42 protein-coding genes, 4 tRNA genes and 1 pseudogene are annotated in these 50,156 nt (G+C 70.7%); 21 read left to right on the top strand and 26 right to left on the bottom strand.

The genetic code is table 11. The features are described from left to right. Positions 1 to 121: 121 nt before the first annotated feature. Both CSC64_RS08210 and CSC64_RS08205 read right to left on the bottom strand, forming a co-directional pair. Positions 122 to 415: a DUF3144 domain-containing protein gene (locus tag CSC64_RS08210; protein ID WP_162434834.1), complete on the bottom strand. Its 294-nt coding sequence runs from the start codon at positions 413 to 415 to the stop codon at positions 122 to 124. An 80-nt stretch (positions 416 to 495) separates the two neighbouring features. Next, positions 496 to 963: a hypothetical protein gene (locus tag CSC64_RS08205; RefSeq protein WP_162434833.1), complete on the bottom strand. Its 468-nt coding sequence runs from the start codon at positions 961 to 963 to the stop codon at positions 496 to 498. A 786-nt stretch (positions 964 to 1,749) separates the two neighbouring features. On the opposite strand from CSC64_RS08205, the gene CSC64_RS08200 reads away from it, so the two are divergent. The 13 genes and pseudogenes from CSC64_RS08200 to CSC64_RS08140 all read left to right on the top strand — a co-directional run bounded on the left by CSC64_RS08200 (position 1,750) and on the right by CSC64_RS08140 (position 14,800). Further along, positions 1,750 to 2,694, top strand: coding sequence for an integron integrase (locus tag CSC64_RS08200; protein ID WP_238389840.1), 945 nt, complete (start codon positions 1,750 to 1,752; stop codon positions 2,692 to 2,694). Positions 2,695 to 2,715: 21 nt separating this feature from the next. Continuing rightward, positions 2,716 to 5,309: pseudogene (locus tag CSC64_RS08195) on the top strand (DNA internalization-related competence protein ComEC/Rec2); the annotation flags it as partial. Continuing rightward, positions 5,203 to 5,901, top strand: a complete 699-nt coding sequence (locus tag CSC64_RS08190) for a MotA/TolQ/ExbB proton channel family protein (protein WP_202922336.1) — start codon at positions 5,203 to 5,205, stop codon at positions 5,899 to 5,901. The pseudogene CSC64_RS08195 and the gene CSC64_RS08190, both read left to right, overlap by 107 nt. 7 nt (positions 5,902 to 5,908) lie before the next feature. Beyond that, on the top strand, positions 5,909 to 6,343 hold the full coding sequence (locus CSC64_RS08185) for an ExbD/TolR family protein (RefSeq protein ID WP_162434830.1): 435 nt from the start codon (positions 5,909 to 5,911) through the stop codon (positions 6,341 to 6,343). Then, positions 6,340 to 8,091: a lipid A export permease/ATP-binding protein MsbA gene (gene msbA / locus CSC64_RS08180; protein ID WP_162434829.1), complete on the top strand. Its 1,752-nt coding sequence runs from the start codon at positions 6,340 to 6,342 to the stop codon at positions 8,089 to 8,091. Before CSC64_RS08185 ends, msbA begins: the two co-directional genes overlap by 4 nt. Before the next feature lie 56 nt (positions 8,092 to 8,147). Further along, positions 8,148 to 9,152 (top strand): tetraacyldisaccharide 4'-kinase, encoded by a 1,005-nt coding sequence (lpxK, locus tag CSC64_RS08175; RefSeq protein WP_162434828.1) that lies wholly within the window; start codon positions 8,148 to 8,150, stop codon positions 9,150 to 9,152. 78 nt (positions 9,153 to 9,230) lie between these two features. Further along, positions 9,231 to 10,010, top strand: coding sequence for a 3-deoxy-manno-octulosonate cytidylyltransferase (kdsB, locus tag CSC64_RS08170; RefSeq protein ID WP_162434827.1), 780 nt, complete (start codon positions 9,231 to 9,233; stop codon positions 10,008 to 10,010). Further along, a complete protein-coding gene (locus tag CSC64_RS08165; protein ID WP_162434826.1) occupies positions 10,007 to 10,522 on the top strand; it encodes a low molecular weight protein-tyrosine-phosphatase in 516 nt (171 codons plus the stop codon). The genes kdsB and CSC64_RS08165 overlap by 4 nt, the downstream gene beginning before the upstream one ends. Then, positions 10,519 to 11,931 (top strand): redoxin domain-containing protein, encoded by a 1,413-nt coding sequence (locus tag CSC64_RS08160; protein ID WP_162434825.1) that lies wholly within the window; start codon positions 10,519 to 10,521, stop codon positions 11,929 to 11,931. The genes CSC64_RS08165 and CSC64_RS08160 overlap by 4 nt, the downstream gene beginning before the upstream one ends. Next, entirely contained in the window at positions 11,928 to 13,832 is a 1,905-nt protein-coding gene (gene uvrC / locus CSC64_RS08155) for an excinuclease ABC subunit UvrC (RefSeq protein ID WP_162434824.1), read from the top strand. Before CSC64_RS08160 ends, uvrC begins: the two co-directional genes overlap by 4 nt. 10 nt (positions 13,833 to 13,842) lie before the next feature. Further along, positions 13,843 to 14,499 (top strand): CDP-diacylglycerol--glycerol-3-phosphate 3-phosphatidyltransferase, encoded by a 657-nt coding sequence (pgsA, locus tag CSC64_RS08150; protein ID WP_162434823.1) that lies wholly within the window; start codon positions 13,843 to 13,845, stop codon positions 14,497 to 14,499. A 37-nt stretch (positions 14,500 to 14,536) separates the two neighbouring features. Continuing rightward, positions 14,537 to 14,612 (top strand) — tRNA-Gly (locus tag CSC64_RS08145). A gap of 114 nt (positions 14,613 to 14,726) precedes the next feature. Continuing rightward, positions 14,727 to 14,800: transfer RNA gene (locus CSC64_RS08140), tRNA-Cys, on the top strand. Between the two features lie 903 nt (positions 14,801 to 15,703). Here the strand turns inward: CSC64_RS08140 and CSC64_RS14080 are convergent. From CSC64_RS14080 to CSC64_RS08070, 14 genes are all read right to left on the bottom strand, one after another. Then, positions 15,704 to 16,072, bottom strand: a complete 369-nt coding sequence (locus CSC64_RS14080) for an HNH endonuclease (protein WP_425501694.1) — start codon at positions 16,070 to 16,072, stop codon at positions 15,704 to 15,706. After that, positions 16,072 to 16,332, bottom strand: coding sequence for a hypothetical protein (locus CSC64_RS08130; protein WP_162434821.1), 261 nt, complete (start codon positions 16,330 to 16,332; stop codon positions 16,072 to 16,074). Before CSC64_RS08130 ends, CSC64_RS14080 begins: the two co-directional genes overlap by 1 nt. Further along, entirely contained in the window at positions 16,329 to 16,754 is a 426-nt protein-coding gene (locus tag CSC64_RS08125) for a hypothetical protein (protein WP_162434820.1), read from the bottom strand. Before CSC64_RS08125 ends, CSC64_RS08130 begins: the two co-directional genes overlap by 4 nt. Before the next feature lie 96 nt (positions 16,755 to 16,850). Next, positions 16,851 to 17,135: a hypothetical protein gene (locus tag CSC64_RS08120; RefSeq protein ID WP_162434819.1), complete on the bottom strand. Its 285-nt coding sequence runs from the start codon at positions 17,133 to 17,135 to the stop codon at positions 16,851 to 16,853. Then, positions 17,132 to 17,698 (bottom strand): HK97 family phage prohead protease, encoded by a 567-nt coding sequence (locus CSC64_RS08115; RefSeq protein WP_162434818.1) that lies wholly within the window; start codon positions 17,696 to 17,698, stop codon positions 17,132 to 17,134. The genes CSC64_RS08120 and CSC64_RS08115 overlap by 4 nt, the downstream gene beginning before the upstream one ends. Further along, positions 17,698 to 18,699 carry a hypothetical protein gene (locus CSC64_RS08110; protein WP_162434817.1) on the bottom strand — a complete coding sequence of 334 codons (1,002 nt, stop codon included), beginning with the start codon at positions 18,697 to 18,699 and terminating at the stop codon, positions 17,698 to 17,700. Before CSC64_RS08110 ends, CSC64_RS08115 begins: the two co-directional genes overlap by 1 nt. A gap of 76 nt (positions 18,700 to 18,775) precedes the next feature. Continuing rightward, positions 18,776 to 19,189 (bottom strand): helix-turn-helix domain-containing protein, encoded by a 414-nt coding sequence (locus CSC64_RS08105; protein WP_162434816.1) that lies wholly within the window; start codon positions 19,187 to 19,189, stop codon positions 18,776 to 18,778. Then, entirely contained in the window at positions 19,186 to 20,811 is a 1,626-nt protein-coding gene (locus tag CSC64_RS08100; protein ID WP_162434815.1) for a hypothetical protein, read from the bottom strand. Before CSC64_RS08100 ends, CSC64_RS08105 begins: the two co-directional genes overlap by 4 nt. Continuing rightward, on the bottom strand, positions 20,808 to 21,089 hold the full coding sequence (locus CSC64_RS08095) for a hypothetical protein (protein WP_162434814.1): 282 nt from the start codon (positions 21,087 to 21,089) through the stop codon (positions 20,808 to 20,810). The genes CSC64_RS08100 and CSC64_RS08095 overlap by 4 nt, the downstream gene beginning before the upstream one ends. Next, positions 21,086 to 21,310, bottom strand: a complete 225-nt coding sequence (locus CSC64_RS08090; RefSeq protein ID WP_162434813.1) for a hypothetical protein — start codon at positions 21,308 to 21,310, stop codon at positions 21,086 to 21,088. Before CSC64_RS08090 ends, CSC64_RS08095 begins: the two co-directional genes overlap by 4 nt. Then, complete coding sequence (locus CSC64_RS08085; protein ID WP_162434812.1) at positions 21,307 to 21,480, bottom strand: hypothetical protein; 174 nt, start codon at positions 21,478 to 21,480, stop codon at positions 21,307 to 21,309. The genes CSC64_RS08090 and CSC64_RS08085 overlap by 4 nt, the downstream gene beginning before the upstream one ends. Further along, the gene (locus CSC64_RS08080) at positions 21,480 to 21,710 is read right to left on the bottom strand and encodes a helix-turn-helix domain-containing protein (protein WP_162434811.1); all 231 of its coding nucleotides are present in this window, start codon (positions 21,708 to 21,710) and stop codon (positions 21,480 to 21,482) included. The genes CSC64_RS08085 and CSC64_RS08080 overlap by 1 nt, the downstream gene beginning before the upstream one ends. Positions 21,711 to 21,780: 70 nt before the next feature. After that, positions 21,781 to 22,221: a hypothetical protein gene (locus tag CSC64_RS08075; RefSeq protein WP_162434810.1), complete on the bottom strand. Its 441-nt coding sequence runs from the start codon at positions 22,219 to 22,221 to the stop codon at positions 21,781 to 21,783. Between the two features lie 2 nt (positions 22,222 to 22,223). Beyond that, positions 22,224 to 23,579, bottom strand: coding sequence for a tyrosine-type recombinase/integrase (locus tag CSC64_RS08070; protein WP_162434809.1), 1,356 nt, complete (start codon positions 23,577 to 23,579; stop codon positions 22,224 to 22,226). A 349-nt stretch (positions 23,580 to 23,928) separates the two neighbouring features. Here CSC64_RS08070 and CSC64_RS08065 point away from each other — a divergent pair. The 4 genes from CSC64_RS08065 to CSC64_RS08050 all read left to right on the top strand — a co-directional run bounded on the left by CSC64_RS08065 (position 23,929) and on the right by CSC64_RS08050 (position 31,056). After that, positions 23,929 to 24,012 (top strand) — tRNA-Leu (locus tag CSC64_RS08065). A gap of 43 nt (positions 24,013 to 24,055) precedes the next feature. Further along, positions 24,056 to 25,693 carry an FMN-binding glutamate synthase family protein gene (locus tag CSC64_RS08060; protein ID WP_162434808.1) on the top strand — a complete coding sequence of 546 codons (1,638 nt, stop codon included), beginning with the start codon at positions 24,056 to 24,058 and terminating at the stop codon, positions 25,691 to 25,693. A 158-nt stretch (positions 25,694 to 25,851) separates the two neighbouring features. Further along, positions 25,852 to 25,926: transfer RNA gene (locus CSC64_RS08055), tRNA-Val, on the top strand. A gap of 174 nt (positions 25,927 to 26,100) precedes the next feature. After that, a complete protein-coding gene (locus CSC64_RS08050) occupies positions 26,101 to 31,056 on the top strand; it encodes an alpha-2-macroglobulin family protein (RefSeq protein ID WP_162434836.1) in 4,956 nt (1,651 codons plus the stop codon). A gap of 72 nt (positions 31,057 to 31,128) precedes the next feature. Here CSC64_RS08050 and CSC64_RS08045 read toward each other — a convergent pair whose 3' ends face one another. Next, positions 31,129 to 32,406, bottom strand: a complete 1,278-nt coding sequence (locus tag CSC64_RS08045; RefSeq protein WP_162434807.1) for an alpha/beta hydrolase — start codon at positions 32,404 to 32,406, stop codon at positions 31,129 to 31,131. Between the two features lie 229 nt (positions 32,407 to 32,635). Between CSC64_RS08045 and CSC64_RS08040 the strand changes: the two genes are divergently transcribed. Then, on the top strand, positions 32,636 to 33,478 hold the full coding sequence (locus CSC64_RS08040) for an esterase/lipase family protein (RefSeq protein WP_162434806.1): 843 nt from the start codon (positions 32,636 to 32,638) through the stop codon (positions 33,476 to 33,478). A gap of 532 nt (positions 33,479 to 34,010) precedes the next feature. Here CSC64_RS08040 and cspE read toward each other — a convergent pair. The 6 genes from cspE to CSC64_RS08010 form a co-directional block, all read right to left on the bottom strand. Then, positions 34,011 to 34,217 (bottom strand): transcription antiterminator/RNA stability regulator CspE, encoded by a 207-nt coding sequence (gene cspE, locus CSC64_RS08035; protein WP_052629532.1) that lies wholly within the window; start codon positions 34,215 to 34,217, stop codon positions 34,011 to 34,013. Between the two features lie 141 nt (positions 34,218 to 34,358). Continuing rightward, positions 34,359 to 35,099, bottom strand: a complete 741-nt coding sequence (locus tag CSC64_RS08030; protein ID WP_162434805.1) for an S-methyl-5'-thioinosine phosphorylase — start codon at positions 35,097 to 35,099, stop codon at positions 34,359 to 34,361. A 7-nt stretch (positions 35,100 to 35,106) separates the two neighbouring features. Continuing rightward, positions 35,107 to 35,691, bottom strand: a complete 585-nt coding sequence (locus tag CSC64_RS08025) for a hypoxanthine-guanine phosphoribosyltransferase (protein WP_162434804.1) — start codon at positions 35,689 to 35,691, stop codon at positions 35,107 to 35,109. A gap of 43 nt (positions 35,692 to 35,734) precedes the next feature. Beyond that, entirely contained in the window at positions 35,735 to 36,736 is a 1,002-nt protein-coding gene (nagZ, locus tag CSC64_RS08020) for a beta-N-acetylhexosaminidase (RefSeq protein WP_162434803.1), read from the bottom strand. Positions 36,737 to 36,964: 228 nt separating this feature from the next. Then, positions 36,965 to 37,651 (bottom strand): DsbA family oxidoreductase, encoded by a 687-nt coding sequence (locus CSC64_RS08015; RefSeq protein WP_162434802.1) that lies wholly within the window; start codon positions 37,649 to 37,651, stop codon positions 36,965 to 36,967. A gap of 176 nt (positions 37,652 to 37,827) precedes the next feature. After that, positions 37,828 to 38,340, bottom strand: coding sequence for a CYTH domain-containing protein (locus CSC64_RS08010; RefSeq protein WP_162434801.1), 513 nt, complete (start codon positions 38,338 to 38,340; stop codon positions 37,828 to 37,830). A gap of 172 nt (positions 38,341 to 38,512) precedes the next feature. Here CSC64_RS08010 and CSC64_RS08005 point away from each other — a divergent pair, with 172 nt between their 5' ends. Then, a complete protein-coding gene (locus tag CSC64_RS08005) occupies positions 38,513 to 40,579 on the top strand; it encodes a GGDEF/EAL domain-containing response regulator (protein WP_162434800.1) in 2,067 nt (688 codons plus the stop codon). A 79-nt stretch (positions 40,580 to 40,658) separates the two neighbouring features. Further along, positions 40,659 to 42,326, top strand: coding sequence for an acyl-CoA dehydrogenase family protein (locus tag CSC64_RS08000; protein WP_162434799.1), 1,668 nt, complete (start codon positions 40,659 to 40,661; stop codon positions 42,324 to 42,326). 154 nt (positions 42,327 to 42,480) lie between these two features. On the opposite strand, the gene CSC64_RS07995 is transcribed toward CSC64_RS08000, so the two are convergent. From CSC64_RS07995 to CSC64_RS07980, 3 genes are all read right to left on the bottom strand, one after another. Continuing rightward, entirely contained in the window at positions 42,481 to 44,313 is a 1,833-nt protein-coding gene (locus CSC64_RS07995; protein ID WP_162434798.1) for an ABC transporter transmembrane domain-containing protein, read from the bottom strand. Continuing rightward, a complete protein-coding gene (locus tag CSC64_RS07990; RefSeq protein WP_162434835.1) occupies positions 44,313 to 44,918 on the bottom strand; it encodes an IMPACT family protein in 606 nt (201 codons plus the stop codon). The genes CSC64_RS07995 and CSC64_RS07990 overlap by 1 nt, the downstream gene beginning before the upstream one ends. 1,298 nt (positions 44,919 to 46,216) lie before the next feature. After that, positions 46,217 to 46,762: an RNA polymerase sigma factor gene (locus tag CSC64_RS07980; protein WP_484573152.1), complete on the bottom strand. Its 546-nt coding sequence runs from the start codon at positions 46,760 to 46,762 to the stop codon at positions 46,217 to 46,219. A 217-nt stretch (positions 46,763 to 46,979) separates the two neighbouring features. Here CSC64_RS07980 and CSC64_RS07975 point away from each other — a divergent pair, with 217 nt between their 5' ends. Next, entirely contained in the window at positions 46,980 to 49,940 is a 2,961-nt protein-coding gene (locus tag CSC64_RS07975) for a bifunctional diguanylate cyclase/phosphodiesterase (protein ID WP_162434796.1), read from the top strand. Positions 49,941 to 50,156: the final 216 nt, after the last annotated feature.

The following is a 50,156-nucleotide window of genomic DNA, read 5'->3' as shown; positions in this document are numbered from 1 at the left end:
TGATGGCCCGAGCACATCAACGGCTCACCCTAAGGCCGAATACACGACTGCAACCGTTCCGCTTCCCCGGTCAGATCACTTCGACAACAGCTGCTTGACGGAGGAGTCCATACAGGAATTGTTAGGCCTCTGGTGGCTGCATGTACTCACTGAACTTTCCAATGTAGTCATCCATGTTCTCCTCAAGCATGGCGCGGTACTGCTTGGTGAAGTAGTTAACGGTCTCCTCCTTTGCAGCGGCCATGTCCTCGGCTGAAGCGTGGCCACAAGCACTAACCCACGCATTAAAGCGAGCAGTGGCATACATGCAAGAAGCGCTAACTTTGCCACGAGAAATATCAGCGAGCTGATCATTAGCAAGGTGTATGACGGCGTCTGCACGATTGTAGAAGTCTTTGTCAATGTCTGTGACCACGACACCCTTCCCCTAAGAGGCCTAACGCCTGAGTTAAGCCGCGCCGCGGAGCGGCGTCGGCTTGAATGAATTGTTAGGCCTCATGGCTGGCACACTGCACTGATTGAGCTAATTGTGCCGCCAGATATGCCAAGCTGAAGCCAGCAAGAAGATTGATTGCTGTAGTACTCCCAGAAGCTACCAGACTCTCGCTCTGACTTGATGGGCTGACCATAGGCCGCCAAGGCCTTTGACAGTGGAGCGCCCGGACAGATCCCGGCAGGAGTACAAGCATTCTGCCCCGTGGCGTTGAGCTGGAGCACGCGGCGCGACTTGCCTGGACCAGCCTGCTCTAGCCAACCGATCATCACGGTCAGTCCAGGGTACTCAAACGCAATGCTCTCGCCCGTATCAGATTGCCGTACTGGTTGGCCAAGCACGGCCAAGACTTCGCTCTCCGAATCGTCAAGCGTCACACCGCCGAGACTAAGCTCCTCGTCTGTAACGGCACTACCAAAGTCGGTGGCTGAGCCAGAAAGAAGAGCAACGGCGAGGAGAATGCTGTTCATGAGGCCTAACGCTTGAGTTAAGCCGACCCGCGAAGCGGGTTCGGCTTGAATGAATGGTTAGGCCGCTAGTAGCGACCCTTGAGGTAAAACGCAGAGGCTCGAGCATCAGAGGCTACGACCGGGTCTTGGCTGGACTCAAGTTGTTTGACACGCCGCAACTCATTGCTGCCGCCGATTACCGCCGCAACTTGGATAGCACGCCGTGTCAACTCGGAATGCTCCGAATCCATAGCCAAATTTACGACGCGCAGGGCGCGCTCCTGAAACGCCGGAATGGAAAGCGCCAGTTCTCCAACAACGTCCTGGAGGTGCGATGCCGAAACGTATCCTGGGGGCTTATTGCGAGTTTGTCCCCAAGTGAAGGAAGGCCCATGGGGTCCGCGAGTTACAAGCCAGACCCATACCTCATCTGTCGGATCGCCGCCGAGCCTAGTTATTTCGTTGGCGATTGCACGGTTCATCAGGAGACTTCCATAGAGGCCTAACTGCTATTCGATCCCCGGAGCGGGGTGTTGTGCAGCGTATGCCGGCACCGGCCGGGGCGGCAAGGCGCGAATTCCTACCTCCGATCAATACCCTGGCTGATTGGCCGGCCCGGTCCGCGCGCTAGCCTGCCGGTGTTATCCGGTGCAAGGACGCGCCATGGGGTTATCGGGCAGGAATGGGGGTGTAACCCGGTCCATCCGGGGCGGGGCGGGCAGGACGCGGATTCCGGCCGTCGCCGCGGCCACGCCCGGCGCTTCGCCGGCGGCGGACGGCGCGGCGTCGCCACCGCCGCCGCCGCGCCTGCTCGACCAGGTCCGCCAGCGCCTGCGCCTGCGCCACTACAGCGTGCGCACCGAGCAGGCCTATGTCGGCTGGATCCGCCGCTTCATCCTGGCCAACGGCCGCCGCCACCCGCGCGAGATGGGCGGGCCGGAGGTGGAGGCCTTCCTCACCGTGCTGGCCACCCGCGGCAAGGTCGCCGCCGGGACCCAGAACCAGGCGCTGGCCGCGCTGCTGTTCCTGTACCGCGACGTGCTCGGGATCAACCTGCCGTGGATGGACAACGTGGTCCGCGCCAAGCGGCCGCGGCGGCTGCCGGTGGTGCTGTCGGTGCCGGAGGTGCGGCGCCTGCTGGCGCTGATGGACGGGCAGGCGGGGCTGCTGGCGGCGCTGCTGTACGGCACCGGCATGCGCCTGATGGAGGCGCTGCGGCTGCGGGTCAAGGACGTGGACTTCGCCCGCGGCGAGATCCTGGTGCGCGAGGGCAAGGGCGGCAAGGACCGCCGGGTGCCGCTGCCGCAGCGCCTGCGCGAACCGCTGGCCGCGGCGGTGGAACGGGTGGCGGTGCTGCACGCGGCCGACCTGGCCGCCGGCCATGGCCAGGCGTGGCTGCCCGATGCGCTGGAGCGCAAGTATCCGGCGGCGCCGGGCGAGATCGGCTGGCAGTACCTGTTCCCCTCTCCGGGGCTGTCCACCGACCCGCGCAGCGGCAGGCTGCGCCGCCACCACCTGGACGAGAGCGTGCTGCAGCGGGCGGTGCGCAGGGCGCGACTGCGCGCGGGCATCGCCAAGCCGGCCACCTGCCACACCCTGCGCCATTCCTTCGCCACCCACCTGCTCGAAAGCGGCTACGACATCCGCACGGTGCAGGAGCTGCTCGGGCACAAGGACCTGGCGACGACCCAGATCTACACCCATGTGCTCGGCCGTGGTGCCTCGGCGGTGCGCAGCCCGCTGGACCTGTAGCCGGTGGACGCGGCGCCATCGCTGCGGGAAGCACCCCGGGCGACCGCGGCCCGGCCGCCGCACCCGCTGGGCCTGGCCTGCGCGGCGGCGCTGCTGGCCGGCGTGGTCGCCTGCCTGTTCCTGCCGGCGCTGCCGCCGGCGCCGCTGCGCTGGCTGGCGCTGGCGGCGGCACTGGCCGGCTGGATGCGGGCCTGGCGCGGGCGCGCGGCGGCGGCGTGCCTGCTCGGTTACGGCTGGGCCGCGCTGCACGCCGGCTGGGCGCTGCAGGCGCAGTTGCCGGCCGACCGCGAAGGCGTGCAGGTGCAGCTGCGCGGGCAGGTGGTCGGGCTGCCGGAACACGAGCCGCGGCGCACGCGCTTCGGCTTCCGCGTCGATACCGGGGCCGACGCCGATGCCGATGCGCACGGCCATACCCATGCACCGGAATTCCTGCGCGGCCGCCTGCTGCAGCTGGCCTGGTACGACGACTTCGATGCGCGCGAACCGGGGCCGCGCCTGGGCCTGCATCCGGGCGCGCGCTGGGAGCTGGCGCTGAAGCTGCGCGCGCCGCGCGGGCTGTCCAATCCCGGCGGCTTCGATGCCGGGCGCTACGCGCTGGCGCAGCGGATCGCCGCCAGCGGCCACGTGCGTGCGGCGCCGGCGCCGCGGGAACTGGCGCCGGCCGCCGGCATCGACGCCTGGCGCGACGCGATGGCGGCGCGGATCGTGGCCGCGGTGCCGTCGCCGTCGGCGCGCTTCGTCCGCGCGCTGGCGCTGGGCGATACCCGCGTGCTGGACGATGCCGACTGGGAGCGGCTGCGCGCGGTCGGGCTGACCCACCTGATCGCGATCTCCGGGTTCCATGTCGGCATCGTCGCCGCGGCCTGCGCCTGGCTGGCGTGGGCGGGGTGGTGGCTGTTGCCGGGGCTGGCGCGGCGCTGGCCGCGACCGCAGGCGATGGCGGTGGCCGCGGTGCTCGGCGCGGCCGGTTACACCGCGGTGGCCGGGTTCGCCCTGCCGACCGTGCGCACGCTGCTGATGATCGCGGTGGTGGCCGCGGCGCGGCTGTCGCGGCGGCCGCTGGGGATGGCGCACGCGCTGGCGCTGGCGCTGCTGGCGATCGTGCTGGCCGATCCGCTGGCGGTGCTGCAGGCCGGGTTCTGGCTCAGCTTCGCCGGGGTGGCCTGGCTGCTGTGGTGCCTGCCGCCGCAGGACGGGCGCCGGCGCCTGGTCCGCGATTTCCTCTCGGCCCAGGGCGTGGCCACGCTGGGGCTGCTGCCGCTGGGCGTGGTGCTGTTCAACCAGGCTTCGCTGGCCGGGCCGCTGGCCAACCTGGTGGCGATCCCGTGGTGGAGCCTGGTGGTGGTGCCGCTGTCGCTGCTCGGTACCGGGCTGGAGGCGCTGCACCCGGGCACCGGCGGCTGGGCCTGGCGCGCGGCGGCGGCCTGCTTCGAGCCGAGCTGGCGCCTGTTCGAAGGGCTGGCCTCCAGCCGCTTCGCCCTGTGGTGGCTGCCGGAAGCGCGCGACGTGGCGCTGCCGCTGGCCTTGCTGGGCGCGTTCTGGCTGCTGCTGCCGCGCGGCCTGCCGGGGCGCGGGCTGGCGCTGCTGCTGTGGCTGCCGCTGCTGCATCCGCCACGCGAACTGCCGGCGCCCGGCGAACTGGAACTGCACGTACTGGACGTGGGCCAGGGGCTGGCGGTGGGGGTGCGCACCGCCCACCACGCGCTGCTGTACGACGCCGGCCCGGCCGCGCGCGACGGCTACGACGCCGGCGAGCGGGCGGTGCTGCCGGCGCTGCGCGCGCTGGGCGTGGCGCGGCTGGACCGGGGGGTGATCAGCCATGGCGACAGCGACCACGCCGGCGGCTGGGAGGCGGGGCGCCGCGGCGTGCCGGGGGCGCATTCGCTGGCGCCGGACGGGGCGCCGGTGCGGGTCCAGGCGCCGTGCCGCAGCGGCGAGGGCTGGGAGTGGGACGGGGTCCGCTTCGCCTTCCTGCATCCGCCTGAGTACTTCCCCTACCTGGGCAACGAGGCCGGCTGCGTGCTGCGGATCGCCTCGGCGCATGGCGCGGTGCTGCTGCCGGGCGATATCGGCGAGGTGGTCGAGCAACGGCTGCTGCGCGCGCCGGACCTGCTGCGCGCGGAGGTGGTGGTGGTGCCGCACCACGGCAGCGCCGGTTCCTCGTCGGCCGGCTTCGTCGCCGCCAGCGGCGCGCGGCTGGCGCTGGTGGCCGCCGGCCACGGCAACCGCTTCGGCCATCCACGCGCGGAGGTGGTGCGGCGCTGGCGCGGGCAGGGCGCCGAAGTGCTCGGCACCCCGGATTCGGGCGCGATCCGGGTCTGGATCGGTGCCGACGGCGTCTCGGTGCGCGAGCGCCGGCCCTGGCGCGCGCGGCTGTGGGACCGGCGTGCGCAGCCGCCGGCAACGTGAGCCACGCCGCGGTCCATGGCGGCCGGGCTGGCGCCGGCCCCGCCTTTGCCGTCATCCTTGGCCTTCGTGCGATGCGGCCACGGGCCGGAGGTGGTTCAGGTGTGGGAGCTGGTCAAGGCCGGTGGATGGCCGATGTTGCCCTTGCTGCTGCTGGGCGTGGCGGCCCTGGCGATCATCCTGGAGCGGTTGTGGAGCCTGCGCCGCACCGAGGTCATGCCGCCGCGGCTGGGCGAGGAGGTCCGCAACTGGGCCGCGCGCGGCCAGCTGGACCCGGCCCACATCGAATCGTTGCGGCGCAATTCGCCGCTGGGCGCGCTGCTGGCCGCCGCGCTGGACGTGCGCCACAGGCCGCGCGAGATGATCCGCGAGCGGATCGAGGACACCGGTCGCCACCTGGTGTTCCGGATGGAACGCTTCCTCAGCGCGCTGGGCACCATCGCCTCGGCCGGCCCGCTGCTGGGCCTGCTGGGCACGGTGGTGGGCATGATCCAGATGTTCCTGGGCATCCTCGACCACGGCCTGGGCGACGTGAACCAGCTCGCCGGCGGCATCGGCAAGGCGCTGGTGTGCACGGCCACCGGCATGATCATCGCGGTGCCGGCGCTGATCTTCCACCGCTTCTTCCGCAGCCGCATCGCCGGCTACGTGATCGACATGGAGCAGGAAGCGACCGCGCTGCTGGACGCGCTGGACAATGCCCGCGCCGCGCCCTCGCCGGCGCAGGCGACCCCGGCGCAGGCCGCCGCGCAGGCCGCGGCCCGGGCCGCCGCGGCGCGCGCCGCGGCGGCGGGCGGCTGAGGCGCCGATGCGCATCCGCGACCAGCGCGACTACGACGAGCCGGGCATCGACCTGGTGCCGTTGATCGACGTGATCCTGGTGCTGATCATCTTCTTCGTGATCACCACCACCTTCGACGTGCGTTCCACCCTGCAGCTGCAGCTGCCGGTGGCCAGCGCGCAGGCGCCGCCGCCGGCGCGCACCCTGGACATCCTGGTGAATGCCGACGGGCGCTATTTCATCGGCGAGCGCGAGGTGCTGCGCACCGGCATCGAGGCGGTGAAGCAGGCGATCGCCGAAGCCGCCGGCGACGACCGCGACCAGGCGGGGATGCTGCGCGCCGACGCGCGCACGCCGTACCAGGCGGTGGTGACCGCGCAGGACGCGCTGGCCCAGCTCGGCTTCCGCCGCATCGCGATCGCCACCGCGCCGGATGCCACCGCCCAGGAGCCGCAACCTTGAGCCGCAACGAGCAGCCGGTCTGGCCGATCTACCGCCGCCTGCTCGGCTATACCGGCCGCTACCGGATCTTCCTCGGCGCGGCGCTGGTGGGCATGCTGGTGGAGGCCGCCGCCGGCGCGGCGTTCATCTGGCTGATGGAGCCGCTGACCAACCGCGGCTTCGTCAAGCCCGAGCCGCAGATGGCGGTGCTGCTGCCGCTGGCCATCGTCGGCCTGTTCGTGCTGCGCAGCGCGGCCACCTTCCTCACCGACTACGGCATGGCCCGCACCGGCCGCAGCGTGGTGCGCGACCTGCGCGAGCAGGTGCTGGCCAAGTACCTGCGCCTGCCGTCGACCCGGTTCGACGCCGAATCCACGCCGGTGATGGTCAGCCGCCTGAACTTCGACACCGAGCAGGTCACCCAGGCCAGTTCCGAGGCGCTCAAGACCCTGGTCACCGACAGCCTGACCATCGTCTACCTGCTGGCGCTGATGCTCTACATGAGCGTCAAGGTGACCCTGGCGATGCTGCTGATCACGCCGCTGATCGGGGTGATCGTCTGGTACGTGGGCAAGCGCTACCGGCGCATCAGCGGCGGCATCCAGGACGGCATGGGCAGGATGGCGGCCAGCGCCGAGCAGTCGCTGGCGGCGCAGCAGGACGTCAAGATCCATGGCGCGCAGGCGCTGGAGATCTCGCGCTATTCGGCGCTGGCCAACCGCATCCTCGGCCTGAACATGAAGGTCGAGACCACCCGCGCGGCGGCTTCGGCCATGGTCCAGCTGCTGGCGGCGATCGCGCTGGCGGTGATCGTGGCGGTAGCCACGCGCGAGGCGCTGGCCGGGCGGCTCAATGCCGGCCAGTTCATCAGCCTGATGACGGCGATGATGGGCATCATCCCCTCGCTGCGGCGGATCACCAGCGTGCAGACCGCGATCTCGCGCGGCGTGGCCGCGTCCGAGCGGCTGTTCTCGATCCTGGACGCGGAGGAGGAGGCCGACAGCGGCCGCCGCAGCCTCGGCCGCGCCCGTGGCGAACTGCGCTTCGAGCGGGTCAGCCTGCGCTACCGCGACCAGCCCGGCTTCGCCCTGGACGACATCAGCTTCAGTGCGCAGCCGGGCACGGTGACCGCGATCGTCGGCCGCTCCGGCAGCGGCAAGACCAGCCTGGTGCGGCTGGTGCCGCGCTTCTACGAGCCCAGCAGCGGCCGCATCACCCTCGATGGCGTGGACCTGGACGACTACCGGCTGGCCGACCTGCGCCGCCAGATCGCCCTGGTCGGGCAGAAGGTGATGCTGTTCGACGACACCGTGGCGGCCAACATCGCCTATGGCGCGCCGGCCGATCCGGCGGCGATCCGCGCCGCGGCCGAGGCGGCCAACGCCTGGGAGTTCATCGAGCGCCTGCCGCAGGGGCTGGACACGCCGATCGGCGAGAACGGCGCGCTGCTGTCCGGCGGCCAGCGCCAGCGCCTGGCCATCGCCCGCGCGATCCTGCGCGACGCGCCGGTGCTGATCCTGGACGAGGCCACCGCCGCGCTGGACAACGAATCCGAGCGGCTGGTGCAGGACGCGCTGCAGAAGCTGATGCCCGACCGCACCACCCTGGTGATCGCCCATCGCCTGTCCACCATCGAGCACGCCGACCAGGTGCTGGTGCTGGACCAGGGGCGCCTGGTCGAGCACGGTACCCATGCCGGGCTGCTTGCGGACGGCGGGCTGTATTCGCACCTGCACAGCGCGCAGTTCCGCGACCGGCGCGGCGGCTGAAGCGGCGGGCGAGTGGCGGACGAAGTGGCGTATCTGGGCAGGGAGGAAGGAAAGGGATGAGCAGGAGCGCTCCGCAGACACCGGCCTGGTGGTTCGGCGATGCACCGGTGCCGTGGTGGGCGCGGTTGCTGGCGCCGCTTTACGCCGCCGCGGTGGCGCTGCGCCGGCGCCTGTACCGCGCTGGGCTGCTGCGCCAGCGCAAGGTGGACGCGCCGGTGGTGGTGGTCGGCAACCTGGCCGCCGGTGGCGCCGGCAAGACCCCGCTGACCCTGGCCCTGGTCGGGCAGCTGGTCCAGGCCGGCTGGCGCCCGGGCGTGGCCAGCCGTGGCTACGGCCGCCGCGACGCGGGCACGCCGCGCTGGGTCACTGCCGACACCACGCCGGAGGAAGGCGGCGACGAACCGGTGCTGATCGCCCGACGCCTGGCCGTGCCGGTGCGGGTGGACCGCGACCGCGCCGCCGCGGCGCGCGCGCTGGTCGAGGCCGGCTGCGACGTGGTGGTGTGCGACGACGGCCTGCAGCACTACCGGCTGGCGCGCGACATCGAGATCGAAGTGGTCGACGGTACGCGCCGCTACGGCAATGGCCGCCTGCTGCCGGCCGGGCCGCGGCGCGAGCCGGTCGAGCGCGGCCGCTACTGCGATTTCCGCGTGGTCAACCTCGGCCAGGACGGCGGGCAGGGCGGCACCGGCTTCGGCGAATGGCCGATGCGGCTGCACGCGCGCGCCGCGGTGCCGATGGCCGGCGGGCGCACCCGCGCGCTGGAGTCCTTCCGCGACGTGCGCGTGCATGCGGTGGCCGGGATCGGCAATCCGCAGCGCTTCTTCGACCCCCTGCGCGGGCTGGGCATAGGCGTGGTGCCGCATGTCTTCGCCGACCACCACGCCTACACCGCCGCGGACCTGCAGTTCGGCAACGACCTGCCGGTGCTGATGACCGAGAAGGACGCGGTGAAGTGCGCGGCCTTCGCCGACGCGCGCTGTTTCATGGTGCCGGTGGATGCGGAATTGCCGGCGGCGTTCCGGGTGGCGCTGCTGGAGCGGCTGGGGCGGCGCGGGTAGGGCCCGCGAGCCGCGACCCGCGCAGGATGCGCCCGGGGCGCCATGCCTCCTACAATCCCGGCATACCCGGAGGATGCGATGGATCCGCAACCCGACTTCGTCGTCGCCGTGCCCGCGCGCCGCGCCGCCAGCCGCCTGCCGGGCAAGCCGCTGCGCCTGCTCGGCGGCGAACCGCTGGTGTTGCATGTGGCCCGCCGCGCGCTGGCCGCCGGTGCGCGCGAGGTGTGGCTGGCCACCGACGATGCGCGCGTGGCCGATGCGGTTGCCGGTGTCGCCGGCGTGCGCGTGGCGATGACCTCGCCCGACCACGTCTCCGGCACCGACCGCCTGGCCGAATGCGCCGCGGTCGCCGGCTGGGACGACGACACGGTGGTGGTGAACCTGCAGGGCGACGAGCCCTTCGCCCCGGCCAGCGGCATCCGCGAAGTGGCCCGCGCGCTGGTCGACAGCGGCGCGCCGGTGGCCACCCTGGCCGAGCCGGTGGTCGACGTCGAAACCCTGTTCGATCCGAACACGGTCAAGCTGGTCCGCGCCGCCTCCGGCGACGCCCTGTACTTCAGCCGCGCGCCGCTGCCGTGGCCGCGCGATGCCTTCGCCCGCGACCGCCACACCCTGCCTGGCGGCGGCCACTGGCTGCGCCACATCGGCATCTACGCCTACCGCGCCGGCTTCCTGCAGGCCTTCGCACGGATGCCGCCCGGCACCCTGGAGCGGATTGAGTCGCTGGAACAGCTGCGCGTGCTCGAGGCCGGCCACCGCATCGCCGTGGCGCTGGCACCGGAGCCGTTCCCGCCGGGCGTGGACACGCCCGAGGACCTGGCCCGCGCCGAGGCGCGGCTGCGCGGGGCCGGCGCATGACGCCGGCGCGCGCGGCCGGCGCCACGCGGCTGCTGGTGGTGTGCCTGGGCAACATCTGCCGTTCGCCGCTGGCCGAGGGCGCGCTGCGCGCGCGCATCGAAGCCTCGCCGCTGGCCGGGCGGGTGCGGGTGGATTCGGCCGGCACCGCCGGCTGGCACGCCGGCAAGGCACCGGACAGGCGCGCGATCGCCTGCGCCCGCGGGCACGGCGTGGACATCGCCGGGTTGCGCGCGCGGCAGCTGCGGGCCAGCGATTTCGTCGACTTCGACTGGCTGCTGTGTGCCGACGCCGACAACCTGCGCGACGTGCGCGGGCTGGCCCCGGCGGCAGCCCGCGAACGCGTGGCGCTGCTGCTGGACTGGGCCGGCAGCGGGCAGGGCGGGGAGGTGCCCGACCCCTACTACGGCGACGACGCCGGCTTCGAGCATGTCTGGCGACTGGTCGATACGGCGGCACAGGCGGTCGGGGCGCGCCTGTGCCACGCGCCGGCGTCCGGCATAATCGGGCCATGAACGCGGCCCCCCTCCAGGAACTGCCCCGCGAACTGCCGTGGCTCAACGCCCAGGCTGCTTCGCTGCACGAGCTGCGTGGCCGCCCGGTCGTGCTCGCCTTCGTCAACGCCGCCTCGGCCTGGTGCGCGCAGCGGCTGGCCGAACTGGCGCAGTGGCAGGGGCGCAATCCCGGCCGCATCCAGGTGCTGGTGGTGCAGGTGCCGCGCTTCGACAGCGAACGGGTGCCACAGCGCTCGCTCAAGCTGCTGCGGCGGTTGGGCGTGGCCGCGCCGGTGCTGCTCGACGCCGACTGGACGGCCTGGCAGCGCTACGGCATCGAGGCCTGGCCGACGCTGGTGCTGGTGGACGCCGAAGGCCAGGAGCGCGAGCGCTTCGTCGGCCTCGGTGGCGACCTGGAGCGTTCGCTGTTCGCCCTGGTCGAAGGCCTGCCGCGGCCGCTGGACGAGGACCTGCTGTCGACCGAAACCTCGCCCGAGCCGCGCCTGCCGCTGCGGTTCCCGACCGGCATCGCCGCCAGCGGCGACCGCCTGTACATCGCCGACAGCGGCCACCACCGCATCCTCGAATGCAATCCGCATGGCCGGGTGTTGCGCCAGTTCGGGCTGGGCACCGCCGACTTCATCGACGGCCCGGGCGACCATGTCGCCTTCAACCGCCCGCAGGGCCTGGCCCTGGAGCGCGAATACCTGTACGTGGCCGACACCGGCAACCATGCCCTGCGCCGGATCCACCTGCGCAGCGGCCAGGTCGACACCCTGTGCGGCAACGGCCGCGCCGGCGACCCGGTGGAAGGCGCGGTCAACCCGAACGCACGCAGCCCGCTCAACCATCCGCTGGCGCTGGCCGTGGCCGGCAACCAGGTGCACATCGCCAGTGCCGGCGACAACCGCATCTGGAGCTGCGACCTGGGTCGCGCCGAGTTGCACCTGCGCGCCGGCTCCGGTCGCCTGGAACTGCGCGACGGCAACGCGATGATGGCCGCGTTCGCCCAGCCGGTCGGCCTGGCCGCGGTGCAGCAGGTGCTGTACGTGTGCGACGCGCTCGGTTCGGCGGTGCGCTCGCTGCAGCTGCGCACCGACCTGGTCCAGACCCTGGTCGGGCAGGGTCTATGGGAGTTCGGCGACGACGACGGCCCGCGCTTGAGCGCGCGCCTGCAGCATCCGCTGGGCATCGCCCTCAGCGCCGACGCGCCGCTGCTGTGGATCGCCGACAGCGGCAACGGCATGCTGCGCACCCTGCGCCTGGGCGGCGGCGAACTGAGCACGGTGGAACTGCCGCGGCGCCTGCACGGCCCCACCGGGCTGGCCATCGCCGGCGGCGCGGTGTGGATCGCCGAGACCGACGCCCATGGCGTGCTCCGTTACGACATCGCCACCGGCGGCCTGGACGACGTGTCGATCAGCGAATGAACGACCCTGCGGGCGATCCAGGGGCAGGGGAGTTCGACGGCAAGGCCTTCGTAGCGCAACTGAGCACCGCGCCGGGCGTGTACCGCATGTACGCGGCCGACGGCAGCCTGCTGTACGTGGGCAAGGCCGGCGCGCTGAAGCGGCGCGTGGCCAGCTACTTCGCCAACACCCCCAGGACGCCGCGCATCCAGGCGATGGTGGCGCAGATCGCGCGCATGGAGGTCACGGTCACCCGCACCGAGGCCGAGGCGCTGCTGCTGGAAAACCAGCTGATCAAGTCGCTGGCGCCGCGCTACAACGTCTCGCTGCGCGACGACAAGAGCTACCCGTACGTGCTGCTGACCCAGGAGCAGTGGCCGCGGCTGGCGTTCCATCGTGGCCCGCGTGCGGTGCCCGGGCGCTACTTCGGCCCCTACGCCAGCGCCGGCGCGGTGCGCGAGACCATGGACCTGATGCACAAGCTGTTCCGCCTGCGCAGCTGCGAGGACAGCGTGTTCCGCAACCGCAGCCGGCCGTGCCTGCAGTACCAGATCGGCCGCTGCAGCGCGCCGTGCGTGGGCCTGGTCGAGGCCGGCGACTACGCCGAATCGGTGCGCCGCGCCGCGCTGTTCCTGGAAGGCCGCAGCGACGAGCTGGGCGAGGAACTGGCCGCGGCGATGGAAGCGGCCAGCGCGAAGCTCGAGTTCGAGGACGCCGCGCGCCTGCGCGACCTGCTGGCGACCCTGCGCGGGCTGCAGGCGCGGCAGTACGTGGACGGCCATGCGGCCAACCTGGACGTGCTGGCGGTGGCGATGCAGGGCAGCAGCGCCTGCGTGCTGCTGCTGGCGTTCCGCGACGGCCGCAACCTGGGCACGCGTGCGTTCTACCCGCGCACCAACGGCGAGGACAGCGCGGAGGAAGTGCTGGCCGCGTTCGTGTCGCAGTACTACGCCGAACAGCCGCCGCCTTCGGAGATCGTGCTCGACCGCGCCATCCCCGACGCCGGACTGATCGAGCTGGCCCTGGCCGAGGCGGCCGGGCGCAAGGTGGCGCTGAAGTCCAGCGTGCGCGGCGAGCGCGCCGGCTACCTGGACCTGGCCCGGCGCAACGCCCAGCTGGCGCTGGCCACCGAGCTGGCCAGCCGCGGCGCGCAGCAGGCGCGCAGCGAGGCGCTGCGCGACCTGCTCGGCCTGGCCGAGGTGCCGGCGCGGATCGAATGCTTCGACATCAGCCACACCCTGGGCGAAGCGACGGTGGCCTCGTGCGTGGTGTTCGACCCGGCCGGGCCGGTGCGCAACCAGTACCGCCGCTACAACATCACCGGGATCGAGCCGGGCGACGACTACGCGGCGATGCGCCAGGCGATCGAGCGCCGCTTCCGCCGCGCGCTGGAGGCGGCGGCCGACACGCCCGCGCCGCCGGACGCACCGCCGGCACTGCCGCGCAACGCGGTGCTGCCGGACGTGCTGCTGATCGACGGCGGCGCCGGGCAACTGGCGCAGGCGCGCGCGGCGCTGGCCGAGCTGGGCGTGGAGGGCGTGCTGCTGGTCGGCGTGTCCAAGGGCGAGCAGCGCCGCGCCGGCGACGAAGCCCTGGTCCTGGCCGACGGCCGCGAACTGCGCCCGGGCGCGGCCTCGCCGGCGCTGCAGTTCATCCAGCAGGTGCGCGACGAGGCGCACCGCTTCGCCATCACCGGCCACCGCGGCAAGCGGCAGAAGGCGCGCACCAGCAGCCGCCTGGAGGACATCCCCGGAATCGGCCCGCGCCGGCGCGCGGCGCTGCTGCGCCATTTCGGCGGACTGGCCGGGCTCAAGGCCGCCGGCGAGGAGGAGATCGCGCGGGTGGAGGGCATCAACGCCGCGCTGGCCACGCGCATCTACGCTACCCTGCACGGGCTGGCCACCCCGGCGGATCCCGGATAGAACCGTTTCGATGAAGTTGACCATCCCGACCTGGCTGACCCTGCTGCGGATCGTGCTGATCCCGGTGCTGGTGGTGGTGTTCTTCCTGCCGTACAAGTGGACCAATTTCGCCCCCGCGGCGGTGTCCACCCTGGCCGCGGTGACCGACTGGCTGGACGGCTGGACCGCCCGCCGCTACCACCAGTACTCGGCGTTCGGCGCCTTCCTCGACCCGGTCGCCGACAAGCTGATGGTGGCCGTGGCCCTGTTCCTGATCGTGCAGGGGCATCCGACCCCGTGGATGGCGTTCTGGGCCTCGGTGATCGTGGGGCGCGAGATCGCCGTGTCGGCGCTGCGCGAGTGGATGGCCGAGCTGGGCCAGCGCGCCACGGTGAAGGTGGCCACGATCGGCAAGGTCAAGACCGTGGCCCAGATGGTGGCGCTGTCGTGCCTGCTGTATGCGATCAACCCGCGCCAGGTGCTCCAAGGCGTCCATCCGCTGCGGCCCGGCGAGGGCATCTGGTTCGGCGAGTTCGTCTTCCATGCCGGCGACTGGCTGCTGGCCGCCGCCGCGGTGCTGACCCTGTGGTCCGGGTTCCAGTACCTGCACGCGGCCTGGCCGGCCCTGCGTGCCGACGAACAGGCCGCCGCCGACCGGGCCCGCGGGGAAAAGCGCAAACAAGGTTGACAGCCTCGCCGGAATCCCTAAAATGCGCGTCTCCCAAGCGGGAATAGCTCAGTTGGTAGAGCGCAACCTTGCCAAGGTTGAGGTCGCGAGTTCGAGTCTCGTTTCCCGCTCCAGACACGACAGGACCCGAAGGCGCCCGGCGCCGGAAGGTTCGAAAACCAGACCCCGGCAACGGGGTTTTGTTTTGTCGGCCGGCCGCAGGGCGCTACACTGCGGCGAGCGCCACCGGCCTGGTGGCAGAGTGGTCATGCAGCGGACTGCAAATCCGCGTACGCCGGTTCAATTCCGACCCAGGCCTCCATACAAAAGCCCCTAGTTTTCTAGGGGTTTTTCGTTTCTGGGGAGTAGGGAGCGAATGGCGGTGCCGGCCTCATATCCGGCACGTATCCGGTGGCGGCTAGGAAATTTCCTACACATACGCGGACAGGGCTCCGATAGCGCGCCACTTTCCGCCCGCGCAACCTGTAGCCGCTGGCAAACGCTCGCGCCACAGGCCATCCACCGCGCGGGCCTCGGCAGGGATGCCGGGGCTGCTGGCGAACCTCCGCCGCCGTCTCCTTCAGAGCGTCAAGTTCAACGCCCTTATCCAGCGAGGTGCCGACCACGGCTTGTAGATCAGGTCCAAGAGCTTCGGCACGGCGAAGATGCTCACGGGTACGGCGCTGGTCTTCCCCCGTGGATCGCTCAGTGTCGGATGCAAAGCTCTCGGGCTGAGGCGGTGGCCCACCAGACGCCGGAATCCGGCGTCTGGTAGATTCCGGATTCAGCGCTTCCCAAATCTCCCTGCGACGCGAGATGGCCGCAGCCCGCTGGGCCGGGGCTGCTGGTCCCAGCCTGCGAGACTGCTGGCCGTAGCATGGCGGCATGGCGCTTCCCGACAACTGCCGCTGGTCTGACTCTAATGGGCAGTCATGCCTCTATCGCAACTTCGCCTGCCTGGCGGTCGTGCGACCGGGACTAGTGACGATTAACCGGGGCCGCAAGAAGGCTCCGCTGCCGCCGCTGGAAGGCGTGTGCGGCTCCATCGAGCACGGGAAGCGGCAGGTCGAGGCGCGGCTGCTTGCGCTCCGTAGGCGAACCGCCAGGCCTTGCCCTAGTGTCACGCCGGCATAGGAAGGGCATCCACGATGCGTGGACGCTAGAAGTTAGCGGCGCGCACGGTGTCCTAGGCTTCGAGCTCTCGTTCGGCGGACGCCCCCCGCGGTCATCGGTCCCAGTGCCCACCCTTCCGGGCCGCGATGCGGGCCGATACCGGGAAGCCATCCGGCCCGATGGCTAGCCTCGCCTTGCCGCCGTTCTCGCGGATGGTCTTGTTACGGTGACAGGGCTCCGCGCAGAGCCACTGACAATTTAAGTCATCCTCGGTGCCTCCTTTGGCGAGCGGTACGCGGTGATCGACTTCCCCGGACTCTGTGACCCTGCCGCACTCCTGACAGGTGAAGCCGTCCCGCAAAGCGATGCGTGCGTTCCGCCGCTGAAGGGCTCGCCCGGTTAGCCGGTTCGCAGCTGTTCTGGAATTACCAAAGGGCTTCCGGGGAGGCGCTGGCCGGTGACTGGGCGGGAGGTCGGGCATTAGTTCTTAGCTGCCTGAGCGCTGCGGATTGTGTCCAGCTTGGCTTGCAGGCTGGCGTGTAGTTCGTCGTCGGTGTTCCGATTCACGGCCGAGAACGCCGCCAGTGTAAACAGCAGGTCGGCCACTTCATCCATCGGCCATCCGCGTTCGACGCCAGAGATCATTAGGACGTTAGCGGCCCACAAGGCAGCAGCGCCGGGGCTCATTTCGGACGGGAGTGCCGGGAGAGTTTCCATGACGAAATGCGGGTCGTAGGTCACTGGGTTTTTTTCCTAGAGAAGATGCGGTCGGGATCGTTGTCGAACTCGTCGAAGGCGTTGAACTCCCACGGGCGCGTCCCGCCGGCATCACGGGCCATACGGCCGGCTAGGTGGCGGTCTGAGCGGCTCTGGGGCGGGAGGCGCAGCTTCACTGAGATGGATGCAGCCCGGCGTGCCTCCATATCTCGCAGCCCCAGCAGGGTCTTTAACTCGGCCAGGTCCGTAGTCGATGCGATTCGCTCGGCCAGGTCGTCTGCCATGCTGTGCGCGCGGATCAGCTCCGTCAGCAGCGGCAGGTCCGAAGCCTTGAACCAATCGGTCGGGAAGCTGCGCACGGTCGCGTCCCACCGCGCTACCTGTTCCGGGGTCATGCCATCGGGGGCGGGCGGAAAGAGGTTCAGGTTGGCGGCAGGTCGGGGCATGGTCTTTCCAGAGAAAACGGGCAGTTCAAGATGTGCACGGGTCGATGCGGGTTCCGGGGATGAATGCCCCAATTGCTGAACGGCCCCCCCCGACGGTCAGTGCAGCACCCCATCCATTCCGGGGTAAACCACACGGGACGCGGTGGTCCGCTTGCGTCCTAGACCATCGGTAACGGTCGCGCTCATCCATGTGCCGTCCGGCGTGATCGAACCCATGCGCTCTGCGTGCTCGCCCGGCTGGATCGCTAGCTGCCGACATGCGGACACGTAAGCCCGTTCGAATGCTGCCCGTGCGGCGGAGAGGATTTGAGCGCCGGTCACTGGATGGCGATGCTCCGGGTCGGTGGGCAGAAAAAATACTTCAGTGTCGTGTTCGTTCATGGATTGCTCCTGATTAGGCGGACTGCGCCGCGCATGTCGACAAGAGGAATGCCGCCTTTGCTCTTGCCGATCTTGGATTCACGGTTGCTTGGAATCGTCACAACGCTGCACTCCAGCCATTCCCAAGACTTCCAGCGCGTGCCAGTGCCGATGGGTTCGCCCTTGATTCCAAGGAATCCGATGCTGAACCCGTCTACTAAACCGGCATCCACCAGCTGCCAGACCTCATCGGCCTTGGCGATGCCACTGGCAACCTCGGCTTTGATCCGGATGCCGTCACTGGTCGCGGTCGCCTCGCGGACCCAGCCGATGGGCTGGGCGTGGGAGTGCATCCAGAGCAGCGGCAGCGGCAGCTTCCACCGGCCGCCGGATGGCTCTACAACGTCGCCGTGGCGGTCAACGTTCCGCGTAGTGGCAAGGCCGGTAATGACCCGCTTGCCGTCGCTCATGAACTTCTGGACGTGCGCCAGTTGCAGGTCCATCCGCTTCTGCACCATCGCGCGGCCTTCCAGTACGTCCAGCCGTCGCCGCAGTGATGCGACCTCTTGTGCGATGGTGGTCATTACGGCGATTCCTGCACGATCACCAGGTTGGCATCCGGTGCAGCGGTCAGCAGGAAGGTCCGGGTCGCCATAAGGCCCAGGCAGTTGGTGGTGAAGAGGGACACCAGCTCAGCGGGCGCAGTTGGGCTATCTCTAAAATCCACACTAGCGTGACCTGCCGAACGCAGGACAAGGCCGTAATCGCGCAGTGCAAGCAGGCTTGCCGGAATAACGGTGATGCCAGCGATGCCAGTCACGGGGACGATGGACACGCCGGGCACCAGCTCCCCGCCGGAGATACCCAAGCCAGACTTGTTGGCATCGCTCAGGGCCAATGCGGCAACCGTTCCGGGCGAGGCAGCCACCACATAGCCCGCGCTCGACGGCGCTGCCTGAAGCGCAGTGCGAAGGTCAGCCACCGGGTCGCCAGTCCCGGCGACGATGGTGCTGGACGTGTCGGTCAGCGAGCTGATGACAGCCGCATTGGTCGCACCCAGTACCGACGACGTAAGTTCGGTTTCAAAGATGCGCGTGCCGGCAGCGCGCGCGAGCTCCTGCGTGAGAACCGTTATCGCAGCAGCCTTGATCGGGTCAGCATCGGCCACAGTGATGCCGGCATTCTTTACCGCGATCGGGAAGCCTTCAGCGACTACGTTCGCAGTGAATCCAGAGGCGGCCAAGGCATAATTCAGGTTGCCGGGGATAACTGCCGCATACCGCGCGATTTGATCCAGCAGACTGCCGCCGGCGTGCGACTCGATGTAGCTGGCGGCAAGCTCGGCAGCAGCGCCCTCCCCCCAGCGACCATCGACGATCTCAGCGCTGGCCTTCGAAACAAGTGGGTTCGCGTGCCGGCTCAGGTGGCCCTCAGCAGCGTCAGCACGGCCGGCGCGCATCACGGTCAGTGCGCCTTCCACAAAGGCGGCCGCCTTGTTGGTGATGGAAGATTCGGTTGCGCCGTTCATGGCGACGGTGAGCGCGGTGTGCGCGCGGGAAAGGGCGGCGTGCTGCAGGTGGTCCATGGTCTATTCCATTGAGAGGAGGGGCGGCGTCGTCTCGACGCGGCATGGCCAGTTGGCCACAAGTGCTTCTAATAGGTCATTCGGTGGCGCATTTCCTAAGTCGCTCGATCTCGCGGGGCACGTTGCCGATCTCGGGGATCGTCGGAACCTGCTGCCTCAGCGCGTCGGTCAACGCGGCCGAGACGATGAACCAGGTTCCCGCCAGTGCGCCGGCGGTAGCTCGTTTGTGCGGGCCTTCGATCATGCGGTGAGCCTCGGCTATCGCGCAGGCGACCAGTTCAGGGACGCGCCCGGCAAAAGCCTGCAAGGCCGCGTCGGCGTCACAGGTATCCCGCCACGCGAGCACGGCGTGGGGGTCAATCAGTGCTGCGCCACCTGTACCTCTCCGGCCTCGGCGTGCAACCGGAGCGCCGGCACTGAGCCATCGGCGCAATGTCCGGGGCGAGATGCCCAACGCCCGGGCAGCCTCCCGCAAGGTCAGCCCGGTCATGGGCGGCACCATGCGCAGCCTTCGCCAGCACAGTGGGGGCACGGCTCCTTGTGCAGACTGGCGGGATGACCGTCATTTGCGTCATTTGCGTCATTGGATTCCCGGCGAAATGACGGTTGTGACGGTTGTGACGGTTGTTTCCCCGTACTGCACAAGCGCAGGTTGCGCGCCGTGGCGTTCCTATCCGTGGTGATCTCGATCCCTTGAAGTCGCAGGGCCGGGGCGAGTCGACGAATGGCACCAGACAGGCCACGGGGAGACCTGGGCCAGCCTTGCGACCGGACGGTAGATTCCTCGGCAACGCCCGCAAGGGCAGACAGCAGTTCGGCAGCGGTACCCGACCACTCCGCACGGGCCCGGATGAAGCTGAGCAGCACGCGCCCCATCGGCGATCCATCCACGCCAGCGCCCAGTCCTTCGTCCAAGTTGTTGCTGTAAGCGTTAAGGAACTCGTCGGCGGTGAACCCAAGGGCAGGCATCCCGGCGGCAGACCACACCGCGAAATCAGCCATACGCGGCAGGCGCTCGATCCTCACGTTCCGATGGTCGCGAATTGCCATCGAGATCCCCGCCAGCAGCCCTCCCAAAATGTGCGGCAAGTCGGCGGCAAAGGACTCCCAGAACTCACTTTCCGTCCGCCGCTCGCGGATCAGGTCCAGCTCGATATGGAGTGAGCGTTCGGCCAGGTCGGGGCGTACTGCTAGATCCTCGATGCCGTTCAGGACCACCGGACGTTGCACCTCGACCAGCACCTCGTCCGTGTTGGAGTAGAGCGCGCGCTCAGAGATGGCTCCTCCAGTGGCAATGCGGCAAAGCGAGTCGGACAAGTCAGGCCCAAGGAAGGACAGGTTATCCAAGGCCAAGAGCCATGCGTTCAGTGCGCCCACCAGTAGGTCGCGGGTATCTTTCGGCGGGGAGCGCACCAGCGCCGCAGACGGGTCCGCGATCATCTTCAGCACGCGGGAGAACGTGCTCTTGCCGGTGCCCTGTTCGCCTTCCAGCACAAGTACGGGGTAGGGGCCACGTGGCCGCATTGCAGAGAGCAGGAACGCGGCGACCAAAGGCCGAAGCGCGACCGGGGCGTTCAGGTACTTCCACAGGCGACCGAAGTCTGGCGTTGCGGGCTCGGGCATCTTCCCGAAGGCACGGGATCGCCTGAACATCGGGGGAGATTGCGACCAGTGCCAGCCATCGGCAGTGACCTCAATGATTCGCCAGTCATCCCGGCCGGGATCAATGCAAACGGCGGAACAACCGTCACGACCGTCATTAGCGTCACCAACTCGCATCCAGACCTTGCGGCACTCCCCCCTGAACTTGGCGATGCTCGTCAGGGTAGTGACCGCATCGCTCAGGGCGTTGCGATTGCATCCACGCTCGGTCAGGGCGAAGTATTCCCCCGCCAACACCTCGCGGTAGCCGGGTGACTCGACCGCGTGTACGGCCACACCCGTGCGGGCATAGGCGGTCCCATCAGGAGCGTGGAACAGTTCATGGCGGCAGCCAAGGTCCAAGAGAATGTCCGGCTGGCGTCGCGGCCTGCCTTCGGAGTCAGTCACCTCAACGGAAGCCGGAATCTCGGCCAGGTTGGGGTCCATCCACGAGTCGTCCATGATGTTCATCCGAGCACCACCCGAGCGTCGAAAAGCCGGGCGGCGATCTTGTTCAGGTCGTGCCGTTCCTCGTCAGTCAGGCCGAATCCGCCGGCCAAGGTGTTGGCGTGGCGCTGGACGGTTTCTACGTCATCGCAGGCAACATCTACGGCCAGCGCAAAGGCACTGAGCCGGCGTTGTAGGCGTTGGATATGCTTAGTAATATCAAGGGGTACTCCGCTCGCCAGCTCAGTACCTGCGCCTCGACCGTTACCAGCGGCCGGGGCGCGCTCGTTTTGGAGGGTCATACTCCCTCCTTGCGCAGGGCGTCTGCGAGTTTGAGAACGTGCCGACGGGCACCTTCAAGGCGAATGGCGAGCTGCTCAGCGGCAGCCGGATGCGGGTCGCGGTGTAGCGTCGCAAACGCGGCCGCCAGCCCATCGCCAATATCGACAAGAGGGCGGAGCAGGTCAGCAGCGCGCGGGGCGTGCAGGGCTTGCAGTTGGCTCAGGTGGGCTGCGGTGTTCATGCAGTCACCTCGCGGTCCATGGCTTCCGTTGCCAAGTTCACCAACCGGGTGACAGCGTCGATCAACGCCGGATTCGGCGGGTTGGCGGTCTGGACTGCGCGGACCGCGACAACGGCAGCCAGGACTAGCAGGTGGGCCGATACGGACGGGCGGGTGATGGTGATATTCATCACGCACCCGCCTGCGAGTTGTCTCGCTGCTGCTCGATCCAAGCCTGCAGTTGGCGCTTGGAGTAAAAGACGCGGCCTTGGACCGTGAAGAATGGCGGGCCGACCCGCATCCTGCGCCAGCGCTTCAGGGTTTCCGGGGACCGCCGAATCCAGCGGGCGGCCTCCACAGGAGTTGCGTTGTCATCCGCGATGGAATCCCACTGGCGGACGGGGTTTGTATCGGTTTGCATGTGCAGCGCTCCGGTTCATTTGGGGGGCGCTGCCTATGAAAATGCAAAGTCCTCGGAATAAAAAAAGCCGTTATTTCTCTAGGCTCGGATCGGGCCCCAGCGTGGGCAAATGTTCGGCGTAGATGCGTTCGATATGGTCTTTCGTGCAGCCAAACCTAGCTGCCGCTTCCCTAAAAATCCGATCTTCATCTCCGGTCCGGTCAATCCATTGCCGTAGCGACCAGCACAAATCGACATGATCGGGGAGGGATACATCCTGCCCCTTCAGATATTTGACGCCGTTGCTGCCAGCCTTACGCCCCCTCGTTTCGCCAAGAAGAACCTTTGCCGGCTTTTCGCCGTCGGCAAGCCGCTCAAACCACCCGGCAATCAATTCAGCTTCATCATGGGTCAGTAGGCCGGTCTTAACTCGCTCCGCGACTGCACGAAACAGCAGCTTGCGGTCGTCTCCTTTACGGGTTTCATCGAATCGGCGAAGCAGGCTTTGCGGGCGGTTGTTCTCAGTGGTCATCGTCAAGCCGCCTTAGTCTTGGCGCGGGGAGCGATAGGAGTCACGTTGTCGGGCACCGGCTCGCACAGGGAGCGCAGCTTCTCCAACGCCTCGCGCTTCTCTGCCGCGAAGTCATGTTTGGCGTAGTGCTTGTTCTGAACGCCCCCGAGACCGTGCGATTGCAGGTGCGCGCGGGTTTCCATCGGCACGCCCGCAGCCTGTAGGCGCGTCTCGACCGTGATTCGGATTTCGCCCGGGGTGAACGTCTCGGCCACCTCTCCAGCCTCGACCATCGCCTGCGCGACCGTGAGCATTACCCGGCGTACCTGGTGCAGCCCCGCGCCGGTCTTTCCGCCGTTCAAGGTGAACAGGTGGGGGCCGGCTTCGCCTCGCATGGCGTCCAGTGCGTCGAGAGCTTCTGGAGTAAGGGGCACTTCATGCCGGCGCGCCTGCCGGCGGCGTCCTTTGATATCCCGGATCACGGCCACGTCGCCGTCTATGTGTGCCTCGGTCAGTCTTGCCAGCTGGGCGCAACGCTGGGCCCCGGACAGCAGGTGGAAGCGGAGCAGGGCACCGGCGGGCGTCTGCATCTCGCGGATGCGCTGCCAGTAGGCCGCCAGCTCAGGCTGGGAGAGAGGCCGCTTGGCTTCTCCCTCGGCCTCGTCGGCCTGAACGTCGTCCATGCGTGGCCGGTCAACCGTGGTCAGGTCGCGGGCGACGTTAGGGAGGCGCGCGTAGGCAGTAAACAGGTCCGACGCATTGGCCTTCCCTCGGGAGGCCGCCGCCATCGTGTAAGCCGCGCGCAGGTAGCTGCGGGTCTTTTCCGCCTGCCGCCACTTCTCGGCACGGGTCAGTCGGTTCAGGGGCTTCACCAGGTCATCCAGCGTCACGTCCGCCGCTGGCATCTTCCAGAGCTTGGGGAACGGATCGGCAATGGTGGCTTTCAGTTCCCGGCGCACGCCGGCCGCGCTCGGCTTCTTGGCCCGGTCCAGCGCATCGCAGTAGGCATCCAATAGCCCGCCCAAGGTGTGCTGGTCTGTGGCCTTCTTGGCCTGAGCGGTCGCCCGGGATTCCTTCTGTTCCTGCCACGGGTCGCGGCCAGCCACGACGAGGGACCGCAGTTCCTCGGCGCGCTTACGGGCGGCAGACAGGGAAAGGGCGGGGTAGGCCCCCACCACCATGCGGCGCTCTTGGCCGGTGGCCTTGGCCACGTAGACCAGCAGGAAGGTCCGGGTGCCGGCCGGGGTCACCTGAAGGGCGAAGCCGCGCACGTAGTCGCCTTTGCCCGACTCGGCCGGCATGTCGTAGTGGATAACCGGGCGGGCGGGGGCCCCTTGGGCTTTGCGCACGGTGTCGTCGGTGAAACGGAACTTGGCCATAGCGGGCTCCTGCGGGTGGCAGGAAGGGCCCCGGATTACTTGTCCGCGTATCCGCCGGTCAATTCATATCCGGCAAATATCCGGTACAGGGTGCACTTCCTATGACCCGGAGCGTACCCCCATTGTCCGCGTATGACAACGCTGAACCCTTGCCATTATTACCTGAACGTCCCGGATACGTAACAGCGGCGGGACTGGCGGGAGTTCGGCATTCGGGACTGCAAATCCGCGTACGCCGGTTCAATTCCGACCCAGGCCTCCATACCGAAGCCCCTGAGCGATCAGGGGCTTTTTCGTGGGGCTTCACCGCCGCCGCCGGTTGCGGCCGGTGGCACAATGCCTGCGCTGCGCCCGGGTGGTGAAACTGGTAGACACAGGGGACTTAAAATCCCCCATCCGAAAGGGTATGCGGGTTCGACCCCCGCCCCGGGCATGCCGCGGCCCACCGGTCGCCGCCACACGCCACGGGAGCGAGGATGAGCCGTTATTCCGCCTACATCGGCGCCTGGGTCCTGCTGCTGCTCTCGCTGCCGCTGGCCGCGCGCTGGCCCGGATGGTGGTGGGGCGCGGGCATCGGCGCGGTGCTGGTGCTGCTGGGCAGCTGGGACCTGCTGCAGACCCGGACCACGCTGCGCCGCAACTATCCGATCCTGGCGCACTTCCGCTACGGGCTCGAATCGGTCGGCCCGGAGATGCGGCAGTACTTCATCGAAGGCGATACGGTCGAGGCGCCGTTCTCGCGGCAGCAGCGCGCGCTGGTCTACCGCCGCGCCAAGAACGTGATGGACGTGGTCCCGTTCGGCTCGCTGCAGGATGCCTATGCGGTGGACTACGAATGGATCAACCATTCGCTGGCGCCGACCTCGATCGCCGGCCACGATTTCCGCGTGGTCGTCGGCGAAGGGCGCGCGCAGCCGTATGCGGCCAGCGTGTTCAACATCTCGGCGATGAGTTTCGGTGCGCTCTCGGCCAACGCGGTGCGCGCGCTCAACGAAGGAGCGCGGCGCGGCGGCTTCTACCACGACACTGGCGAGGGTTCGATCTCGCCCTACCACCTGGAGAGCGGCGGCGACCTGGTCTGGGAGATCGGCTCGGGCTACTTCGGCTGCCGCGACGCGCAAGGGGGCTTCGACCCGGAACGCTTCGCCGCACAGGCCACCCGGCCGCAGGTGCGGATGGTCGAGATCAAGCTCTCCCAGGGCGCCAAGCCGGGGCACGGCGGGGTGTTGCCGGCGGCCAAGGTCAGTGCGGAAATCGCCGCCACCCGCGGGGTGCCGATGGGCGAGGACTGCATTTCGCCTGCACGGCATTCGGCGTTTTCCACGCCGCTGGAGCTGCTGCAGTTCGTTGCGACGCTGCGCGACCTGTCGGGCGGCAAGCCGGTCGGGTTCAAGCTGGCGATCGGCCACCCCTGGGAATGGTTCGGCATCGCCAAGGCGATGCAGGAACGCGCGGGCATGGAGCCCGACCTGCTGCCGGACTTCATCGTCGTCGATGGCGCCGAGGGCGGCACCGGCGCGGCACCGGCCGAATTCATCGACCACATCGGCGTGCCGATGCACGAGGCGCTGCTGCTGGTCCACAACACCCTGGTCGGGCTGGGGCTGCGCGACCGGGTGAAGGTGGCCGCGGCCGGCAAGATCACCAGCGCCTTCGACATCGCCCGGACCTTGGCGATGGGCGCGGACTGGTGCAACGCCGCGCGCGGCTACATGTTCGCGCTGGGCTGCATCCAGTCGCTGAGCTGCCACACCGACCGCTGCCCGACCGGCATCGCCACCCAGAACCCGCACCGCTGGAAGCACCTGGACCCGGCCGACAAGGCCACCCGCGTGTACCACTTCCACGACAACACCCTGCAGGCGTTGCACGACCTGCTGTGCGCGGCCGGCCTGGAGCACCCGTCCGAGCTGGGGCCGGAACACATCCTGCGCCGGGTCTCGCCGGTGGAAATCCGTTCGCTGGCCTCGCTGTACCGCTACCTGCGCCCGGGCGAGCTGCTCGACCGGATCCCCGACCACGCCGTGTTCCACGACTTCTGGGCCGAGGCGCGCAGCGATGCCTTCCTGCCGCCGGCACGGGTGGCTGCATTGCGCCGGAGCAAGGCCTGCTGAGGGGCACGCTTGCCGCGGCGCAGCCCATCGCGACAGGCCGCTACCGGGAGATGGAGGGGCGATGGCGGAGCGGCGGCTGAACGCGTCCGGCGTTGACCGGATCGCCATGCCCCTTTAACATGCGCAGCCCGCATCGGCAGGTGCGGCACGCGTCATCCGGGCGGTTAGCTCAGCGGTAGAGCATTGCCTTCACACGGCAAGGGTCGCAGGTTCGATCCCTGCACCGCCCACCACGTCAAAGCATCATCCCGCGGGGCCGGCCAACGCCGGCCTTCGTGCTTTCCGGGGCCGGGCGGCGGCGTACATGGCGTTCTTCACATCCTGCGGCGCAGGCGGTCGCGCCTATACTCCACGCAGGACGGCGGGGAGCATGACGCATGATGCGGAAGGCGGCGGTCGGGCAAGGGATGGCGCGTGATGGCGTAGGCCGTTTCGCATGGGTCGCGCTGGCGCTGCTGGTGCTGCTGGCGACGGGCTGCCGCCGAGACCCCGGCGGGCAGTTGCCCGAAGTGGGCGGCGAGAAGCTGCAGGCCAAGCGCGAGCAGGTCGAAGGCTTCGCCCTGGTCCGCGCCTGGCCGGACCAGGCGGATGGGCAGCTGGCGCTGGCGCTGGAGTTCTCGCGGCCGCTGGTCGGCACCCAGGATTTCGATGCGCTGCTCAAGGTCGAGCCGGCCGGCACCGACGCCAGCGGCTGGTCGCTGTCCGACGATGGCAAGACCCTGCGCTATCCCTTCGTCGAGCCGGCGCGCGACTACACCGTCACCATCGCCGCCGGCCTGCTCGCCGCCGACGGCAGCCGCCTGGAGACGGCGCTGGAAAAGACCGTGCATACCGGCGAGCTGGAACCGGTGGCCGGTTTCGCTTCGCAGGGCAGCGTGCTGCCGGCGCGCGAGAGTCGCGGCCTGCCGGTGGTGTCGGTGAACGTGGCGGAAGTGGACGTGGAATTCCTGCGCGTGCGCGACGACGCACTGCCGCGGTTCTTCGCCCAGTTCCAGCGCGGCGGCCGCCGCGGCGGCTGGGAGCTGGACCGCGAGTACGACGAGCGCACCTCGCTGCGCGACCTGGCCGAACCGGTCTACCTCAACCGCTTCGTCCTCGGCGGCGAGCGCAACGAGCGGGTGCTCAACTACCTGCCGGTGCAGGAAATCGCCCAGCTGCAGCAGCCGGGCCTGTACTTCGCCGTGCTGCGCCAGCCCGGACGCTTCGCCGACCGCTACGAGACCGCGTTCTTCACCGTCAGCGACGTAGGCCTGCACGCGCGCGCCTACCGCGACACGCTGTACGTGCACACCGCCTCGCTGCACGACGGCGCGCCGCTGAAGGGCGTGGAGCTGCGCGTGCTCGACGGCAACGGCGAGGCGCTGCTGAAGTCGGCCACCGATGGCAATGGCAACGCGTTGCTGGACTACCGGCTCGACGCCGGCCAGGTGCTGGTCGCGCGGCGCGGCAAGGACGTGTCGCTGCTGCCGTTCAACCAGCCGGCGCTGGACCTGTCCGAGTTCGCGGTCGGCGGCCGCGCGCAGGCGGACTTCGACGTGTTCGCCTGGTCCGGGCGCGACCTGTACCGGCCAGGCGAGACCGTGCGCCTGTCGGCGCTGCTGCGCGACGGCGACGGCCGCGCGCTGCCGGCGGCGGCGGGCGACAAGGCCGCTAGCGGCCAGCCGCTGTTCCTGCGGCTGAAGCAGCCGGATGGCCGCGTGTTCCGCGAGACCCGGCTGGAACCGGGCGCGCAGGGCTATTACGCGTTCGAGCAGGCGATCCCCGCCGACGCGCCCACCGGGCGCTGGCAGGTCGAGTTCCGCACCGACCCGGCGGGCAAGGACGTGGTGCAGGGCATGACCCTGCGCATCGAGGAATTCCTGCCGGAGCGGCTGAAGCTGGACCTGTCCACGCCGCCGGGCCAGCAAACGCTGAAGCCGGGCGAGGCGCTGCAGTTGCGCGCCGACGCCGCCTATCTCTATGGCGCGCCGGCGGCGGGCAACCGCTTCAGCGCGAAGCTGGCGCTGGCGGTGGCGCGGCAACCGCTGCCGGGCAGGCTGCCGGGCTTCGTGTTCGGGGATCCGACGGTGCCCCTGCCGACCGCGCCGCGCGACGTGCTCGACACCACGTTCGATGCGCAGGGCCGGATCGAGTCCCCGCTGGCGCTGCCCGAGGAAGCGGCCAAGGCGATGACGCCGGTGCAGGTGACCGTCGCCGGCAGCGTGCACGAGAGCGGCGGCCGCCCGGTCAGCCGCAGCCTGCAGCGGGTGCTGTGGCCGGCGCCGGCGCTGGTCGGGGTGCGCCCGCTGTTCGACGAAGAGGACGGGGCCGATGCCAATGCCAGTGCGCGCTTCGAACTGGTGCGGGTGGACGCGCAGGGCAGGCCGCAACCGGCGAAGGGGCTGAAGCTCACCCTGGTGCGCGAACTGCGCGACTACCACTGGCGCCACGACGACGACGGCGGCTGGGACTACGACTTCACCCGCCGCTTCGAGGACGTGGAAACCCGCACGCTCGACGCCGGCGCCACCGCGGCTCGCTTCGACTTCGCGGTGGAATGGGGCGAGTACCGCGTCGACGTGCTCGATCCGGCCACCGGGTTGACCATGCGCTACCCGTTCCGCGCCGGCTGGAGCTGGGGCGACGACAACCGCGGCCCGGACGCGCGCCCGGACAAGGTCAAGCTGGCCCTGGACCGCACCGGCTACCGCGCCGGCGACACCCTGGAAGTGACGGTGACCCCGCCGCATGCCGGCCGCGGCGTGCTGCTGGTGGAAAGCGACCGCCTGCTGCACGTGCAGGAGATCGAGCTGCGGGGCCAGGACGGCAAGGCCTCCGGCCGCTTCACGATCCCGGTGACCGCGGACTGGGAGCGGCATGACGTGTACGTCACCGCGCTGGTGTTCCGCGGCGGCTCGGCGGCCAGCCAGGTGACCCCGGCGCGTGCGGTCGGCGTGGTCCACGTGCCGATGCGCCGCGACGACCGGCGCGTGGCGGTGGGCCTGCGCTTCCCGGCGCAGAGCCGGCCGCAGCAGGACCTGCCGGTGACGGTGAGCGCGCCGCAGCTGGCCGGGCGCAAGGCGCACGTCACCATTTCGGCCACCGACGTCGGCATCCTCAACATCACCCGATTCGCGGTGCCCGATGCCAGCGCGCACTTCTTCGGACAACGCCGCCTGGCCACCGATGCCTACGACGTCTACGGCCGGGTGATCGAGAGTTTCGCCGGTGGCCAGGCGCGGCTGCGCTTCGGTGGCGACCTGGCGCTGGAGGCCTTGCCGCAGGCGCGGCGCCCGACCGCGCGGGTGCAGACGGTGGACCTGTTCTCCGGCCCGGTGGCGCTGGACGCGCAGGGCAATGCGCGGCTGAAGCTGCCGTTGCCGGATTTCAACGGCACCCTGCGCGTGTCGGCGCTGGTGTATTCCGACGACCGTTACGGCAAGCGCGACGGCGAGGTGCTGGTGCGCGCGCCGGTGGTGGCCGAAGCGGGCATGCCGCGGGTGATGGCGCCGGGCGACCGCGGCGCGGTCAGCCTGGACGTGCAGAACTTCAGCGGCAAGTCCGGCGAGTTCCGCGTCCGCGTCGAGGGCGAGGGGCCGCTGGCGGTGGCCGAGGGCGAGCGCCGCCTGCGCCTGGACGACGGCGCCAAGGCCACGCTCTCGTTCCCGCTGCAGGCGCGGCCGGGCAACACGGTGGCGAAGGTACGCGTGCGCGTGGACGGTGGCGGCTACGCGGTGGATCGCCGCTACGACCTGCCGGTGCGCGCGGCCTGGCCGGGCGTGCTGCGCGCCGAGGCGCGCACGCTGGAGGACGGCGTGCCGCTGCTGCTGGACGCATCGCTGGCCGAAGGCCTGGTCCCGGAGACGGTGCAGGCGCGGCTGCGGGTCACCGCTTCGCCACCGATCCCGTTCGCCAGCGCGCTGCAGGGCCTGCTCGACTACCCGTACGGCTGCGCCGAGCAGACCACCAGCAAGGGCTATGCGGCGCTGGTGATGGACGCGGCCACCGCCAGCCGGCTGGGTGCGACCGGGCTGGAGCCGGCGGCGCGGCGCGCGCGCATGGAAGGCGCGTTCGGCCGCCTGGCGGCGATGCAGGCCGGCAGCGGGCATTTTTCGATGTGGGGCGGCGACGGCGATACCGAGCCGGCGCTGACGCCGTACATCGTCGACTTCCTGCTCGACGCGCGCGAGGCCGGGTTCGCCGTGCCGGATGGCGTGCTGCAGAAGGCGCTGGACCGGCTTTCCGAGGACCTGCTCGCCGGCGGTGCGCAGTTCTACGGCCGCGACCACCGCGAGCACCTGCGCTTCGCCAACCGCGCCTACGCCGGCTACGTGCTGGCGCGGGTCAACCGCGCGCCGCTGGGCACGCTGCGCGCGCTCTACGCCCAGGAGAAGGGCAGCAGCCTCCCCGGCCTGCCGCTGGTTCAGCTGGGCCTGGCCCTGTCGCTGCAGGGCGATGGCAAGCGGGGCGCATTGGCAGTTGCCGACGGCTTCGCCCGCGATCCCGACCAGCGCCCGCAGTGGCTGGGCGACTACGGCAGCCGGATCCGCGACGACGCACTGATGGTCGCGCTGCTGCACGAGCGCGAGCGCGCCGACGCGAAGGACGACGCCCGCGCGGTCGACCTGGCCCGCGTGCTGCGCGCGCGCCGCGACGAAGGCCGCGGCCGGCTGTGGCTGAGCACCCAGGAACAGATGGCGCTGGCGCGGCTGGGCCGGGCGCTCGACGCTGGTGGCGGGCGCGCGCTGGCCGGGCGCTACGTGGGCGCGGGCGAAACCGTGGAACTCGGGCCTGCCGCTGTGTTCGCGCGCAGCCTCGACCATGCGGCGCTGGCGCGCGGCGGGCGCTTCGAGCCGCAGGGCGGTCCGTACTTCGCCAGCATCGAGATCGCCGGCATTCCGGCCCAGGCACCGGCCGAGGACAAGCGCAGGGTCGGCATTGCCCGCGACTGGTTCCTGCCCGACGGCACGCCGTGGAAGGGCGGCACGCTCAAGGAGGGCCAGGTGCTGGTCGCGCGCCTGACCGTGCAGGCGCAGGACGCGATGCGCGACGCACTGGTCACCGACCTGCTGCCGGCCGGGCTGGAGGCGGAGAACCTCAACCTCGGCGACGGCGCGGCGTGGGACGGCGTGCAGATCGAGGGCGTGGCCCTGTCCGACCGCGCCAGCCAGGCCGAACTGCGCCACGAGGAGTACCGCGACGACCGCTACGTGGCGGCGCTGTCGCTGGGGCAGGGCGCCACCGCGCGGCTGTACTACCTGGTGCGCGCGGTGACCCCGGGCAGCTACACCGTGCCACCACCGCAGGCCGAGGACATGTACCAGCCGACCCTGCGCGGCACCGGCGTGGCGCGTCCCGCCACGATCACCATCGCCGACCCGTAGAGCCGGGCTTGCCCGGCTGTTCCACTAGGGGTGCGGCGCGGGTTCGGGAAACGCAGCGGGGCAAGCCCCGCTCTACGGGGCGGGGTCGCGCCGGGCGGCGGTCTGCACGAGGTCGTCCATCACGCCGTCCAGCCGGGCTTCGTAGTCGACGGGGAAGCTCCAGTACTCGAGCCCGTCGCCGGTGCGGTTGCGCTGCAGCCCGCGCTGTTCCGGCGGCATGTGGAACAGCATCTTCAGCAGCACGTCGCTGCTGACCCAGGGGTGGTCGTACCAGAAGATGTGCGAGCGCCGCTCCATGCCCGGCAGGTCGCCGGCGCGCGCCGAGACCAGGTCGAAATCCAGCTGGCGCGAGGCTTCGGCCATCCACTGCGCCTGCTCTTCGTCGAGCTCGTTCGGGTCCGGCCGCCCGGCGCGCGAGCCGCGCTGGTGCAGGCGCGACAGCACCAGCACCGAGTCGCGCATGTTCACCGTCACCGTCACCCGCTCGGGCCAGCCGTGGTAGACCTGCAACTCGCGCACGAAGGTGCGGAAGTCCGCATCCGGCGCCGGGAAATAGACCTCGCCCAGGCGCACCGAAGCCGGATCGTAGCCGGGCGCCGGCGTGCCCAGGATCGCCAGCCCTGGCGAGGCGACCATGGCCCCGGAGCTGTAGGCGATCACGTCGATGTGCCGCGCGCGGGTGTGCTGCGCCAGCATCCGCACCAGTTGCGCGAACGCCGGCGCGGTCTGGCCGGCCTTGGACACGTCGTGCGAGAAGCGCATGAAGTTCTCGGCCGACGGCCAGATGTAGGACAGCACCACCGAGTTGCGCCCGGTGAAGTGGCGGTACTGCGCGGCCTGCGCGGTGGCGCGGCCGACGCTGGTGTTGGCGCCGTGCACGTAGATGGTCAGGTCCGGATCGGCGGATTCGGCGAGCGCCTGGTCGATCCGGGCCAGGTACGCCAGTGCTTCGGCGCCCGGCGAGGCCGGGTCGGCGCCGATGGCGACCGTGGCCTGCTGGTCCATCGAATTGACCAGCAGTTGCGGGCGCCGTTCGGCCGAAGCGCTGGTCGACTGTTCGTACAGCCAGTCCCACGACTGCGCGCCACCGCCGATGTCGAGCGTGGCCACGCCCAGGTTCAGTTCGTCGCCCGGGAACACCGTGTACGCCGGTGCCGCGTCCGGACCGAAGGCCAGGCGGTTGGTGGCGTAGAACACCTGGATCCGCGCACTGCGGTCGAGGTTGGCGTTGGCGGCGAACAGGTTGTGTTCGCCGTTGAGGAACAGCGCCGGCGCCGGCATCAGCCGCACCGGCGGCTGGCAGGCGGTGAGCGCGAACAGGGCGGCCAGGCAGACGGCAGGACGGATCACATCGATTCCCCGGAGTGGTGACGCGTGGAGGGCGCTGGACCCCTGTCGCCGCGGATGCGGTCGTCGCGCCGGGCAGGCAGGCGGCACCGGCGCCAGCCAGTTGTAGCAGAGGCCACCGGGCGGAGGAACCGGGCCGGCGCTGGCCGTCGCCGCCGGCGCACTGGCCTTATAGTCCCGTCGACGGCCTGGCGCGAGCGCGGGACCACGGAAACGAAAGGAAGGGGATGCGATGGCGACCGGATCACCGGGGTGGCTGTGGTTCCGGTGCCGGTGCGGCATCCCCGGGGCTGCACTTGCCTGGGTCCTGGCGCTGCTGGCGGGCCTGGCCACTGTCCCGACGGCCGCGACCGCAGCCCCGCCGGCACTGCCGCAGGCGCACGACCCGCAACCGTACCCGCCCGCCAGCGGCCAATGCGTGGTCCTGCTGCACGGCCTGGGCCGGACCTACCGCTCGATGGCACGGATCGAATCCGCACTGCGCGACGCCGGCTACGCCACCGCCAACATCGACTACCCCTCGCAGAGCCAGACCATCGAAGCGTCCGCGCGGTTCGCAGTCCCGCAGGGCCTGCGCCAGTGCCGTCAGGCCGGTGCGCACACGACCCACTTCGTCACCCACTCCATGGGCGGAATGCTGCTGCGCTACTACCTGTCCGGCCAGCCGATCGAAGGCCTGGGCCGGGTGGTGATGCTCGGCCCGCCCAACCAGGGCAGCGAAGTGGCCGACGCACTCGCCGGCACGCCGCTCTACGACCGCATCAACGGCCCCGCCGGCGCCCAGCTGGTGACCGGCCCCGACGGCATCGCGGCGCGGCTGGGCCTGGCCGCTTTCCCGCTGGGCATCATCACCGGCAACGAGCAGACGGCGATCGACAGCGTCCTGGCCACGCGCATCCCCGGCGAGAACGACGGCAAGGTCGCGGTCGAGCGGGCGAAGCTGGAAGGCATGCACGATTTCCTGGTCCTGCCGGTCAACCACACCTTCATGGTGATGGACGAGGTGGTCATCGCCCAGGCGCTGCACTTCCTCCGCCACGGCCGGTTCCTGCACGAAATCCAGCCGTCGTCGTGATCGCGCGCCCGGCAGGTTCCTCTCCCGATCGTCCTGGGCTTCCGTAGCAAAAGAGCTGAAAGCATCCGGTTGCGCCGGCTACGGTGGGGGCCGCCGTTCTGCCGCACTGGGGGTCGTCGCTCACGTCGGCGTCCCTGCCTCAGTTCGCGAGCGCGGCACATCCATGTGCCGCTCGACCCCCAATGCGACAGAACGACGTCCTCTAGCGACGTTGAGTCCACGGCTTCGGTAGGCCAATAGAAGCCACGCCCCAAAAGGTCGCGAAGGACGCCGTACCTTGGGTATATGGCCCAAGTGGCACATGGATGTGCCACGGCCCTTCGTAAAGACAGGATGTCGTCCCGAAGGGTGGGCCATATACCCAAGGTGCGGCGGCCCCCGCCGGAGCCGACGCTTTGAAGGTTTCCAGATGCGGCGGCCCCCGCCGGAGCCGACGCTCTTGCTTCCAGTCGAGGTATCCCCAAGCCAGAAGTGCGTCAACAAAAAACCCCGCCTCGCGGCGGGGTTCAGCACGACTGCGGCGAGTGCCAGGTCAGTCGAGCGGAGTGATGTTGGACGCCTGCGCGCCCTTCGGGCCCTGGGTGACCTCGTAGCTCACCCGCTGTCCTTCCCGGAGGGAGCGGAAACCCTTGGAGTTGATCGCGGAGAAATGTGCGAACACATCCGCGCTGCCATCTTCCGGCGAAATGAAGCCGAAACCCTTGGCGTCGTTGAACCACTTGACGGTACCGTTGGCCATGATGCTGCGTAGTCCTTGCGATTGACGGAATGCGGCGGGGTGGTGGGCCGCGCCGCGGAGTATGCAAAGCCCGCGGACCGTTGACAATCGCCGCAGCGGCGGACGCCGCCGCCGATACCGCTACCAGCGGGCCGTGCAACCTCAGCCGCGCGCCAGTTCCGCGACCAGTTGCGGCAGGCCGGCCGAAGCGGCGGCAACGTTCTCCAGCACTTCGTCCAGGGTGATTTCGCGCGCATCGCCGCAGCCCGCCGCCCAGTTGGCCACGATCGCCAGGCAGGCGTAGTCCAGGCCAAGCTCGCGCGCCAGTCCCGCCTCGGGCATGCCGGTCATGCCGACCAGGTCGCAGCCGTCGCGGCGCATGCGCGCGATCTCCGCGCAGGTTTCCAGCCGCGGCCCCTGGGTGGCGCCATAGCAGCCGCCATCGACCACCTGCACGCCGGCTGCCTGCGCCGCCGCCAGCAGCTGGTGCCGGAACGCCGGCGTGTAGGGATGGCTGAAGTCCACGTGCAGCGCTTCGCCTTCGCCGTCCCAGAAGCTGGATTCGCGGCCCCAGGTGTAGTCGACCAGCTGGTCCGGGCAGGCCAGCACGCGCGGACCGTAGCCGTCGGTGATGCCGCCCACGGTGTTCAGCGCCAGCACCCGCGTCGCGCCGGCCTGCCGCAGCGAGTGCAGGTTGGCGCGGTAGTTGACCCGGTGCGGCGGCAGCGCATGGCCTTCGCCGTGGCGGGCGAGGAACGCGACCCGCGCCTGGCCCAGGCGGCCGATCCGCAGCGGCCCGGACGGCGCGCCATACGGCGTCTCGAAGTACCGGCTCTCGACATCCTCCAGCGCGGCCAGGCGATAGACGCCGGTGCCGCCGATCACTGCCAGCGCGATGTCCATGCCCGCCTCATTCCTTCAGCGCGTAGATGCCCGGCAGGTTGCGGCCCTGCTCGTGGTAGTCCATGCCGAAGCCGAACACGTAGCGGTCCGGCAGGTGCAGGCCGACGTAGTCGGCGCGGACACCCTCGACGCAACGGTCGTGGTCCTTGACCGTGAGCGCGGCGATGCGCACGTCGGTGGCGCCCTGCTCGATGCACCAGCGGCGCACCTCGGCCAGGGTGTGGCCTTCGTCGAGGATGTCGTCGGCGATCAGCACGCGGCGGCCGTACAGCGAGGTGGCCGGGCGGTGCTTCCAGACCAGTTCGCCGCCCTGGTTGGTGCCGCGGTAGCGGGTCGCGTGCAGGTAGTCGAACTGCAGGTCCAGGCCGCGCGCGCCCAGTTCCAGCGACAGCTGGCCGGCGAAGGGCAGGGCGCCGTGCATCACCGTCAGGAACACCGGCACGAAGCTGTCGCCCAGGCGGTGCGGCGGGACCTCGCCGATGTAGTCGGCGGCGATCCGGTCGGCCATCTGCGCGATGGCCGCGTCGATGACGGGGCGGTCGACCAGCAGGTCGGACTTCTCGAGGACTTCGGCGATCAGGAGTTCGGACATCGGGAAAGGCTACCGGAAAGGAGTGCGGGTGTGGCGGGAAGGATCAGGCCAGCGTAGCGGGCGGCAGGCGCGACTGCGCGTCGTTGTAGCGGGTGTCGGCGAGCAGGCCGTCCCAGCCCAGCGCGCCGCGGCCGATCAGGCCGGTGAGCGCGGCGGTGTTGAGGGCGCGGCCTTCGACCGCGCGCAGCGATTCCTCGACCAGTTCGGGATGGCAGACCAGGACCACGTCGCAGCCGGCGTCCAGGTGGGCGTCGATCCGCGACTTGACCCCGCCGGCCGAGAACGCGGCGGCCATGCCGATGTCGTCGGAGAAGACCACGCCGCGGAAGCCCATTTCCTGGCGCAGGATGTCCTCGATCCAGAACTTCGAATAGCCGGCCGGCTCCGGCGCCACCGCCGGGTAGGCCACGTGCGCCATCATCACCGCGTCGGCGCCGGCCTCGATGCCGGCCACGAACGGGACCAGGTCCTCGGCGCGCAGCACGTCCAGCGGGCGCGGGTCGATGGCGTCGTCGAAGTGGGTGTCCTCGAGCACGGTGCCGTGGCCGGGGAAATGCTTGAGCGTGGCGGCCATGCCGACGCTGTGCATGCCGCGCACGTAGGCGCGGGTGAACGCGGCGACCACCTGCGGGTCGTCGCTGAAGGCGCGGTCGGCGATGGCGCGGTTGCCGCGGGCCAGGTCGACCACCGGGGCGAAGCTCAGGTCCACGCCACTGGCGCGGATCTCGCTGGCCATCAGCCAGGCGTGCTCTTCGGCCAGCGCCAGCGCCGCCTGCGGATCGCGGCGGTAGATGGCATCGAACTGCTGCAGCGGCGGCAGCGCGCTGTAGCCGTCGCGGAAGCGCTGCACGCGGCCGCCTTCCTGGTCCACGCAGAGCAGCTGCGGGCGCGGCGCAGCGGCGTGGATCGCGGCCGACAGCTCGGCGACCTGGTCGCGCGAGGCGAAATTGCGCTTGAACAGGATCACCCCGGCGACCGCGTCGTGCTGCAGCCAGGCGCGCTCCTGCGCGGTCAGTTCGGTGCCGGCGACGCCGATCACGAGCATGCGTTGGAACTCCGGATCATGCGCGGTCCGCGCGCCGGGGCATTGTCGCAGATGCGGGCGGCAGGCTGGGTGGGGCGGCTTGGGTGGCGCCTTGCCCTTCTGTAGGTGCTCCCTTCAGGGGCGACCCGGTGGCGTCCGCACGCAGCCGCGCCCATCGCGACCGCTCCGGCGGACTTGCGTCGAACCCGGCGTATTCAAAGGGCCTCGGGTCGCCCCTGAAGGGAGCTCCTACAGGGAGCAGCCGTCGGGGCCGCAGGCGTCCGCGGGCGGAGGTGCCGGCGGTGCGTCGGAAAGGGCCTGGCGCAGCGCCTGGGCGAACACCTCCGGCGCCTGCCCGCCCTGCACGGCGTAGCGGCCGTCGATGACGAAGGTCGGCACCGCGCGGATGCCCATGGCCTGGGCCTGGGCCAGCTGCGCGCGGACTTCGGCCAGGCCTTCGTCCGAACCGAGCATGGCTTCCACGCGCGCGGCTGCCAGGCCGCCGGCGGCGCCGGCCTCGACCAGGGTCCGCGGATCGGCCAGGTTGCGGCCTTCGGCGAAGTGGGCGCGGAACAGCGCTTCGCCCACCGCCTGCGCATCGCCTTCGCGCGCGGCCAGCCACATCAGCCGGTGCGCGGGCAGGGTGGTGACCCGGACCTGGCCGCGTTCGAAATCCATCGGCAGGCCTTCGGCGCGCGCGGTGGCCTGGGTCTGGGCGAGGATCTGCTCCGTCCGCTCGGCAGTGCCGAACTTGGCCGCATAGGCTTCACGCAACGGTACCGGCGCGGTGCCGGCATCGGGATCGAGCTGGAACGGATGCCAGTGCACGTCCAGTGCCGGCGCCTCGGCGCCCAGCGACTGCACGCCACGCTCGAAGCGGTGCTTGCCGATCCAGCACCAGGGACAGACCACGTCGGACCAGATGTCGATTCTCATGCCACGAAGATGGGGCCGGTTGTGCCCTTCCGCAAGCGGTGGGTCCCTGTAGGAGCCCACTTCAGGGGGCGACCCGGTGGCGCCGGGTGACGCAGCGTTCAACGCGCCGCATCCGGAGGAGTCGCGTCCAACGCAGGCTTCGGACAGGCTGTCGGGTCGCCCCCTGAAGTGGGCTCCTACAGGGGGGCGGTGCGTTCTTCGGTGGACCAGGCCGAGTAGGGGCGCTCGGCCAGGGCCAGGTTGTAGTAGCGGGCGAGGTCGGTCACTTCCGCGCCCAGCCATCGCGGTCGCGCGTAGGGCTCGTCGGCGGAATCCAGTTCCAGCTCGGCCACCACCAGCCCGGCGTTCGCGCCGAGGAACTCGTCCACCTCCCACAGGTGGCCTTCGTGCTCGACGTAATGCCGGTTCTTCTCCACCAGTCCGCCCGTGCACAGCGCCAGCAGCTGGCGCGCGTCGTCCACCGGGATCGGATAGTCGAACTCCTGCCGGGTGTGCCCGCGTTGGCGCGACTTGAGGTTGAGGAACGCAAGGTCGCCCTCGATCCGGACGCGGACCGAGGCCTTCTGCAGGCCACCCTCGACCGCAGCCAGGTCGTTCAGGTAGCCCTGCGCCATCGGTTGCACGCGGCTGGCCGCCGCACGCCAGCCTTCATCGACGACCAGGAACTTGCGTTCGATCTCGATCCCCATGCCCGGTCTCCTTCCGCCTTGCGCCCGCGATGGGCGGGGCCGGCGCATATCCTAGCGGGGCCGCGCCACCTGCCGGGTGACGCGCGCCGGCTTTCGCGCAGCGCGGCATGGACGCCCCCCGTGGCCATCGTGTATTAAACCGGCTCCCCTGGTGCTTTCCCCCGGTTCCCGCATGCAGAAAGACAGCGCGATGCGCCTGCTCATCGTCGACGACCGCGTGGAGGACGCCGAAGCGATCGTCAGCACCCTGCGCAACGGCGGAATCGCGGTGCGCCCGCTGCGGCCGCAGAACCCGGCCGAACTGGCGCAGATGGTCGCGGCGCAGCCGATCGACCTGGTCCTGGCCTCCGACACCCCGGCCATGCCGCTGGACGAGGTCCGCGCCCAGGTCGCCGCCAGCGGCAAGGACCTGCCGCTGCTGCTGCTGGTGGACCGGATCGACGAGGCCGCGGTGCTGGGCACCCTCGGCGGCGCCGCCCGCGGGCTGGTGCTCAAGCACAACCCGGAGCACCTGCTGGAGACCCTGAAGCGCGAATGGGCCGACCTGGAGGCGCGGCGCGGCCTGCGCCGGCTGGAGGCGCAGGTGCGCGAGACCGAGCGCCGCTGCGATTCGCTGATCGCCTCCTCGCGCGACCCGATCGCCTACATCCACGAAGGCATGCACATCCGCGCCAACGACGCCTACCTGGAGATGTTCGGGTTCGAGTCGTTCGAGGACGTGGAGGGCATGTCGCTGCTGGACCTGGTCGGGCCGCAGCACGTCGAGGGCTTCAAGCAACTGCTCAAGTCGCTGTCCAAGGGCGAGCCGCCGCCGCCGGAATACCTGATGGAGGCGCGCCACATCGACGGCAGCACCTTCCCGGCGAAGATGGAGTTCGCCACCGCCACCTACGAGGGCGAGTCCTGCGTGCAGGTGGTGTTCCGCCGCCGCGAGGAGCTGGACCCGGAGCTGGCGCGCGAGGTCGAGGAACTGCGTCGCCGCGACCAGGTCACCGGTTTGCTCAACCGGCCAACCTTCATGCACCTGCTCGAGGACGCGGTCGCCGCGGCCGGCCGCGACGGCGGCCAGTACGGCTTCCTGCTGGTCGAGCCGGACCACTACGCGCGGCTGCTGCCGGACATCGGCCTAGATTCGGCCGACGCGCTGATCGCGGCGCTGGCCGAGCGCGTGCGCACCTCGGTCGATGCCGGGGTCAAGGTCGCGCGCTTCGGCGAGCACAGTTTCGCCCTGCTGCTGGAAGGCAACCATGCGCGCACCCGCGCGGCCGCCGATGCGCTGCGCGAGGCCTTCGCCACCCATGTGTTCAGCGTCGGTACGCGCTCGGTCACGGTGACCGCCAGCATCGGCGGGGTGCAGGTCGGCGAGAAGATCGCCAGCATCCCGCAGATCCTGGGCAAGGCGAACCAGTGCGTGCACGCGGCGATCGAGCTGGGCGGCAACACGGTGCAGGTGTTCGACCCGGGCGCCGCCGACCGCGCCGAGGAAGAGCGCGTGCAGCTGTGGGTGGAGCGCCTGCGCCAGGCCCTGGTCGGCGAGGGTTTCGTCCTGCACTGGCTGCCGGCGATGAACCTGCAGGGCGAGCCTGGCGAACTGTACGAGGCGCACCTGCGGGTGGACGCCAATGGCGAGCTGGTCACGCCTTCGGGCTTCCTCGGCATCGCCGAGGAGCACGGCCTGCTCGGCGAGATCGACCTGTGGGTGGTGCGCCGCGCGATCGCGGTGCTGGGCGAGCGCGAGCGCGCCGGCCGCCAGACCCGGCTGCTGGTGCGGATGAGCCCGGCTTCGTTCGCCAGCGCCGAAATGGTCGAACTGATCCGGCGCGAACTGGACGCGCAGGGCGTGCCGGGCGAGCGGCTGTGGCTGGCGGCGCCGGAAGCCAAGGTCTTCACCCACCTGCGCAACGCACAGCAGTTCCAGGCCGCGGTGGCGCCGCTGGGGTGCCGGCTGGGGCTGGAGCAGTTCGGCTCGGGCCTGGATTCGTTCCAGTTGCTGTCGCACCTGAAGCCGGCGTTCTTCAAGATCGATCCGGCCCTGACCGGCGAGATGGGTCGGCCCGGCGAAGCGCAGGACAAGGTCCGCGAGATCACCACGCGGGCGCGCCAGGAGGGCATCACCACCCTGGCCGGGGACGTCGACGACGCGCAGGCGATGAGCCAGCTGTTCAGCGCCGGCGTGGATTTCGTCGCCGGTGGCTTCGTCGCGCCGGTGGGCGCGGCGATGAACTTCGACTTCGGCTGAGCGCGGACCCGGCGATCGTGCCGGGATCCTGGCGGGGCGGAAACCGGCTCCCGGCCATTCGCGCAGGAGGGCTTCCACCATGCACGAGCTGCCGCCGTTCGAGACCCACCGCGTCGACAACACGCCGCCGCCGTTCGAGCCGCGCGACCTGTGGGCCGACGATGCCGCGTTGCGCGAAGGACTGGCCCACGCCGGTGTCGCGGCACATGCCGGCGCGGTGCAGGACTACGCGCGCCTGGCCGGCGACGAACTGTACCGGCTCGGTTTCGACGCCAACCGCGACCGGCCGCGGCTGCGCACGCACGACCGCCAAGGCCGGCGCATCGACACGGTCGAGTTCCATCCGGCCTACCACCGGCTGATGGAGCTGGCCAAGGCGCACGGCGTGGCCGGCCTGTCCTGGCACGCCGCCGCCGGCGAGCCGCCGCCGGGCGCGCAGGTGGCGCGCGCGGCGCTGAGCTACCTGCACCACCAGGCCGAGGCCGGCACCAGCTGCCCGCTGACCATGACCCACGCCGCGGTACCGGTGCTGCGGGGCGTGCCGGCATTGCGCGAATGGGCCGACAAGGCCGCCGCGCCGTACTACGACCCGCGCGACGTGGCGATGGCCGACAAGCGCGGCCTGCCCCGGGGCATGGGCATGACCGAGAAACGGGGCGGCTCGGCCGTGCGCGCCAACCCCCCCACCGCCATGCCGTTGCCCGGTGGCGATGCGTATGCGCTGGTCGGGCACAAGTGGTTCTTCTCCGCGCCGATGTCCGACGGCTTCCTGGTGCTGGCGCAGGCCCCGGGCGGGCTGACCTGCCTGCTGATGCCGCGGCGCCTGGACGACGGCGCGAAGAACGCGTTCCGGCTGGTGCGGCTGAAGGACAAGCTCGGCGACTGGTCCAATGCCTCCAGCGAGGTCGAGTTCTGCGGCGCGCGGGCCTGGCCGGTCGGCGCGGAAGGACGCGGGGTGCAGACGATCATCGCGATGGTGATGCTGACCCGGCTCGACTGCATGCTCGGTGCCGCGGCCGAGGTGCGCATGGCCCTGGCCCATGCGCTGCACCATGCGCGCCACCGCGTCGCGTTCGGCCGCCCTCTGGTGGCGCATCCGCTGATGGCCAACGTGCTGGCCGACCTGTCGCTGGAGTCGGAGGCGGCCACCGCATTCGCCCTGCATGTCGCGGCGGCGGTGGAGCGCTCGGCAGGCGACCCGCAGGCGGCCGCGTACGCGCGCATCGCCACCGCGGCCGGCAAGTACTGGCTGTGCCGGCGCGCGCCGGCACTGGTCAACGAGGCGCAGGAGTGCCTGGGCGGGGCGGGTTACGTCGAGGAGTCGATCCTGCCGCGGCTGTACCGGCAGGCGCCGCTCAATTCGATCTGGGAAGGCAGCGGCAACATCCAGTGCCTGGACGTGCTGCGTGCGCTGGAGCGCGAGCCCGGCGCGATGCCGGCGCTGCGGTTTGCGCTGGAGCAGGCGGCGGCGCGGCATCCGCTGCTGGAGCGGGAGGCGTCGCGGCTGCAGGGGCTGCTGGCCGGAGCGGAACAGCAAGGTGGCGCGGAGGCCCTGGAGCCGCGTGCGCGCCTGCTGGTCGAACGGCTGGCGTTGCTGCTGCAGGCCTCGACCCTGTTCGCGGTGGGCAGCTCGCTGGCCGGCGCCTTCGCGCGCAGCCGCCTCGGCGGCGAACACGGCCTGGCCATGGGCACGCTGCCCACCGACCTCGACTTCGATGCCATTCTCGAGCGTGCGCTGCCCCTGTAGGAGCCCACTTCAGGGGGCGACCCGATGGCGCCTGGATGCGCCACGTTCAACGCGCAGTCTCCGGACACGCCGCGTCAAACGACGCTGCGGACGGCTCCGTCGGGTCGCCCCCTGAAGTGGGCTCCTACAGGAAGCGATCCAGCGCGCCACGCGCTCAGTCCAGGAACTGCAGCCGCGCCAGCTCCGCGTACAGGCCGCCTTGCGCGAGCAGTTGCGCGTGGGTGCCTTCGGCCACGATCCGGCCGTGGTCCATCACCACGATGCGGTCGGCGCGCAGCACCGTGGCCAGGCGGTGGGCCACCACCAGGGTGGTGCGGCCGCGCATCAGGTTTTCCAGCGCGTGCTGCACGGCGCGCTCGCTCTGCGCGTCCAGCGCGCTGGTGGCCTCGTCCAGCAGCAGCACCGGCGCATCCCGGAGCAGGGCGCGGGCGATGGCGACGCGCTGCTGCTGGCCGCCGGACAGGCGCGCGCCGCGTTCGCCCAGTTCGCTGGCGTAGCCCTGCGGCAGCGCCTCGATGAAGCCGTCGGCCTCGGCTGCGGCGGCCGCGGCGCGGACCTCGGCGTCGCTGGCTTCCAGCCGGCCATAGCGGATGTTGTCGATCGCGCTGGCGGCGAACAGCACCGGATGCTGCGGCACCAGCGCCACCTGCTCGCGCAGCGCCGCCGGGTCGGTGTCGCGCAGGTCGACGCCGTCGATGCGCACGCTGCCCGACTGCGGGTCGTGGAAGCGCAGCAGCAGCGACAGCACCGTGCTCTTGCCCGCGCCCGAAGGACCGACCAGGGCCACGGTCTCGCCGGGGCGCACGTGCAGGTCGAAACCTTCCAGCGCCGGCGCGTCCACGCGCCCGGGATAGTGGAACACCACCTGTTCGAAACGGATCTCGCCGCGCAGCGGCGAGGGCAGGGCGACCGGGCGTGCCGGGGCGGCCACCAGCGGCTGCTCCTGCAGCAGTTCGGAAATGCGGCCCATGCCGCCGGCGGCGCGCTGCAGTTCGTTCCAGACCTCGGCCAGGGCGCCGACCGAACCGCCGCCGATCAGCGCGTACAGCACGAACTGGCCCAGGGTGCCGGCGCTCATCGTGCCGTCCATCACCTGGTGCGCGCCGGACCACAGCACCAGCACGATCGCGCCGAACACCAGCACGATGGCCGCGGCGGTCACCGCTGCCTGCGCGGCGATGCGCCGCCGCGCGGTGGCCACGGCCACGTCCAGTGCCGCGCCGAAACGGCCGCGCTCGTAGGGCTCGCGGGCGTAGGCCTGGACCGTGCGCACCGCGCCCAGGGTCTCGGCGGCCAGCGCGTTGGCGTCGGCGACCCGGTCCTGGCTGGCGCGCGAGGCCTTCTCCAGGCGCCGCGCACCGAGCACGATCGGCAGCACCGACAGCGGGATCCCCACCAGCGAGTACGCGGCCAGGTGCGGGCTGGTCACGAACAGCATCACCAGCGCGCCGACCACGGTCACCGTGCTGCGCAGGGCCACCGACATGGTGGTGCCGATCACGCTGCGCAGCAGTTCGCTGTCGGCCGACAGGCGCGAGACCAGTTCGCCGCTGCGGCTGCGGTCGTGGAAGGCCGGGTCCAGCGCGATCAGGTGTGCGTAAAGCTGGCCGCGCAGGTCGGCCACGACCTTTTCGCCCAGCAGCGACACGAAGAAGAAGCGCGCCGCCGTGGCCACCGCCAGCACGACCGCGACCACGAACAGCAGGCCGAAGGCCTGGTTGATCTGGGCGCCGCCGCCGAAGCCGTGGTCGATCATGTAGCGCACCGCCACCGGCAGGCTCAGGGTGGCGCTGGAGGATGCCGCCAGCGCCACCAGCCAGGCGCCGAACAGGGCGCGATGGCGGGCCACGAACGGCCACAGCGTGCGCAGGCTGCCGAGCTTGCGCAGGCGGCCACCGCGCGCGGCGGCGGCGTCGTTGCCGGTGTCGCCGCCGGTACCGTTGCCATCGCCGCGGGCGTTGCGGTCGGACGAGCCGTGGAAGGCCATCAGGACGCCTCCGTCGCCGTCGCCGGGATGGCGAAGCGCACCCGGTCGCGGGTGGCATCGCGCAGGCGCGATTGCAGCGCGGCGGCCTCGCCGGCGGGCAGGCGCAGCGACAGGTGCGCGCCATCGGCCTCGAAGCGCTCGCCGGTCTTCTCCGCGGCGTGTGCGTGCAGCGCGGCGTGGACGGTGCCGAGGTCGTCGAAGGCGCAGGCCAGTTCCAGCTCGACCATCTCCACCAGCGGCTGGCGCGGGGCCAGGCGCAGGCATTCGGCCGCCGCGCCGCCGTAGGCGCGGACCAGGCCGCCGGCCCCGAGCTTGGTGCCGCCGAACCAGCGCGTCACCACCACCGCGACGCGGTCGTAGCCCTGTCCGTCGATCGCGGCCAGGATCGGGCGCCCGGCGGTGCCCGCAGGTTCGCCATCGTCGCTGGAACGGTAGTCCTGGCCGATCCGCCAGGCCCAGCAGTTGTGGGTCGCGTCCGGATCGGACACGCGGCCGATGAAATCCAGCGCCGCAGCCGGTGCATCCACCGGGGAGGCCTGGGCGAGGAAGCGGCTGTGCCGGATTTCGATGGCGTGGGAGGCCGGGGCGGCGAGCGTGTCGGTCATTTGCCCGCGTATTGTAGCCGGGCCGGAGGTTGCGCTCGCCGCGGGGGCGCAGGGCAGCAGCGCACGCAGGTCCTCGGGCACCGCCACGGCCGGGTGCGCCTGCGCGAAGCGAGCCAGGCTGGCACGGGCCAGTGCAACGTCACCGCGGTCGCGATGCGCGCGGATGTTCTGCAGCCATTGCGCCGCGGGCAGGCTTGCATCGGCTTCGAGCCGGGCCAGGTCGTCGGCGTCCAGGCCAGCGGCCTGGCCGGCGAAGGCGTCGGTGGTGGGCGGTGTGGCGATCCGCTGCAGATCATCAGGCGCGGCATCGTCCATCCACACCGTCGGGGCCGTTTCGCCCGCTGCGGGCGTTGCTGCCGGCGCCGCGGCAGGCGCCGCCGCGGCAGGCGGAGCGGGTGGTGCCGGCGGCGCTGGCGACGCAGGCGCGGGGAAGGCGCTGGGCACGGCCTGGCGGGCCGCCTTTTCGCTGCGCTGCGCGGAGCGCTGTGCCGCCGCGGCGACTGCGGCTTCGTGTTCGCGTGCGCGCGCCGCTTCGCTGGACGTCGCAGGCAGTGGCGATTGCCGCAGCTCCGGCGCCGGGGTCTCCACGAATCCGCCAGCGTCGGCGGCCGGTGCCGGCGCGGGCGGCTGCGAAGCTTCGTGCGGCGCTGCGGCGGCCGCCTGGCGTGCGGCCTTCTCGTTGCGCTGGGTGGCGCGGCGTTCGGCGGCGGCGATCGCGGCCTCGCGCTCCTGCGCGTGCGCGGCGGCCTTGGCCACGGCGGCATCCGCTGCTGCGGTGGCTGCGGCACCCGCATCCGCTTCCTGCATGCGCGCCACTGCCTGTGCCTCGCCGGCAAGGGTCGGTTCCGCCGGCTTCGCTGCTGCCACGCTGCCTGTCGTGCCTGCGGCAGCCGGGACCGGAGTACCGGAGGTATCCGCAGCGCCGGCTGCAGCCGCCTGTGGCGACGCGGCCACGGGCGCGGCCGCCGCAGCGGAGGCTTCATCCGCAGCTTCCATCGCCACCCGCGCCTGGCCGGGCACCGGCGGCGGTTCGCGCAGTTGCCAGGCCACGCCCACGGCGAGCGTCACCGAAGCCGCCAGTCCCAGTCCCAGCGGCCAGCGACGCGGGCGCCGCCGGCGTGTGCCGCCGGACGGAGCGGTCGCCGGCACTGGAGTGCCGGCATGCGCCGGTGCTGCGGCCGCGCGCGCCGCGGCGAGGATGCGCGCATCCAGCGCAGCCGGCGGCCCGGCGGCTTCCGCATCGTCGAGCAGGCGCGCCAGGGCGCGCTCTTCCGGATCCAGGGGTTCGTGCCGGCGATTCATGGGTTCAACCTCGCGCGCAGCTTGTCCATCGCATAGCGCAGCCGCGACTTGACTGTTTCCCGGCCGACGCCGGTGATGCGCCCGATTTCGTCCAGGCTGAGTTCCTGCTGCAGGCGCAGCAGGACCGCCTCGCGCTGGTCCTCGGGCAGTTCGTCCAGTGCTTCCTGCAGGCGCAACCGGGTCTCGTCGCGGCTGGCCAGGCCTTCCGGATCGTCCGGGTCGGCCAGCGCGGCGGTGCGCAGGTCGGCGTCGGCCGGCGCCGGCGGGCGGTGCCGCTGCGCGCGCCAGTGGTCGTTGAGCCGGTTGTGCGCGATCCGGTACAGCCAGGTGGCGAAGGCCGCGTCGGGGCGCCAGCCGGCGCGCGCGGCGATCACCCGTTGCCAGACATCCTGGTACAGCTCCTCGGCCAGCGGCCGGTCGCGCAGCTGGCCGAGCATGAAACGGAACAGCGGTCCGCGGTGGCGCGCGTACAGCGCCTCGAACGCGCCGGTGTCGCCACTGGCCCAGGCGAGCATCAGCGCTTCATCGTTCGATCCGGCCACGGGTTGGTCCATGGCCGCCAGCCTACGGTTCCACGCGCGCGGTGCAAGCACGGACGCATCCGCGGGCCCTGCGTCGATGCGCTGCGTGGTGGTACGGAGCGGGGACGGGCAGGCAGGGTGGACGCAGGGCGCGAGCGCGGGCGGCAAGGCGAAATCGATGGCCATGTGGGCAGTAACGGACGTGTAATCCGGCCGGGGTTGCGCCGCTGGCGCACGGATGGGCCGCAATGTAATCAGGAGGGCGTTATGCTGGGCAGAAGGGGACGCGGTCGGGGATGCCTTGAGTCCAGCAGTCACAGTCGAGGGCGCGCCGCCGTTGCCGGCGACGGCAGGCCCGCGTACATCGCTCGAGCGGGCCACGGCCACGCTGTACGCGCTCCTGCCCGATCGCGCGCAACTGGCGGTGGGCTGGCGCGACCCGGTGCTGGGCAGCCACGTCCTGGTCGAGCCCGTCCTCCAGGCTGGGCCGGCGCGGCGGCTGGAGCTGGCCCTGGCCGAGGCTGGCACGCTGGCCGCCGAACCGGGCCTGCTTTCGTTGGCCTGGACCGACGCGGAGGACGCGCGCCTGTCGCTGGTGGCGCGGCTGCCGGAGGACATGGACGCCGCTTCCCGCGATGGCTGGCTGGCCACGGCCCGGACCCTGCTCGGCTCGGCGCTGGAGGCGACCCGCGCGCAGGCGCGGGTGGACAAGCTGGAAAAGTCGCGGCTGTTGCAGCAGGCGCTGTACGAGATTGCCGAGCTGGCCAGCGCCGAAGTGGAGATGGGCGAGCTGCTGCACCGCCTGCACGCGATCATCGGCTCGCTGATGTACGCGCCCAACTGTTACATCGTCACCTACGACGAGGAACGGCAGTCGGTCCGTTTCCTCTACTTCGCCGACGAGGCCGACCAGTACCTGCCCGATCCCGAGCAGGAGTGGACCGAGGAGGAGATGCCCAACAGCCTGACCTTCGCCCTGCTGCGGCACGGGCGGGCGCTGCGCGGCCCCTCGAACCTGATCCGGCGCAAGCTGCAGGTCCGGCACAGCGAGGACCAGGGCCCCGACAGCCACGACTGGCTGGGCGTGCCGATGAAGCGCGGCGGCCGCGTCGGTGGCGCGATCGTGGTGCAGAGCTACGACCGCCCGGCCTGCTACACCGACGAAGACCGGGCCTTGCTGGGCTACGTCGCCCAGCACGTGCTCACCACCATCGACCGCCGCCAGGCGCAGGTGGAACTGGAACGCCGCGTGCGCGAGCGTACCGTGGAGCTGCAGCACGCCAACCGTGAACTGCAGGAGGAGGTGGTCGAGCGCCAGCGCGCCGAGCGCCTGCAGCATGCGCTGTTCCGCATCACCGAGATGGCGATGAGCTCCGAGTCGCTGGAGCAGTACTACGCCAAGGTCCATGCGGCGGTGGACGAGCTGATCTACGCGCGCAACTTCTACATCGCCCTGCTCGGCGAGGACGAGGAATCGATCGACTTCGTGTACTCGGTCGACGAGAAAGGCGACCACCGGCCGACCCGCAGGCTCAGCAACGGCCTGACCGAATACGTGCTGCGTACCCGCGAGCCGGTGCTGGCCGACCGCGACGGGATCGACGCGCTGGCGCGCCGCGGCGAGGTCCGCGAGTACGGCATCCAGGCCTTCAGCTGGCTGGGCGTGCCGCTGCACCGCGACGGCGAAGTGGTGGGCGTGATCGCGGTGCAGAGCTACACCCAGGACATCCGCTTCACCAGCGACGACCAGCGCCTGCTCACCTTCGTCGCCCACAACATCAGTAATGGCCTGGCCCGGCAGCGTGCCCAGGAGCGGCTGCGTGCGGCCCACGCCGAGCTGGAACGGCGCGTGGCCGAGCGCACCATCGAACTGGAGGCGGCCAACGAGCAGCTGGTCGCGCAGATCGGCGAGCGCATGCGCGCCGAGCAGCGGCTCACCCACCAGGCCCTGCACGACACCCTCACCGGGCTGCCCAACCGCGCCTACCTGCTCGACTGCATGGCCAACGCGATCGAGCGCGCGCAGCTGGGCGACGGCATGCCGTTCGCGGTGCTGTTCCTGGACATCGACCGCTTCAAGCTGGTCAACGACTCCATCGGCCATGCCGCCGGCGACGAACTTCTGGTGGAAGTGGCCAAGCGGATCGTCTCGGCGATGCGCGCCGAGGACGTGGTCGCGCGCCTAGGCGGCGACGAGTTCGCGATCCTGGTCCACTGCCCGGACGGCAGCGAAAGCGTGCGCGACCTCGCGCCGCGGCTGCTGGCGATCATCGGCCGCCCGCTGTGGGTGGCCGGGCGCGAACTGTTCCCCTCGGCGAGCATGGGCGTGGCCCTGTGGCACCCGCGCTACAACAGCGGCGAGGAGTTGCTGCGCGACGCCGACGCCGCCATGTACCGGGCCAAGAACGAAGGCCGCGACCGCTACGCGATCTTCGACGAGGCCATGCGCGAGCAGGCGGTGCGCAGCCTGGACCTGGAGGCGGACCTGCGCCGGGCGATCATCAGCCGCGACTTCCTGCCGTACTACCAGCCGATCGTGCGCCTGGAGGATGGCGCGGTGGTCGGCCACGAGGCACTGCTGCGCTGGCGGCACGAGCGCCATGGCCTGCTGCCACCGGCCGCGTTCATCGCCCTGGGCGAGGAGAGCGGCCTGATCGAACAGGTGGACTGGCAGCTGTACGAGCAGGTGATCGGCGAGCTGGCGCGCGGCGGCAGCGGCTACATCTCGGTCAACGTCTCGCCGCGGCATTTCCGCTCGCCGGATTTCGCCGACCGCCTGCTCGGCCTGCTGCAGTCCGCCGATGCCGACCCGGCGCGGCTGCGGGTGGAGATCACCGAGGTGGCGCTGCTGGACGACGCGCCGCGCACCCTGCGCATCCTCAACACCCTGCGCGAACACGGCGTGCTGGCGCAGCTGGACGATTTCGGCACCGGTTTCTCGGCGCTGTCCTACCTGCACAGGTTCCCGATCTCGGGGCTGAAGATCGACCGCAGCTTCGTCGCCGGCCTTGACGAGTCCGGCCGCCAGGAGAGCCTGGCCCTGGTCCGCGCGATCCTGGCACTGGCCGGCACCCTGGGCATCGAGACGGTGGGCGAGGGCATCGAGACCGAGACCCAGCGCGGGATCCTGCGCGAACTGGGCTGCAACTGCGGGCAGGGCTTCCTGCTCGGCCGCCCCGCCGAACGCCGCCTCCTGTAGGAGCTCCCTTCAGGGGCGACCCGACGCCGTTGGAAGGTGCCGCGTTCAGCGCGGGACTTCCGGGCAGGTCGCGTTTGCACGAGGCTGCGTCCACCCCCGGGTCACCGCCTGAAGGGAGCCCTTGCAAGGGTGCTGCAGGGCACTCGGTTCGGGCGCCGTTGCCGCAGCCCGTCTAGAATGCGCGCATGTCGCACGACGCCGTCACCCGCCCCACAC

The sequence above is a fragment of the Pseudoxanthomonas koreensis genome (genome assembly GCF_010093225.1).
Lineage (GTDB): Bacteria > Pseudomonadota > Gammaproteobacteria > Xanthomonadales > Xanthomonadaceae > Pseudoxanthomonas > Pseudoxanthomonas koreensis.
The sequence above is the reverse complement of the archived record's forward strand: the minus strand, read 5'-3'. Positions and strand labels throughout refer to the sequence as shown.

Bases quoted from the DNA above. Each gene is read 5' to 3' on its own strand.
- CSC64_RS08100 (WP_162434815.1), bottom strand. From the start codon at position 20,811: ATGAACATCATGGACGACTCGTGGATGGACCCCAACCTGGCCGAGATT.
- CSC64_RS08005 (WP_162434800.1), top strand. From the start codon at position 38,513: ATGCAGAAAGACAGCGCGATGCGCCTGCTCATCGTCGACGACCGCGTG.
- CSC64_RS14080 (WP_425501694.1), bottom strand. From the start codon at position 16,072: ATGCCCGACCTCCCGCCCAGTCACCGGCCAGCGCCTCCCCGGAAGCCC.
- kdsB (WP_162434827.1), top strand. From the start codon at position 9,231: ATGGATCCGCAACCCGACTTCGTCGTCGCCGTGCCCGCGCGCCGCGCC.
- CSC64_RS08120 (WP_162434819.1), bottom strand. From the start codon at position 17,135: ATGAACGAACACGACACTGAAGTATTTTTTCTGCCCACCGACCCGGAG.
- CSC64_RS07975 (WP_162434796.1), top strand. From the start codon at position 46,980: ATGGGCCGCAATGTAATCAGGAGGGCGTTATGCTGGGCAGAAGGGGAC.
- CSC64_RS08125 (WP_162434820.1), bottom strand. From the start codon at position 16,754: ATGCCCCGACCTGCCGCCAACCTGAACCTCTTTCCGCCCGCCCCCGAT.
- uvrC (WP_162434824.1), top strand. From the start codon at position 11,928: ATGAACGACCCTGCGGGCGATCCAGGGGCAGGGGAGTTCGACGGCAAG.
- CSC64_RS08060 (WP_162434808.1), top strand. From the start codon at position 24,056: ATGAGCCGTTATTCCGCCTACATCGGCGCCTGGGTCCTGCTGCTGCTC.
- CSC64_RS08015 (WP_162434802.1), bottom strand. From the start codon at position 37,651: ATGAGAATCGACATCTGGTCCGACGTGGTCTGTCCCTGGTGCTGGATC.
- CSC64_RS08010 (WP_162434801.1), bottom strand. From the start codon at position 38,340: ATGGGGATCGAGATCGAACGCAAGTTCCTGGTCGTCGATGAAGGCTGG.
- CSC64_RS08160 (WP_162434825.1), top strand. From the start codon at position 10,519: ATGAACGCGGCCCCCCTCCAGGAACTGCCCCGCGAACTGCCGTGGCTC.
- CSC64_RS08085 (WP_162434812.1), bottom strand. From the start codon at position 21,480: ATGAATATCACCATCACCCGCCCGTCCGTATCGGCCCACCTGCTAGTC.
- CSC64_RS07990 (WP_162434835.1), bottom strand. From the start codon at position 44,918: ATGACCGACACGCTCGCCGCCCCGGCCTCCCACGCCATCGAAATCCGG.
- CSC64_RS08185 (WP_162434830.1), top strand. From the start codon at position 5,909: ATGCGCATCCGCGACCAGCGCGACTACGACGAGCCGGGCATCGACCTG.
- pgsA (WP_162434823.1), top strand. From the start codon at position 13,843: ATGAAGTTGACCATCCCGACCTGGCTGACCCTGCTGCGGATCGTGCTG.
- nagZ (WP_162434803.1), bottom strand. From the start codon at position 36,736: ATGCTCGTGATCGGCGTCGCCGGCACCGAACTGACCGCGCAGGAGCGC.
- CSC64_RS08105 (WP_162434816.1), bottom strand. From the start codon at position 19,189: ATGACCGGGCTGACCTTGCGGGAGGCTGCCCGGGCGTTGGGCATCTCG.
- CSC64_RS08025 (WP_162434804.1), bottom strand. From the start codon at position 35,691: ATGTCCGAACTCCTGATCGCCGAAGTCCTCGAGAAGTCCGACCTGCTG.
- cspE (WP_052629532.1), bottom strand. From the start codon at position 34,217: ATGGCCAACGGTACCGTCAAGTGGTTCAACGACGCCAAGGGTTTCGGC.
- CSC64_RS08205 (WP_162434833.1), bottom strand. From the start codon at position 963: ATGAACAGCATTCTCCTCGCCGTTGCTCTTCTTTCTGGCTCAGCCACC.
- CSC64_RS08080 (WP_162434811.1), bottom strand. From the start codon at position 21,710: ATGCAAACCGATACAAACCCCGTCCGCCAGTGGGATTCCATCGCGGAT.
- CSC64_RS08115 (WP_162434818.1), bottom strand. From the start codon at position 17,698: ATGACCACCATCGCACAAGAGGTCGCATCACTGCGGCGACGGCTGGAC.
- CSC64_RS08110 (WP_162434817.1), bottom strand. From the start codon at position 18,699: ATGGACCACCTGCAGCACGCCGCCCTTTCCCGCGCGCACACCGCGCTC.
- CSC64_RS08165 (WP_162434826.1), top strand. From the start codon at position 10,007: ATGACGCCGGCGCGCGCGGCCGGCGCCACGCGGCTGCTGGTGGTGTGC.
- CSC64_RS08000 (WP_162434799.1), top strand. From the start codon at position 40,659: ATGCACGAGCTGCCGCCGTTCGAGACCCACCGCGTCGACAACACGCCG.
- CSC64_RS08095 (WP_162434814.1), bottom strand. From the start codon at position 21,089: ATGACCCTCCAAAACGAGCGCGCCCCGGCCGCTGGTAACGGTCGAGGC.
- CSC64_RS08050 (WP_162434836.1), top strand. From the start codon at position 26,101: ATGGCGCGTGATGGCGTAGGCCGTTTCGCATGGGTCGCGCTGGCGCTG.
- lpxK (WP_162434828.1), top strand. From the start codon at position 8,148: ATGAGCAGGAGCGCTCCGCAGACACCGGCCTGGTGGTTCGGCGATGCA.
- CSC64_RS08030 (WP_162434805.1), bottom strand. From the start codon at position 35,099: ATGGACATCGCGCTGGCAGTGATCGGCGGCACCGGCGTCTATCGCCTG.
- CSC64_RS08040 (WP_162434806.1), top strand. From the start codon at position 32,636: ATGGCGACCGGATCACCGGGGTGGCTGTGGTTCCGGTGCCGGTGCGGC.
- CSC64_RS08070 (WP_162434809.1), bottom strand. From the start codon at position 23,579: ATGGCCAAGTTCCGTTTCACCGACGACACCGTGCGCAAAGCCCAAGGG.
- CSC64_RS08075 (WP_162434810.1), bottom strand. From the start codon at position 22,221: ATGACCACTGAGAACAACCGCCCGCAAAGCCTGCTTCGCCGATTCGAT.
- CSC64_RS08090 (WP_162434813.1), bottom strand. From the start codon at position 21,310: ATGAACACCGCAGCCCACCTGAGCCAACTGCAAGCCCTGCACGCCCCG.
- CSC64_RS07995 (WP_162434798.1), bottom strand. From the start codon at position 44,313: ATGGCCTTCCACGGCTCGTCCGACCGCAACGCCCGCGGCGATGGCAAC.